Source organism: Pseudomonas sp. NPDC090203 (genome assembly GCF_044746765.1).
Classification (GTDB): Bacteria; Pseudomonadota; Gammaproteobacteria; order Pseudomonadales; family Pseudomonadaceae; genus Aquipseudomonas; species Aquipseudomonas putida_AD.
On record NZ_JBIVCV010000014.1, the window covers coordinates 25,048 to 82,540 of the forward strand.

General features: G+C 62.5%; 48 protein-coding genes (1 of these 48 cut by a window edge). 26 read left to right on the forward strand and 22 right to left on the reverse strand.

Going from position 1 to position 57,493, the window contains the following annotated elements; all coding sequences use genetic code 11:
* Positions 1-193: 193 nt before the first annotated feature.
* On the reverse strand, positions 194-1,108 hold the full coding sequence (locus ACIPO9_RS22205; protein ID WP_274133762.1) for a LysR substrate-binding domain-containing protein: 915 nt from the start codon (positions 1,106-1,108) through the stop codon (positions 194-196).
* 178 nt (positions 1,109-1,286) lie between these two features.
* On the opposite strand from ACIPO9_RS22205, the gene ACIPO9_RS22210 reads away from it, so the two are divergent.
* The 8 genes from ACIPO9_RS22210 to ACIPO9_RS22245 all read left to right on the forward strand — a co-directional run bounded on the left by ACIPO9_RS22210 (position 1,287) and on the right by ACIPO9_RS22245 (position 11,013).
* On the forward strand, positions 1,287-2,018 hold the full coding sequence (locus ACIPO9_RS22210) for a tellurite resistance TerB family protein (protein ID WP_400783545.1): 732 nt from the start codon (positions 1,287-1,289) through the stop codon (positions 2,016-2,018).
* A gap of 432 nt (positions 2,019-2,450) precedes the next feature.
* The gene (locus ACIPO9_RS22215; protein WP_274133760.1) at positions 2,451-4,073 is read left to right on the forward strand and encodes a methyl-accepting chemotaxis protein; all 1,623 of its coding nucleotides are present in this window, start codon (positions 2,451-2,453) and stop codon (positions 4,071-4,073) included.
* Between the two features lie 8 nt (positions 4,074-4,081).
* Complete coding sequence (locus ACIPO9_RS22220; protein ID WP_400783548.1) at positions 4,082-4,618, forward strand: chemotaxis protein CheW; 537 nt, start codon at positions 4,082-4,084, stop codon at positions 4,616-4,618.
* Positions 4,615-5,898, forward strand: a complete 1,284-nt coding sequence (locus tag ACIPO9_RS22225) for a CheR family methyltransferase (RefSeq protein WP_400611163.1) — start codon at positions 4,615-4,617, stop codon at positions 5,896-5,898. Before ACIPO9_RS22220 ends, ACIPO9_RS22225 begins: the two co-directional genes overlap by 4 nt.
* Complete coding sequence (locus tag ACIPO9_RS22230; protein WP_400611165.1) at positions 5,895-6,578, forward strand: chemotaxis protein CheW; 684 nt, start codon at positions 5,895-5,897, stop codon at positions 6,576-6,578. Before ACIPO9_RS22225 ends, ACIPO9_RS22230 begins: the two co-directional genes overlap by 4 nt.
* Positions 6,575-8,956 (forward strand): hybrid sensor histidine kinase/response regulator, encoded by a 2,382-nt coding sequence (locus tag ACIPO9_RS22235; RefSeq protein WP_400783550.1) that lies wholly within the window; start codon positions 6,575-6,577, stop codon positions 8,954-8,956. The genes ACIPO9_RS22230 and ACIPO9_RS22235 overlap by 4 nt, the downstream gene beginning before the upstream one ends.
* On the forward strand, positions 8,953-9,963 hold the full coding sequence (locus tag ACIPO9_RS22240) for a chemotaxis response regulator protein-glutamate methylesterase (RefSeq protein ID WP_274133755.1): 1,011 nt from the start codon (positions 8,953-8,955) through the stop codon (positions 9,961-9,963). The genes ACIPO9_RS22235 and ACIPO9_RS22240 overlap by 4 nt, the downstream gene beginning before the upstream one ends.
* Before the next feature lie 45 nt (positions 9,964-10,008).
* A complete protein-coding gene (locus tag ACIPO9_RS22245; protein WP_274133754.1) occupies positions 10,009-11,013 on the forward strand; it encodes a PleD family two-component system response regulator in 1,005 nt (334 codons plus the stop codon).
* A 40-nt stretch (positions 11,014-11,053) separates the two neighbouring features.
* On the opposite strand, the gene ACIPO9_RS22250 is transcribed toward ACIPO9_RS22245, so the two are convergent.
* Complete coding sequence (locus tag ACIPO9_RS22250) at positions 11,054-13,216, reverse strand: hypothetical protein (RefSeq protein WP_400783552.1); 2,163 nt, start codon at positions 13,214-13,216, stop codon at positions 11,054-11,056.
* 61 nt (positions 13,217-13,277) lie between these two features.
* Positions 13,278-15,323 carry a hypothetical protein gene (locus tag ACIPO9_RS22255; RefSeq protein ID WP_400783554.1) on the reverse strand — a complete coding sequence of 682 codons (2,046 nt, stop codon included), beginning with the start codon at positions 15,321-15,323 and terminating at the stop codon, positions 13,278-13,280.
* Positions 15,324-15,523: 200 nt separating this feature from the next.
* Between ACIPO9_RS22255 and prfB the strand changes: the two genes are divergently transcribed.
* From prfB to ACIPO9_RS22290, 7 genes are all read left to right on the forward strand, one after another.
* Positions 15,524-16,619 (forward strand): peptide chain release factor 2 gene (gene prfB / locus ACIPO9_RS22260; protein ID WP_274133750.1). Its coding sequence is split into 2 segments (ribosomal slippage): positions 15,524-15,595 and positions 15,597-16,619, totalling 1,095 coding nucleotides; the frame shifts between segments, so codons are not numbered across the junction.
* A gap of 114 nt (positions 16,620-16,733) precedes the next feature.
* Positions 16,734-18,236 carry a lysine--tRNA ligase gene (gene lysS / locus ACIPO9_RS22265; RefSeq protein ID WP_274133749.1) on the forward strand — a complete coding sequence of 501 codons (1,503 nt, stop codon included), beginning with the start codon at positions 16,734-16,736 and terminating at the stop codon, positions 18,234-18,236.
* Between the two features lie 172 nt (positions 18,237-18,408).
* Positions 18,409-19,176 carry a TetR/AcrR family transcriptional regulator gene (locus tag ACIPO9_RS22270; protein WP_274133748.1) on the forward strand — a complete coding sequence of 256 codons (768 nt, stop codon included), beginning with the start codon at positions 18,409-18,411 and terminating at the stop codon, positions 19,174-19,176.
* 37 nt (positions 19,177-19,213) lie between these two features.
* Positions 19,214-19,771, forward strand: coding sequence for a hypothetical protein (locus ACIPO9_RS22275; protein WP_400783556.1), 558 nt, complete (start codon positions 19,214-19,216; stop codon positions 19,769-19,771).
* Positions 19,772-19,799: 28 nt separating this feature from the next.
* Positions 19,800-21,077: a flavohemoglobin expression-modulating QEGLA motif protein gene (locus tag ACIPO9_RS22280; protein ID WP_400611173.1), complete on the forward strand. Its 1,278-nt coding sequence runs from the start codon at positions 19,800-19,802 to the stop codon at positions 21,075-21,077.
* A 213-nt stretch (positions 21,078-21,290) separates the two neighbouring features.
* Complete coding sequence (locus ACIPO9_RS22285) at positions 21,291-22,211, forward strand: alpha/beta hydrolase (RefSeq protein ID WP_400783558.1); 921 nt, start codon at positions 21,291-21,293, stop codon at positions 22,209-22,211.
* On the forward strand, positions 22,208-22,534 hold the full coding sequence (locus ACIPO9_RS22290) for a hypothetical protein (RefSeq protein ID WP_400783560.1): 327 nt from the start codon (positions 22,208-22,210) through the stop codon (positions 22,532-22,534). Before ACIPO9_RS22285 ends, ACIPO9_RS22290 begins: the two co-directional genes overlap by 4 nt.
* Before the next feature lie 117 nt (positions 22,535-22,651).
* Here the strand turns inward: ACIPO9_RS22290 and ACIPO9_RS22295 are convergent, their stop codons facing one another.
* From ACIPO9_RS22295 to ACIPO9_RS22305, 3 genes are all read right to left on the reverse strand, one after another.
* Positions 22,652-23,434 carry an OmpA family protein gene (locus tag ACIPO9_RS22295; protein WP_274133743.1) on the reverse strand — a complete coding sequence of 261 codons (783 nt, stop codon included), beginning with the start codon at positions 23,432-23,434 and terminating at the stop codon, positions 22,652-22,654.
* Between the two features lie 46 nt (positions 23,435-23,480).
* Complete coding sequence (locus ACIPO9_RS22300) at positions 23,481-23,906, reverse strand: DUF4398 domain-containing protein (RefSeq protein WP_274133742.1); 426 nt, start codon at positions 23,904-23,906, stop codon at positions 23,481-23,483.
* Between the two features lie 293 nt (positions 23,907-24,199).
* The gene (locus ACIPO9_RS22305; protein ID WP_400611178.1) at positions 24,200-24,544 is read right to left on the reverse strand and encodes a pilin assembly protein; all 345 of its coding nucleotides are present in this window, start codon (positions 24,542-24,544) and stop codon (positions 24,200-24,202) included.
* Between the two features lie 260 nt (positions 24,545-24,804).
* Between ACIPO9_RS22305 and ppc the strand changes: the two genes are divergently transcribed.
* The 6 genes from ppc (at position 24,805) to ACIPO9_RS22335 (ending at position 31,801) form a co-directional block, all read left to right on the forward strand.
* A complete protein-coding gene (gene ppc / locus ACIPO9_RS22310; RefSeq protein WP_400783562.1) occupies positions 24,805-27,441 on the forward strand; it encodes a phosphoenolpyruvate carboxylase in 2,637 nt (878 codons plus the stop codon).
* 286 nt (positions 27,442-27,727) lie between these two features.
* Positions 27,728-28,375 carry an adenylate kinase gene (gene adk / locus ACIPO9_RS22315; protein ID WP_274133739.1) on the forward strand — a complete coding sequence of 216 codons (648 nt, stop codon included), beginning with the start codon at positions 27,728-27,730 and terminating at the stop codon, positions 28,373-28,375.
* 100 nt (positions 28,376-28,475) lie between these two features.
* Entirely contained in the window at positions 28,476-29,150 is a 675-nt protein-coding gene (tsaB, locus tag ACIPO9_RS22320; protein WP_400611183.1) for a tRNA (adenosine(37)-N6)-threonylcarbamoyltransferase complex dimerization subunit type 1 TsaB, read from the forward strand.
* A 756-nt stretch (positions 29,151-29,906) separates the two neighbouring features.
* Positions 29,907-30,197 carry a hypothetical protein gene (locus ACIPO9_RS22325; RefSeq protein WP_274136582.1) on the forward strand — a complete coding sequence of 97 codons (291 nt, stop codon included), beginning with the start codon at positions 29,907-29,909 and terminating at the stop codon, positions 30,195-30,197.
* The gene (locus ACIPO9_RS22330) at positions 30,194-31,066 is read left to right on the forward strand and encodes a DUF72 domain-containing protein (RefSeq protein ID WP_400783564.1); all 873 of its coding nucleotides are present in this window, start codon (positions 30,194-30,196) and stop codon (positions 31,064-31,066) included. The genes ACIPO9_RS22325 and ACIPO9_RS22330 overlap by 4 nt, the downstream gene beginning before the upstream one ends.
* A gap of 36 nt (positions 31,067-31,102) precedes the next feature.
* Positions 31,103-31,801, forward strand: a complete 699-nt coding sequence (locus tag ACIPO9_RS22335) for an extensin family protein (RefSeq protein ID WP_400783567.1) — start codon at positions 31,103-31,105, stop codon at positions 31,799-31,801.
* 31 nt (positions 31,802-31,832) lie between these two features.
* Here the strand turns inward: ACIPO9_RS22335 and ACIPO9_RS22340 are convergent, their stop codons facing one another.
* Positions 31,833-32,465: an energy transducer TonB gene (locus ACIPO9_RS22340; RefSeq protein WP_274136585.1), complete on the reverse strand. Its 633-nt coding sequence runs from the start codon at positions 32,463-32,465 to the stop codon at positions 31,833-31,835.
* A 98-nt stretch (positions 32,466-32,563) separates the two neighbouring features.
* Here ACIPO9_RS22340 and ACIPO9_RS22345 point away from each other — a divergent pair, with 98 nt between their 5' ends.
* The gene (locus ACIPO9_RS22345) at positions 32,564-33,346 is read left to right on the forward strand and encodes a class I SAM-dependent methyltransferase (RefSeq protein WP_400783570.1); all 783 of its coding nucleotides are present in this window, start codon (positions 32,564-32,566) and stop codon (positions 33,344-33,346) included.
* 116 nt (positions 33,347-33,462) lie between these two features.
* Here ACIPO9_RS22345 and ACIPO9_RS22350 read toward each other — a convergent pair whose 3' ends face one another.
* A complete protein-coding gene (locus tag ACIPO9_RS22350) occupies positions 33,463-34,092 on the reverse strand; it encodes a TetR/AcrR family transcriptional regulator (RefSeq protein WP_400783572.1) in 630 nt (209 codons plus the stop codon).
* Positions 34,093-34,200: 108 nt separating this feature from the next.
* Between ACIPO9_RS22350 and ACIPO9_RS22355 the strand changes: the two genes are divergently transcribed.
* Complete coding sequence (locus tag ACIPO9_RS22355; protein ID WP_400783575.1) at positions 34,201-35,313, forward strand: efflux RND transporter periplasmic adaptor subunit; 1,113 nt, start codon at positions 34,201-34,203, stop codon at positions 35,311-35,313.
* 6 nt (positions 35,314-35,319) lie between these two features.
* Complete coding sequence (locus ACIPO9_RS22360) at positions 35,320-38,394, forward strand: efflux RND transporter permease subunit (RefSeq protein ID WP_400783577.1); 3,075 nt, start codon at positions 35,320-35,322, stop codon at positions 38,392-38,394.
* Between the two features lie 179 nt (positions 38,395-38,573).
* Here ACIPO9_RS22360 and ACIPO9_RS22365 read toward each other — a convergent pair whose 3' ends face one another.
* The 7 genes from ACIPO9_RS22365 to ACIPO9_RS22395 form a co-directional block, all read right to left on the reverse strand.
* Positions 38,574-39,263: a DUF4197 domain-containing protein gene (locus ACIPO9_RS22365; protein ID WP_400610274.1), complete on the reverse strand. Its 690-nt coding sequence runs from the start codon at positions 39,261-39,263 to the stop codon at positions 38,574-38,576.
* Positions 39,264-39,302: 39 nt separating this feature from the next.
* A complete protein-coding gene (locus tag ACIPO9_RS22370; protein WP_274136591.1) occupies positions 39,303-39,704 on the reverse strand; it encodes a YbaY family lipoprotein in 402 nt (133 codons plus the stop codon).
* Between the two features lie 132 nt (positions 39,705-39,836).
* Positions 39,837-42,329 (reverse strand): glycerol-3-phosphate 1-O-acyltransferase PlsB, encoded by a 2,493-nt coding sequence (plsB, locus tag ACIPO9_RS22375; RefSeq protein ID WP_400783580.1) that lies wholly within the window; start codon positions 42,327-42,329, stop codon positions 39,837-39,839.
* Between the two features lie 196 nt (positions 42,330-42,525).
* Positions 42,526-42,903 carry a hypothetical protein gene (locus tag ACIPO9_RS22380; RefSeq protein WP_274136593.1) on the reverse strand — a complete coding sequence of 126 codons (378 nt, stop codon included), beginning with the start codon at positions 42,901-42,903 and terminating at the stop codon, positions 42,526-42,528.
* Between the two features lie 28 nt (positions 42,904-42,931).
* A complete protein-coding gene (locus ACIPO9_RS22385; RefSeq protein ID WP_400783583.1) occupies positions 42,932-43,741 on the reverse strand; it encodes a putative RNA methyltransferase in 810 nt (269 codons plus the stop codon).
* Positions 43,741-44,883, reverse strand: a complete 1,143-nt coding sequence (gene dapE / locus ACIPO9_RS22390) for a succinyl-diaminopimelate desuccinylase (protein WP_400610267.1) — start codon at positions 44,881-44,883, stop codon at positions 43,741-43,743. Before dapE ends, ACIPO9_RS22385 begins: the two co-directional genes overlap by 1 nt.
* Before the next feature lie 187 nt (positions 44,884-45,070).
* A complete protein-coding gene (locus ACIPO9_RS22395) occupies positions 45,071-47,659 on the reverse strand; it encodes a glycosyltransferase family 2 protein (protein WP_400783586.1) in 2,589 nt (862 codons plus the stop codon).
* Between the two features lie 315 nt (positions 47,660-47,974).
* Here ACIPO9_RS22395 and tcdA point away from each other — a divergent pair, with 315 nt between their 5' ends.
* Complete coding sequence (tcdA, locus tag ACIPO9_RS22400) at positions 47,975-48,790, forward strand: tRNA cyclic N6-threonylcarbamoyladenosine(37) synthase TcdA (RefSeq protein ID WP_400610263.1); 816 nt, start codon at positions 47,975-47,977, stop codon at positions 48,788-48,790.
* Positions 48,791-48,935: 145 nt separating this feature from the next.
* On the opposite strand, the gene ACIPO9_RS22405 is transcribed toward tcdA, so the two are convergent.
* The 4 genes from ACIPO9_RS22405 to ACIPO9_RS22420 all read right to left on the reverse strand — a co-directional run bounded on the left by ACIPO9_RS22405 (position 48,936) and on the right by ACIPO9_RS22420 (position 52,034).
* On the reverse strand, positions 48,936-49,340 hold the full coding sequence (locus ACIPO9_RS22405) for a SufE family protein (protein ID WP_400783589.1): 405 nt from the start codon (positions 49,338-49,340) through the stop codon (positions 48,936-48,938).
* Positions 49,337-50,542: an aminotransferase class V-fold PLP-dependent enzyme gene (locus tag ACIPO9_RS22410; protein WP_400783592.1), complete on the reverse strand. Its 1,206-nt coding sequence runs from the start codon at positions 50,540-50,542 to the stop codon at positions 49,337-49,339. The genes ACIPO9_RS22405 and ACIPO9_RS22410 overlap by 4 nt, the downstream gene beginning before the upstream one ends.
* Positions 50,543-50,604: 62 nt before the next feature.
* On the reverse strand, positions 50,605-51,639 hold the full coding sequence (gene dapD, locus ACIPO9_RS22415; protein WP_274133898.1) for a 2,3,4,5-tetrahydropyridine-2,6-dicarboxylate N-succinyltransferase: 1,035 nt from the start codon (positions 51,637-51,639) through the stop codon (positions 50,605-50,607).
* Positions 51,640-51,674: 35 nt separating this feature from the next.
* A complete protein-coding gene (locus tag ACIPO9_RS22420; RefSeq protein WP_274133897.1) occupies positions 51,675-52,034 on the reverse strand; it encodes an ArsC family reductase in 360 nt (119 codons plus the stop codon).
* A gap of 371 nt (positions 52,035-52,405) precedes the next feature.
* Here ACIPO9_RS22420 and ACIPO9_RS22425 point away from each other — a divergent pair, with 371 nt between their 5' ends.
* Positions 52,406-54,064: a Na+/H+ antiporter gene (locus ACIPO9_RS22425; protein WP_400610258.1), complete on the forward strand. Its 1,659-nt coding sequence runs from the start codon at positions 52,406-52,408 to the stop codon at positions 54,062-54,064.
* Here the strand turns inward: ACIPO9_RS22425 and ACIPO9_RS22430 are convergent.
* The 3 genes from ACIPO9_RS22430 to ACIPO9_RS22440 form a co-directional block, all read right to left on the reverse strand.
* Complete coding sequence (locus ACIPO9_RS22430) at positions 54,061-54,915, reverse strand: M12 family metallopeptidase (RefSeq protein WP_400783594.1); 855 nt, start codon at positions 54,913-54,915, stop codon at positions 54,061-54,063. The two genes, ACIPO9_RS22425 and ACIPO9_RS22430, sit on opposite strands and share 4 nt — an antisense overlap.
* Before the next feature lie 169 nt (positions 54,916-55,084).
* Positions 55,085-56,281, reverse strand: coding sequence for a succinyldiaminopimelate transaminase (gene dapC, locus ACIPO9_RS22435; RefSeq protein ID WP_400610254.1), 1,197 nt, complete (start codon positions 56,279-56,281; stop codon positions 55,085-55,087).
* 72 nt (positions 56,282-56,353) lie between these two features.
* Positions 56,354-57,493 carry the 3' portion of a [protein-PII] uridylyltransferase gene (locus ACIPO9_RS22440; RefSeq protein WP_274133893.1) on the reverse strand. The gene runs 1,560 nt beyond the window's last position, so only the last 1,140 of its 2,700 coding nucleotides appear in the window; the start codon falls outside the window, past its right edge — the gene reads right to left on this strand; the stop codon is at positions 56,354-56,356.

Below are 57,493 nucleotides of genomic sequence, written 5' to 3' on the forward strand. Positions count from 1 at the left end.
TTTGTTTTTGGACCTTCTTTTTAATTTTTTTTTTGTGCGCCTGGGGGTGCCGCCCCCCCCCCCCCCCCCCCCCCCCCCCCCCCCCCCCGCGGCCCCCCCCCCCCCGCGACGAGGATGGAACTGTTTCCAAGCCTCAGAGCCTAGTGCCACATACAGCGCTCGACAAATTCTAAATAAAGAATGCAGCGTTCGATTAAATCGATGGCCTGCGCCCGGGATGCGGCTGTTCCCGGGCTACGCTCAGGAATGGATCGACCAGCGAAGGCCGTGCCGTGCCCCGGCGCCAGGCCAGACCCACGTCCAGCGTCTGGGTCAGGTCGGCAATCGGGCGTGCCTCGATGATGTCGCCTTCCAGCGACCAGGGCCGATAGGTCATGTCCGGCTGGATCGAGACGCCAAGCCCTGCGGCCACCAGGCTGCGCACCGCCTCGGTGGACGCGGTGCGCAGCGTCACCTTGGGCTGCAAGCCGGCGCGGGACCAGATGCGCTGGGCGTTCACCCCCATCTCGTCGACGTTGAGCTGAATCAGCGGCTCGCACGCCACGTCGCTCAGGTTGATGTTGTCGTGTTCAAGCAACGGATGCTGCGCCGGAAGCCACAACCGGTGCGGGGAATGGGTCAGTACTTCGGTCTGCAGCGCATGACGGTCTTCGAGGTTGGACAGGATCAATACCCCGACATCGATCTCGCCGCTGACCAGCAAATGCTCAATGTATGGGCGTTCGTCCTCCATGACGCGGATGTCGACATTGGGGTAGGCGCGCTGAAAGCGGATCAGCAGGTCCGCCAGGTAGTAACCGGCGACCAGGCTGGTCACCCCGATGATGAGTTGCCCGGCCACCTGTTCCGCGCCTTGCTGCAGGCTGCGCTTGGCGTTTTCCACGGTGGCGAGAATCAGATGCGCTTGCCGCAGGAACTGATGCCCCTGATGGGTCAGGGTCATGCCCTTGGCGTGGCGGCTGAACAGGCTGACGCCGATGTCCTCTTCCAGTTGCTGGATGGCCAAGGTCAACGTGGACTGGGAAATGAACACCGCCTGGGCCGCAGCGGAAATCGATCCGGTCTCGGCCACGGCGATGAAGTGGCGGATCTGGCGTAGCGTCATCATGAAAAGGGTCGCTCGCTTGGTTTTTTTGATTTTGTCGAGTGTATATCGTTTTTTTAGAAAGGCTGCCAGCGGCCCGGAATACCGCTGCAACATCTGGAAGCACTCCCGAAAACCGGGCCTGACGACTTCGCCTTAACCTGCGAGTCGAATGGTCTGTTCCGTTATCACGAGGTTTTCCATGAATACGCGCGGCTTGCTCGATCAGTTGTTGAAATCCGGCCAGGACCTGTTGCAAAGCAAGGCCGGCGGCCAAGGCAGAAGCGTTCAAGGCAGCGGCGGGCAGGGCGGCCTCGGTGACTTGCTCGGCAAAGTCGCCGGCGGTAATGCAGGCGGGTTTCTGTCCGGGGCCGGAGGCGGCGCGCTGGCGGTCGGGGCCATGGGTTTGCTGTTGGGCAACAAGAAAGCCCGCAAGATCGGCGGCAAGGCGCTGACCTACGGCGGCCTGGCCGCGCTGGGAGTGCTGGCCTACAAGGCCTATGGCAACTGGCAGGCCAACCAGGGCGCGACCAACGCCGCCGAACCGCAAACCGTCGACCGCGTACCGCCCGCCCAGGTCGAGCAACACAGCGAAGCGATCCTCAAGGCGCTGGTGGCAGCGGCCAAGGCCGATGGGCATGTGGATGACAATGAGCGGCAGTTGATCGAAGGCGAATTCACCCGCCTGACCGGCGATCAACAGTTGCAGCACTGGCTTCACGCCGAGCTGAACAAACCGCTAGACCCCGCCGACGTCGCCCGCGCCGCCCAGACCCCGGAAATCGCCGCCGAGATGTACCTGGCCAGTGTGATGATGGTCGATGAAGAGCACTTCATGGAACGGGCATACCTGGATGAGTTGGCCCGCCAACTGAAGCTTGAACCGAGCCTCAAGGCCGAACTGGAAAACCAGGTCCGCCAAACCCAGCAGTAACCCGCGCACAGAGATCAGAATCAAGTCGAAAGCACACCACCGCCCCGTAGCAGCACGGCTTGCCGGCGGGGCGGCCGCAAGATCGATCCCGCGGGCAAGCCCGGCTGCTACGGGTTTGTGTCGGACGCCCAACCGGGCTCTGGCCGGAGGCCGTAGGAGCGCGTGCCCGCGATCGCAGCGTGTCAGTTCATATAAACGTGTCTCAGATGGCGCTGTCGCCGGCAAGCCGGACTGCTACGGGTAAGGTAAACGCCCCCAATGCCGATAACCTGTCAGATATTTCCGTTATATGTGTGCGTAATTACGTAAGTTATGTCGGAAACAGCCAGATTAATCGGTAAGGCACTAGGCTATACTCCGCTCGCTTCGGGCCGTTCTTCGGTCCGCTTCTTGAACCCGGTTGCGCCGGTGTTGAACTCTTGAGGGCTGACTGTGAAGAACTGGACGTTGCGTCAACGTATCTTGGCGAGCTTCGCTGTAATCATCGCCATCATGCTGCTGATGGTTGTCGTGGCTTTCACCCGGCTTCTGGTCATTGAAGACAGTGCAGATGAAGTGCGTCTGGATGCCTTGCCTGGCGTCTATTACAGCAGCACCGTGCGCGGCGCATGGGTGGAGAGCTATGTGCGCACCCAGCAATTGCTCGCCGAGGGCACCGGGCGCAGCCTGACCAACGCCGAAGAAGACCAGTACAAGGACTTCGAAGACCGCTTGCAGGCGCAGATCGCCAACTACCAGAAGAGTATCTTCGAAGAAGCCGATCGCACCGACTTCGCCCAGTTCCTGCAACTGCGCGAACGCTATCAGTTAGTGCTCAACGGCATTCTGGCGGCTTATCAGGGTGACAACTACGCCCTGGCCCAGCGCATCTTCGTCGAACAGTTGACCCCATTGTGGTTCGATGGCCGCAAGGTGCTCAATGCCCTGGGGACCAAGAACAAGGTCAATGCCGACCGCGCCGCCGATAACATTCAGGCGGCGGTTTCCGTATCCAAGATCACCCTGGGGATCTCGCTGATCATCGCCGTGCTGGCGGCGGTCGCTTGCGGCCTGCTGCTGATGCGCACGATCCTGGCGCCGATGAACCGCATCGTGAAGATTCTGGAAACCATGCGCACAGGTGACCTGAGCAGCCGCCTGAACCTGGAACGCCAGGACGAATTCAACACGGTGCAGACCGGCTTCAACGACATGGTCACGGAACTGGCGGCGCTGGTGTCCCAGGCGCAGCGCTCGTCGGTGCAGGTCACAACCTCGGTGACCGAAATTGCCGCCACTTCCAAGCAGCAGCAGGCCACCGCCACCGAGACGGCGGCCACCACCACTGAAATCGGCGCGACGTCCCGTGAGATCGCCGCGACCTCCCGTGACCTGGTGCGTACCATGACCGAAGTCACGTCGGCCGCCGATCAGGCATCCATTCTCGCAGGCTCGGGCCAGCAAGGCCTCGCCCGCATGGAAGAGACCATGCACTCGGTGATGGGCGCAGCCGACCTGGTCAACTCCAAGCTTGCGATCCTCAACGAGAAGGCCGGCAACATCAATCAGGTGGTGGTGACCATCGTCAAGGTCGCCGACCAGACCAACCTGCTGTCGCTCAACGCCGCCATCGAAGCGGAAAAGGCCGGCGAGTACGGCCGCGGATTTGCCGTGGTCGCCACCGAAGTGCGACGCCTGGCCGACCAGACCGCCGTGGCCACCTACGACATCGAACAGATGGTGCGCGAGATCCAGTCGGCGGTGTCGGCCGGGGTCATGGGCATGGACAAGTTCTCCGAGGAAGTGCGTCGCGGCATGTTCGAAGTGACCCAGGTCGGCGAGCAGCTTTCGCAGATCATCCACCAGGTCCAGGCGCTGGCGCCGCGGGTGTTGATGGTCAACGAAGGCATGCAGGCCCAGGCCACCGGCGCCGAACAGATCAATCAGGCGCTGGTGCAACTGGGTGATGCCAGCAGCCAGACCGTGGAGTCCCTGCGTCAGGCCAGTTTCGCCATCGACGAACTGAGTCAGGTGGCCGTGGGGCTGCGCAGCGGCGTTTCGCGATTCAAGGTCTGAGCCTTTCCATGACTGAGCATTCCGCCAAACGCAATGCGCCCGTGCTGCCCAAGAACAAGCTGTTCCTGTTGTTCCGGATCGGCACGGAACGCTATGCGCTGGAAGCGACGGAAGTCGCCGAGGTGCTGCCGCGCCTGATGCTCAAGCCCATCGCCCAGGCACCGCACTGGGTGGCCGGTGTGTTTGCCCATCGCGGCTCGGTGATCCCGGTCATCGACCTGAGCGCCCTGACTTTCGGCGAAGCGGCCCCGCTGCGCACCAGCACGCGGCTGGTGCTGGTGCACTATCGCCCCGGAGCCGACCGGGCGCCGCAGCGGCTGGGGCTGATTCTGGAACAGGCCACCGACACCCTGCGTTGCAGCCCTCTGGAGTTCAAGGCCTACGGGCTGGACAACCGCCAGGCGCCGTACCTGGGGCCGGTGCGCGAGGATGAACTGGGCCTGTTGCAGTGGATTCGCGTGCCGGACCTGCTCAACGATGCGGTGCGTGACCTGCTGTTCCCCCGCGAGCCCATGAGCCTTGAGCAGTTCGAGGCGACGCCATGAGTGCCGACGCGCGTTTCTTCGGCTTCCTGAAAAACCGCATCGGGCTGGACGTGGCATCGGTGGGCGAGGCCATTGTCGAGCGCGCGGTGCGTCAGCGCTGCATCCAGGCCAATGCCGCCGACCACGACGCCTACTGGCTGTTGCTGCTGGGATCGGCTGAAGAACAACAGGCGCTGATCGAAGCGGTGATCGTGCCCGAGACCTGGTTTTTCAGGTACCCGGAATCCTTCGTCACCCTCGGCAAACTTGCGGCCGCACGGCTGGCGCAGCTCAACGGCGCGCGGCCCTTGCGCATCCTCAGCCTGCCGTGTTCGACCGGCGAGGAGCCGTATTCGATCGTCATGGCGTTGTTCGATGCCGGTTTGCAGGCGCAGCAGTTCAAGGTCGAAGCGGTGGACATCAGCCCCTTGTCCCTGCAACGGGCGCGGCGTGCGGTCTACGGCAAGAATTCCTTTCGTGGCGAAGACCAGGGCTTTCGCCAGCGCTACTTCACCCAGGTCGATGAGGGCTACCGGGTCGAGGATCGGGTGCGCGAGCGGGTCGGTTTTCAAGCCGGCAACCTGCTCGATCCGGCCTTGCCGGTGGCGCAGTCGGCGTACGATTTCGTGTTCTGCCGCAACCTGCTGATCTATTTCGATGTCGAGACTCAGCGCCGGGGTTTCGAGGCGCTCAAACGCATGACCCGCGACGACGGCGTGCTGTTCATCGGGCCTGCCGAGGGCAGCCTGCTGGGGCGCATGGGTATGGCGTCCATTGGCGTGGCCCAGTCGTTTGCCTTCAGGCATCGGGCTGAACCGCTGGCCCAACCGTCCCCCGCGCCCAGCGTGCCTGCGCGCAGCGAATCGCTGCCGGTCAGTGCCAGGCCGGTTCCTGTTGCCCCGCCGCGAGTCAAGACCAGCGTCCGTCCGTTCGCCGCGCCGCCGCGTACTCCGGCGAGCCCGGCGCTGGACAACAGCGAAGCCACGACCCTGCTCGACAGCATCAAGCGTCTGGCCAACGAGGGCAAGAGTGCCCAGGCCAAGGCTGCGTGCGAGCAATACCTCAAGCGTTTCGAGCCCGTCGCACGGGTGTTCTACTGGCAGGGCCTGCTCGCCGAGGTCGAGGGCGATGCCGCGAGTGCGCAAGGCTTCTACCGCAAGGCGCTTTACCTTGAGCCGCAACACCCCGAGGCCCTGGCTCAACTGGCCGCGCTGCTGGCCGCCCAAGGCGACACGGCAGGTGCCAGACGCTTGCAGGAGCGTGCGGCGCGCGGTGTGAATAAAGAAGGACGCAACCGATGACCGGCGTGCACAGCGAACTCATCAGCAACGACGCCCAGGCCATCGACGATTGCTGGAACCGCATCGGTATCCATGGCGACCGTTCCTGTCCGCTGCTCGAAGAACACATCCATTGCCGCAACTGCTCGGTGTATTCGGCAGCGGCCACGCGCCTGCTGGACCGCTACGCGCTGGCCCAGGAACATCGCGTGGTGGCCGGCGCCGAAGAGCTTGCCAGTGACGTTCAGACCCGCTCGCTGGTGGTGTTTCGCCTGGGCGAGGAATGGCTCGGCCTGCCGACCCGTTGCCTGGTGGAGGTGTCGCCGGTGCAGACCATTCATTCGCTGCCGCACCAGCGTTCCCGCGCGCTGCTGGGTGTGGCGAACGTGCGTGGTGCGCTGGTGGCGTGCCTGTCGTTCGTCGAACTGCTGGGGCTGGATGTGTCCTTCGCCCCTGCCAGCAAGGCGCGGGTCATGCCGCGCATGTTGATCGTGGCTGCCGAAGGCGGGCCGGTGGTGGTGCCGGTGGATGAAGTCGACGGCATCCATGCCATCGAGGCGCGCCTGCTGGATTCGGCCTCGGCCCCTGCGCACAACGCCAATGCCCGGTTCACCCGGGGTGTGGTGCAATGGCGCGACCGCAGCCTGCGCCTGCTGGATGAAGAACAGCTGTTGTCGGCAGTGAACCGGAGCCTGACATGACGCCCGATCAGATGCGCGACGCCTCGTTGTTCGAACTCTTCACCCTGGAAGCCGAAGCCCAGACTCAGGTGCTCAGCGCAGGCCTGTTGGCGCTGGAGCGCAATCCGGCCCAGGCCGATCAACTGGAAGCCTGCATGCGCGCCGCCCATTCGCTCAAGGGCGCGGCGCGGATCGTCGGGGTCAACGCCGGGGTCAGCGTGTCCCACGTCATGGAGGATTGCCTGGTCGAAGCCCAGGAAGGCCGCCTGCGTCTTGCGCCCGAGCACATCGATGCGCTGCTGATGGGCACCGACATGCTGATGCGCATCGCCACCCCCGGTGAGAGCAGCGTAGGGCAGAGCGACGTCGACGGTTACGTCGCGTTGATGAACGACCTTATCAAACCCGGCGCCAGGCCTTCGGCTGCGGTGCCGAGTGCTGCGCCGTCGATGGAAGACATCCTGCTGGCCAACGCCCAGTCCCTGGTGCAGTCCGTGCAATCGGCACTGGGCCCGGCGGCGTTCGACCATCCTCTTGCCGAGCCGCCCGTTGCGCCCCCTGCGCCAGCGCCTGTCGCCGAAGAAGAATCCGTTACCGAGCAGGCGCCTGCGGCCAAGGCCGAGCTGCGTCGCGAGCGTCGCGTGGCCGAGGGCGGGGAACGTGTCCTGCGGGTGACCGCCGAGCGCTTGAACAACCTGCTGGACCTGTCGAGCAAATCGCTGGTCGAGACCCAGCGCCTGAAGCCCTATCTGACCGCGATGCAGCGGGTCAAACGCTCGCAGAGCGGCGCGAGCCGGGCACTGGACAACCTTGATGCATTGCTGGGCGCAAACGCCGACCCCGATGCACAAAAGGCATTGGAAGAAGCGCGCCGCCTGCTGGGCGAAGCGCAGCACCTGTTGATCCAGCAGACTTCGGACCTGGACGAGTTCGGCTGGCAGGCCAGCCAGCGTGCGCAACTGCTCTACGACACCGCCCTTGCCTGTCGCATGCGCCCGTTCGCCGACGTGCTGGCAGGCCAGGCGCGCATGGTCCGCGATCTGGGCCGCTCGCTGGGCAAGCAGGTGCGTCTGGAAATCGACGGCGAGAAGACCCAGGTCGACCGCGACGTACTGGAAAAACTCGAAGCACCGCTGACGCACTTGCTGCGTAATGCGGTGGACCACGGCATCGAATCCCCTGAGCGGCGCATCGCTGCCGGCAAGCCTGCCGAGGGCCTGATTCAGCTCAGGGCTTCCCATCAGGCCGGCTTGCTGGTGGTCGAGTTGATCGACGACGGCGCCGGTGTCGATCTGGAACGCCTGCGCCAGAACATCATCGAGCGCAAACTGTCGCCCGCTGAAACCGCCGCGCAGTTGAGCGAGGAAGAGCTGTTGAGCTTCCTGTTCCTGCCCGGTTTCAGCATGCGCGACAAGGTCACCGAGGTGTCGGGCCGTGGTGTTGGGCTCGATGCGGTGCTGCACATGGTTCGCCAGTTGCGCGGCGGGGTCGATCTGCACCAGCAGGCGGGGCAGGGCAGTCGCTTCCACCTTGAAGTACCGCTGACCCTGTCAGTGGTCCGCAGCCTGGTGGTGGAAGTGGGCGGCGAGGCCTACGCCTTCCCGCTGGCGCACATCGAACGCATGCGCGATGTGCAGGCCGATGAGATCGTGCAGCTCGAAGGGCGCCAGCATTTCTGGCACGAGGAACGGCATGTCGGGCTGGTTGCGGCCAGCCAGTTGCTCAATCGTCCGGCCGGAGAACACCGTGAAGACGTGCTCAAGGTCGTGGTGATCCGCGAGCGCGACGCGGTGTATGGCGTGGCGGTGGAGCGTTTCATCGGCGAGCGCACCCTGGTGGTGTTGCCGCTGGACCCGCGGCTGGGCAAGGTTCAGGATATTTCGGCCGGTGCCTTGCTCGACGATGGGTCGGCGGTGCTGATCGTCGATGTCGAAGACATGCTGCGTTCGGTGGAAAAACTGCTGAACACCGGGCGTCTGGAGCGCATCGACCGGCGCAGTCGCGAGGCCCAGGCCCAGCCGCGTAAACGGGTGCTGGTGGTCGACGACTCGCTGACCGTACGCGAGCTCGAGCGCAAACTGCTGCTCAGTCGCGGCTACGAAGTGGCCGTGGCGGTGGATGGCATGGATGGCTGGAACGCCTTGCGTGCCGAAGATTTCGACCTGTTGATCACTGACATCGACATGCCGCGCATGGACGGTATCGAACTGGTGACCTTGCTGCGACGCGACAGCCGTCTGCAGTCGTTGCCGGTCATGGTAGTGTCCTACAAGGACCGCGAAGAGGATCGTCGACGAGGGCTGGACGCAGGCGCCGACTACTACCTGGCCAAGGCCAGTTTCCACGACGATGCGTTGCTTGACGCGGTCGTTGAGTTGATAGGAGATGCGCAAGGATGAAAATCGCCATCGTCAACGACATGCCCATGGCCGTCGAAGCGCTGCGCCGTGCGCTGGCTTTCGAGCCTGCGCATCAGGTGGTCTGGGTCGCCCGCAACGGTGCCGAGGCGGTCGAGCAATGCGCTGAGGTACTGCCGGACCTGATCCTGATGGACCTCATCATGCCGGTCATGGACGGTGTGGAGGCGACTCGTCGTATCATGGCGGCCACGCCGTGCGCCATCGTGATCGTCACGGTGGATCGCGAGCAGAACGTACACCGCGTATTCGAAGCCATGGGCCACGGTGCGCTGGATGTGGTAGATACGCCAGCGATCGGTGCGGGTGACCCCAAAGAGGCTGCCGCCCCTTTGTTGCGCAAGATACTTAATATAGGCTGGCTGATTGGCCAGCGTGACAGCCGCGTGCGCCAGGCCCCTGTGCCGGTTCGCGATGCGGTTCAGCGGCGCGGGCTTGTGGCAATCGGCTCCTCGGCCGGCGGCCCTGCGGCCCTGGAAATATTGTTGAAAGGGCTGCCGAAGGATTTTTCGGCCCCCATCGTATTGGTTCAGCACGTGGATCAGGTGTTCGCCGCCGGCATGGCGCAGTGGCTGAGCAGCTCGTCCGGCCTTGCCGTGCGCCTGGCCCGTGACGGCGAGCCGCCGCAGCCTGGCGCTGTATTGCTGGCGGGGACCAATCACCATATACGTCTTTTGAAGAACGGCACGCTGGCTTACACCGCCGAGCCGGTAAACGAAATTTACAGGCCCTCGATCGATGTCTTTTTCGAGAGCGTAGCCAGTTATTGGAGCGGGGATGCAGTGGGCGTTCTGTTGACGGGAATGGGGCGTGATGGCGCGCAGGGACTCAAGCTGATGCGTCAGCGGGGGTTTCTGACCATCGCCCAGAATCAGGAAAGCTGCGCGGTGTATGGCATGCCCAAGGCGGCAGCGGCCATCGACGCAGCTGTGGAAATTCGCCCGCTGGACACCATCGCACCTCGTTTGAAAGAGGTTTTCACCCAATGAATTACCAGGTGATTTCACAGCCCGGCTGTGACCAGGAGCACCCTGATGCATGATTTGCAACTGGACGATGTAAACACCACGGATGAAAACGCTGCCATGGTGTTGCTGGTCGACGATCAGGCAATGATCGGCGAGGCCGTCCGGCGCGGGCTGGCAAATGAGGAAAACATCGATTTTCACTTTTGCGCCGATCCGCATCAGGCCATTGCCCAGGCGATCCAGATCAAGCCGACCGTGATTCTGCAGGACCTGGTCATGCCAGGCCTCGACGGCCTGACCCTGGTGCGTGAATACCGCAACAACCCGATCACCCGCGACATTCCGATCATCGTGCTTTCCACCAAGGAAGACCCGCTGATCAAGAGCGCGGCGTTCGCGGCCGGGGCCAACGATTATCTGGTCAAGCTGCCGGACAACATCGAACTGGTGGCGCGCATCCGCTACCACTCGCGCTCCTACATGACCCTGTTGCAACGCGACGAGGCCTATCGTGCCCTGCGCGTGAGCCAACAGCAGTTGCTGGACACCAACCTGGTGCTGCAGCGCCTGATGAACTCCGACGGTCTGACGGGCCTTTCCAACCGCAGGCACTTCGACGAATACCTGGAACTGGAATGGCGCCGGGCCATTCGCGAACAGACCCAGATGTCGCTGATGATGATCGATGTCGACTACTTCAAGGCCTACAACGACAGTTTCGGCCATCTCGAAGGCGACGAGGCCCTGCGTCAGGTGGCCAAGGCCATCCGCGCAAGCTGCAGCCGTCCTTCGGACTTGCCCGCCCGTTACGGCGGCGAAGAATTCGCCCTGGTCCTGCCCAACACCTCGCCGGGCGGTGCGCGCCTGCTGGCCGAGAAACTGCGCCAGACCGTGGCCGGCATGAACATCCCGCACATCGCGCCGGTAGAAGGTTCCGTGCTGACCATCAGCATTGGCCTGGCCACCGTGGTGCCTGCCGTGGGCAGCCACAGCCGGCAACTGATCCAGAGCGCGGATCAGGGGTTGTATGCGGCCAAGAACAGCGGGCGCAATCAGGTGGCGGTGGGGTGAGACAAGGCCGGACATGAATCCGGCCTTGTCTGCGCTGCGATCAAGGCTGCACGGCCTGGTCGGCGGGAATGTAACTGAATGGGGCAACCCCGGCCGCCATTTTTGTTGCGTCAAGCTTGATGACAGGCAACCATAGCGATGTCCGGGTCTTGTACTTCTGTTGATAAGCCCGAGCTTCTGGCAGCCCAGCTGCGCTCTGGTAATAGAACGCTTGCAGCGGCACTCTGGAAGCCATACCGGCAGGCCAGACCTTTATCAGCACCTCGTTCCAGGTGCTGAATACCGCAGCGGGTACCGAAGAGCCCCGTGCCAGCAGGCTGAGTGAGAATTGCCCCGGATTCTGCGCGCTCAGCGAGCATTGCTGAAGGCGGTGGGTCAAACGGTTGGTGTAGGCAAGCCAGGTGTTGAGCGTCGTGGCATTTTGGCCTGCGCAGGTGCTCTGGTCCGCAACGTTGATGGAAAACTGATTGGAGGCTTGCACCTCGTCCAGGCTCTGGCTCAACAGCATTCCCAGATTGGGCACTTTGCGGATCAAGGCGGCAAAGGCCGGATCCTTTTGCAGAAGATCGCTGGCGTCTTTGCCATTGGCGAGTCGGTCAGCCAGTTGCTCGTTGTTCCTGAGCAGCGCTGGCAGCTCGGGATGCTCGATAGCGATCTGCATCAGCTTCTCCCCGGTGTCGCTTGCCCGCCCGGCCTTTCCTGCGAATCCGCAACCGTACGCGAGTCTTCCCAGGTCGGTGGCGCCATCGTGCGGGAATACACAGAGGTATTCCTGCTGTTTGTTTTGCTTGATCGCCTCCGCCTGAGAAAGCAGGACGTAGCCGCTGTTCCTCCATAGATAGGTGACTCTGGAGTCCTTGCGAATATGCGAGAACGATATCGAGCCTTTGCGCACTTGAGTATCGCTGGGATCCCACGGATCGAAATTACCGTTGTCGGTGCCGCGGGTGGTGACCCCGTTGCAGTAGTAGGAAGGCTGGTTGTTGGGGCAGGTGGAACGCGTGTCGTTGTAACGGTTGTTCAGATCCTCGATCACGATTTCGCCTGGGGTACGGGAGTCGAGGACAATGAACTTCAGCTCCTGTGACGTTTCCAGGGGCAAGCCAGGCCTGCCCACGGTGGCCGTGACCGTGACCAGCGTGCCTTTGGCGTCGCGGACCTTGTCATAGGGAATGTCGAATCTCACCGGGCGTGGCGTGTCCCCGATCGGTGGATGCGGGGTTTCGTAGACGGGCTTGCCAGCCCAGCGAATGCCCACGGTGTCGCCTTTTGCGATGCCGGGGTAGGTATAGGTAACCCTGACGTCCTTGGACTGGACGAATGCCAAGTCGAGCAAACCGCCCTGCAGCAAGCTGATTTTCGGTGCGGTGCTCAGCGCCTTGCTCATCACCCTCACTGAAGCGGGGGCGGAAGCCTGTGCAGGTTGCCCATTGCGAATCACCTCATAACTCAAGCTCACAGCCACGCCCACTGTCGCTGCAACAGTTGCCTTGGGAATAGTGAAGGTCAGCGCACTGTCGTCCACGGTGTCGTGCGAAGGTGTGTCATAGGAAGTGGCACCCCTCCAGAGTACCCTCACGGTCTGTCCTGCGCCGATGTCGGGGTAGTGAACCCGGACGACCAGGTCTCCCGTCAAGGCGTCGACATCCACCACATTGTCAGGCGCGCCGGGTAGCGTCGGTGCCGGGTATTGCGCCGGTGGTGCATTGCGGATGATCCTGATGCTGCGCGGCTGGGAAATCACCAGCGGATCATTCCCTATGCCGACGCTGCCGGTCAGCACCGGCGACAGGCCCAGATCCTTCGCGACCGTGGCATTCGGAATCTTGAACGTGACCTTTCTGGCGCCATCGCTGACCCTCTGCACAGGAGCATTATAAGTCTGACTGTTGCTTTTCCAGCGCAGCCCTACGGTATGGTCCTTTGCGATCTCGGGATAGGTCACCTCCACCGTCGCATCGGCAGCGCCCAGGGTTTGCAGATCGAGTTCGTCGTTTACCGCCTCGACCACCAGCGGTGGCGGTGGGGTGGCTATCGCCCTGACGGTGCCCTGCAGCGAGGTGGCAGGCGCTGCCTGGGGGCTGGCGACTACCGCAGCCACCCACAGACCGGAATCGGGAGCCGGTACGGCCTCGTCCGCCTGGATGGCGAATGCTGCCAGCAGCCCTGTCAGTGCCCACAGGATAAATGGCCTGGTTTTCATGTCGATCTCCTTTTCGACGGCGGGGCAAATGTCACCCGAGGCGACCCTTGCCGTCCGGCCGCTACGGTTGTACGGCCTGATCGGCTGTGCTGTAGCTGAAGGGGTTGCCCGCCAGCTTCGTCATGTCCAGCTTGATGACGGGCAGCCACATGCCCCCGGTCCGGGTCACGTACTTCTGTTGGTAGGCTTTGGCTTCCGCAAGGCCCGGCGCGCTGGTGTAGAAGAAGCCTTCCATGGGCAGCCGGTTGGGGATGCCGGCTGGCCACACCTTGACGAGAACTTCGTTCCAGGTGCTTTTGATCACCGGAAGGGCAAACTCTCGGGCCTTGAGGCTGGTGTCGAATTGCGTCGCATCCTGGGCGCTGAGGGAGCACTGCTGCGATGGATGGGTCAACTTGCTCGAATAGCTGTTCCATGTCGCCATGGTCGCTGCGTTCTGCCCGGCACAGGTGCTCAGGTCGTCAGCGTAAGGCGCCACGCGCCAGTGCTCAACCATTCGCTCGTTATCACTGAGCAAGGCGCCCAGAGTGGGTGCCGCCCTGAGCAACTCGGCCAGCCTGGAATCGCTCGTGAGCAGGCCGGCAGGGCTCTGGTCGTTCTTCAAACGCTCAACCAGGGCATCATCATTCTTGAGCAGGTTGGCCAGCTCAGGGTTCTGCGTGAGCATGTCAATAAGCGGCTGGTTCGCCTTGGGTTGCAGGCCGCAGCCCAGGCCTGGCCTGCCGACGAGGTCAGTCCATCCATCGTGCGGATAGCTGCACAGGTAGTCGTAGGCCTTGCCTTGGGCGATGGCGTTGTCCTGGGACAGCAGGATGTAGCCGCTGGGACGAAAAAGCTGGGTGACCCTGGCGTCCTTGCGCAGATAGGAAAAGGACATCGAGCCTTTGGTCAGTTGAGTAGGGCTCGGATCCCAGGGGTCGTAACCGCCATTGACCGTCCCGCGGATCGTGACACCGTTGCAGTAATAGGACGGCAGATCGCTGTCGCAGGTCTTGCGCGTGTCGTTGTAGCGCGCGTTGAGATCGGCAGCGACTTCCTCGCCTCCGGGGCGGGTGTCGACCACCTCCACCGACACCTCTGGCGATATCGTCAGATGGTTGTCCCCGGTACCCACCGAGGCGCTGACCAGCACGGTCTTGTCTCTCTCCAGCCGGACCTTGTCGTAGGGGATAGTGAATTCCAGTGGCCTGGGCGTGGTGCCGATTGCAGGGTGCGGCGTGTCATAGGCCGGGTTGCCGGCCCAACGGATGCCCGCGGTGTGGCCCGGGGTGATGCCGGTGTAGCTGTACGTAATGATCAGGGGCTTGAACAGCAAAGCTTTCAGATCCACTTTTCCATCGACCGCCGAGGGGATGACCGGAACTTCCTTGAGGGTTCTGAGGACGACGTTCAGGGTCAGGCTATCGGAGGGCTGAAACACCTGTCCGTCGAGCGTGACCTCGTAGCTCAAGGTGACCGGCTTGCCGAGGCTGGCGATGACGACGTCGCGGGGGATGGTGAAGCCCAGGGGCGTGTCGTCCTCAGGGGACTGCAAAGGGGTGTCATAGGTCACCGGACCCCGCCACAGCACCTTTACCTGCTGTCCGGCAGCCAGGCTGTCATAGGCCACACGAACGTTCAGGTCGCCGGTGAGCACTCCGACGTCCACCAGGTTATCCGTGAAATCGGGTAATGCCGCTGCCGGGTATTCGCCCGGTGGCGCGCCGCTGATGATCGTGATGATGCGGGGCTCGGAGATCACCAGTTTCTCGTTGGCAACGCCGACACTTGCGGTGATCTCCGGGGACTGGCCAAGATCATTGACGACGGTGGCATTGGGGATCTTGAACATGAGCTTTTTGGCGCCACCGCTGACGGTCTGCACCGGCGCCCGGTACTGCCCGGCAGGACTGGTCCAGTACAACCCTGCGGTATGCCCGTCGGCGATTTCGGGGTAGCTCACCTCGACCGTCGCATCGGCAGTGCCCAGGGTCTGCAGATCGAGCTTGTCGTTGGGTGCTTCGACGACCACAGGTGGCGGTGGTTTGGGTATTGCCAGCACGCTGCCGCCGGGAAGGGCTGCAAGGGGCATCAGCGTAGCCATCAGCAACGCAGGCAAAAGTTTCATCTCGACCTCCTTTTCGGTGTTTCCTGATGTCCTTTTCCGAGTATGTGCGCAGCCGATGCGGGCGCTAGGCTGTTTCGCGATGAGGGTTATCGCGGTTCGCGATTAGTCAGGAGACCAGGCAGCCGGACGGACTGCCGCAATGGGGACGAATGAGCTATACTCGCGGGCTTTGCTAAATTCGCCTGCGAGTCCTGTCGACCATGGAAATCAACCCGATCCTGAACACCATCAAGGACCTGACCGAACGCTCCCAGTCCATTCGGGGGTATCTTTGACTACGATCACAAGAGTGATCGTCTGATCGAAGTCAACCGCGAGCTGGAAGACCCGAACGTCTGGAACAAGCCCGAGTACGCCCAGGCACTGGGCCGCGAGCGCGCCACCCTGGCGCAGATCGTCGAGACCCTGGACGAGATGTCCAGCGGCCTGACCGATTCGCGCGAGCTTTTGGACATGGCCGTCGAAGAAAACGACGAAGGCGCCGTCAATGACGTCGTCGAGCTGCTCCAGGGCCTTGAAGAATCGCTGGCCAAGCTTGAATTCCGTCGCATGTTCAGCGGCGAGATGGACCCCAACAACGCCTACCTGGACATCCAGGCCGGTTCCGGCGGTACTGAAGCACAGGACTGGGCCAACATCCTGCTGCGCATGTACCTGCGCTGGGCCGACAAGCGTGGCTTCGACGCCACCATCATGGAACTGTCCGAAGGCGAAGTCGCCGGCATCAAGGGCGCCACGGTGCACATCAAGGGCGAGTACGCCTTTGGCTGGCTGCGTACCGAGATCGGCGTTCACCGCCTGGTGCGCAAGAGCCCGTTCGACTCCGGCGCCCGTCGCCACACCTCGTTCTCGGCGGTGTTCGTATCCCCCGAGATCGACGACCGCATCGAGATCGACATCAACCCGTCGGACCTGCGCATCGATACCTATCGTTCGTCCGGTGCCGGTGGTCAGCACGTCAACACCACCGACTCGGCGGTGCGTATCACCCACGTGCCGACCAACACCGTGGTCAGCTGCCAGAACGAGCGCTCCCAGCACGCGAACAAGGACACCGCCATGAAAATGCTGCGGGCCAAGTTGTACGAGCTGGAAATGCAGAAGCGCAACGCGGCGTCCCAGGCCCTGGAAGACACCAAGTCCGACATCGGCTGGGGTCACCAGATCCGTTCGTACGTCCTCGATGACTCGCGCATCAAGGACCTGCGTACCGGCGTCGAGCGCAGTGACTGCAACAAGGTGCTGGACGGCGACCTCGACGGTTACCTGGAAGCCAGCCTCAAGCAAGGCCTGTAACCGCGAAACTACCGTTGCGGGCACGGCACGCTACTGCGCATGACCGGCCCGCGATTCCTCACCGCTGACCCGTGGCGGATGATGGGTAACGAACCTGATGGAATAACTGAAGACATGAGCGACCAACAACTCGACCCGCAAGCCCAGCAACAGGAAGAAAACACCCTGATCGCCCTGCGCAAGGAAAAGCTTGCAGCCGAGCGCGCGAAGGGTAACGCCTTCCCGAACGACTTCCGCCGCGAAAACTACTGCAACGACCTGCAGAAACAGTACGCGGACAAGACCAAGGAAGAGCTGGCTGAAGCGGCGATTCCGGTCAAGGTTGCCGGTCGCATCATGCTCAACCGTGGCTCGTTCATGGTGATCCAGGACATGACCGGTCGCATCCAGGTCTACGTCAACCGCAAGACCCTGTCCGAGGAAACCCTGGCTGCGGTCAAGACCTGGGACATGGGCGACATCATCGCCGCCGAAGGCACCCTGGCCCGCTCCGGCAAGGGCGACCTGTACGTCGAGATGACCACCGTGCGCCTGCTGACCAAGTCGCTGCGCCCGCTGCCGGACAAGCACCACGGCCTGACCGACACCGAGCAGCGCTACCGTCAGCGCTACGTTGACCTGATCGTCAACGAAGAAGTACGCGACACCTTCCGCGTGCGCTCGCAAGTCATCGCCCACATCCGCAGCTTCCTGATGAAGCGTGATTTCCTGGAAGTCGAGACGCCGATGCTGCAGACCATTCCGGGCGGCGCCGCGGCCAAGCCGTTCGAAACCCACCACAACGCGCTGGACATGGAAATGTTCCTGCGTATCGCGCCTGAGCTGTATCTGAAGCGTCTGGTGGTTGGCGGCTTCGAGAAGGTGTTCGAGATCAACCGCAACTTCCGTAACGAAGGCGTCTCGACCCGTCACAACCCTGAATTCACCATGTTGGAGTTCTACCAGGCCTACGCCGACTACGAAGACAACATGGACCTGACCGAAGAACTGTTCCGCGAACTGGCGCAGCTTGTGCTGGGGTCCACCGACGTGCCGTACGGCGACAAGGTGTTCCACTTCGGCGAGCCGTTCGCGCGTCTGTCGGTGTTCGACTCGATCCTCAAGTACAACCCGGATCTGACCGCCGATGACCTGAACGACATCGACAAGGCTCGCGCCATCGCCAAGAAAGCCGGCGCCAAGGTGCTGGGCTTCGAAGGCCTGGGCAAGCTGCAGGTGATGATTTTCGAAGAGCTGGTCGAGCACAAGCTGGAACAGCCGCACTTCATCACCCAGTACCCGTTCGAAGTGTCGCCGCTGGCGCGCCGCAACGACGAAAACCCGAACGTCACCGACCGTTTCGAGCTGTTCATCGGCGGCCGTGAAATCGCCAACGCCTACTCCGAGTTGAACGACGCGGAAGACCAGGCCGAGCGCTTCATGGCCCAGGTGGCCGACAAGGACGCCGGTGACGACGAAGCCATGCACTACGACGCCGACTTCGTTCGCGCGCTGGAATACGGCATGCCACCGACGGCGGGTGAGGGTATCGGTATCGACCGTCTGGTGATGCTGCTGACCAACTCGCCATCGATCCGCGACGTGATCCTGTTCCCGCACATGCGGCCTCAGGCTTAAGCGTTGTCAGAAAAGCCGCCTGGAGAGGGCGGCTTTTTTTTGCCTGTTTTGCGGATGTTCGGTTACCTGTGCTGACGCCTTCGCGGGCAAGCGCGCTCCTACACTGTATTGTGCTCGACTGTAGGAGCGCGCTTGCCCGCGACAGGGCCGGTGCAGACACCGAAGCTTTCCGATGCCCCGATTTCGAAGACTAAAAAGGAAACCTGTCGTGAATCGTACGATCGCTCAAAAGGGAGCCGCCGGCCTTGCCACGGCTGTGGCGCAGAGTGTTCAGTATCAAGGCCGCAAAGCGAGCCGACAGGGCAGTGAACAGCGTCGCCAGCAGATTCTCGATGCCGCCATGCGCATCCTCATCCGCGATGGCGTGCGCGCCGTTCGCCATCGTGCCGTGGCTGCCGAGGCGCAGGTGCCGCTGTCGGCCACCACCTATTACTTCAAGGACATCGACGACCTGCTCACCGATGCCTTCGCCCAATACGTCGAGCGCAGCGCCGCCTACATGGCCAAGCTGTGGACCAACACCGAAGTGTTGCTGCGCGAAATGGTTGCGCGCAACGATGGCAGTGCCGAGGCCCGTGGCCGCCTGGCCGACGAAATCGCGCGCATGACGATGGAATACGTGCGTCATCAACTGATGACCCGCCGCGACCAGTTGATCGCCGAGCATGCCTTCCGCCTCGAAGCCTTGATCAACCCGCGCCTGGCACCTCTGGTGAGCGCCCATCAGGAGATTCTGCTGCAGGGAAGTGCCCAGTTTCTCGAGGTCATGGGCTCGGCCCAGCCGCAGACGGACGCGCAAGTGTTGACGGGGATTATCGGGCGGATGGAATATCAGGGGCTGCTCGAAGGCCCACGGCCCGACGCAGACGAGCAAATGCTCGCTATTCTTACCCGCCAGATGCACTTGGTGCTGGGCACTGCAAGGCCCGTGGCGGGTTGATCGTTCGCCGGTTCACGGCTCACATGGGGAGGAAAGGATGAAAGTCTGGAGCGTCGTGCTCGCCTTGTCGTTCGCCCTGTTGAGCGGATGCCTGGTGACGTTCAAGGACCCGATCGCGCCCCGCGATACCGCGCCGCCCGGACTGCTCGGCACCTGGACCAGCAAGAACGCCTGGGGCGAGCCGCTGGAGCTCGAGATCAGTCGCGCCGGCACCAATCAATACCGGGCGGTCAGCTATCGCAAGGGCGATCGCCAGAACCGTGACGAATACACCTTCACCGTGGCCCGCCACGGCAGCCGCTGGTACCTGTGCGCCTCGCTGCCGGACAAGTACGGCGCCAACTACGTGATCGCAGGCTTCGACCTGATCGACAATCAAAACGCCGCCGACGAGCTGGAGGTCTATGATCTTGACCTCGAACGCTTCCAGCAACTGGTGGAACAGAAGGTCTTCGACGGCCAGACGGTGGACACCGAGAAGGGCGACGGCGTCCTGATCACCAGCTCCATGGACAAGGTGTTCGCCTACCTGGACGACACCGCCAATTCCGATGTCTTCATCAATGCGGCCAAATATCAGCGCATGACCAAATAGCGCTACCGGTTAATCAAAGGGGTATTGGGTGGACGATTACCAACAGACCATACGCACGCTGTCCGATCGTATTGTGTTGGCGCAGACGCCGATTCGCGTACTCGATGCCGTGAAATGGGACGACAGCATCCGCAAGACGTTCCTGGCCGCCAAGGGCAAGGAGCCGCCGGAGGTCAACCGCGCCTACTACGAAAGCCGCCCGCTGGGCTTCGATTCGGGCGCGGTGAAGCTCGAGTTCCAGAACATCGAGCGCGACATCACCCGGCAACTGGGCCAGTTCAACCCGGTCGGGCAGATCATGCGCCGCATGTGCAAGGAGTACCGCATGGTGATCCGCATGCTCGAAGCCCGGGGCACGCCGGACTTCGGCCTGATCTCCCAGGAGCTGTACGGCGCGGCCTCCGATGCGTTTCATGCCGGCGACCCGACCCTGGCCGACCTGGGCATGATGCTCTCCGATTACCTCAACAACATCGCCGGGCGCGGCGACCTCAAGGACGAACCCAAGACACTCAACGCCAAGGACGCGGTGGCCATGCTGCAAAGCCGCCTGAACCGCACCTTCGGCGAGGCCGAGGAAACCATCCGCGTGTTCGAGTCCGACGGCATCGTGGCTGACGCTGCGGCGGGCGCCGACTACATCAAGATCCGCAGCGACGCGATGTTCAACGAGCGTGACGTGCGGGCGCTGGAAGTCCACGAAGGCCTGGTCCACGTGGGCACCACGCTCAACGGGCTGAACCAGCCGATCTGCACCTTCCTGGCCAAGGGGCCGCCCTCGTCGACGGTGACCCAGGAAGGCTTGGCGATCCTCATGGAAGTGATCGGCTTCGCCTCGTACCCGAGCCGCCTGCGCAAGCTCACCAACCGCACCCGCGCCATCCACATGGCCGAGGAGGGCGCGGATTTCCTCCAGGTGTTCGATTTCTATCGCGAGCAGGGCTTCGGCATGCCGGAGAGCTACGGCAACGCCAGCCGCGTTTTCCGAGGCTCTGTGCCGAACGGTCTGCCGTTCACCAAGGACCTTTCGTACCTGAAGGGCTTCATCATGGTCTACAACTACATCCAGTTGGCCGTGAGAAAGGGCAAGCTTGAGCAGGTGCCGCTGCTGTTCTGCGGCAAGACCACCCTGGAAGACATGCGCACCCTGCGCCAACTGGTGGACGAAGGGCTGGTGGTGCCGCCCAAGTACCTGCCCGACCAGTTCCGCGACATGAACGCGCTGTCGGCATGGATGTGCTTCTCCAACTTCCTCAACCACTTGAGCCTGGACCGGATCGAGGCGGATTACTCGAACATCCTCTGAGCAACACACCCCGTAGGAGCGCGCTTGCCCGCGATGGCGTGGTGTCAGACGACTCGGATCTACCTGACCCACCGCCTCCGCCTGTAGGAGCGCGCTTGCCCGCGACAGCGTCGTGTCAGACGATTCACTTCTGACTGACCCACCGCCGTCGCGGGCAAGCGCGCTCCTACAAGGACCTGCGCAGGTCGGATAATTCATTTGAAAGGACATCGCTTGAAGCCGCTTCTGACTTTGCTCCTGCTCATCTCCCTCACCGGCTGCAGCGAGTTGCTGTTCTACCCCGAGCGTCATGTGCCCATGACCCCGGACAAGGCGCAACTGGCCTACCGCGACGTCACCATGATTGCCGCCGATGGCACCCGGCTCAACGGCTGGTGGCTGCCGGCCAAGGCGGGCGTGCCGGTCAAGGGCACGGTGCTGCACCTGCACGGCAACGGCGGCAACATGGCCTGGCATCTGGGCGGCAGTGGCTGGCTCCCCGAGCGGGGCTACCAGGTGCTGATGCTGGACTACCGAGGCTATGGTCGCTCCGAGGGCGATCCAAGCCTGCCTGCCGTGTATCAGGACGTCGACGCCGCCTTCGACTGGCTGAGCAAGGCCCCCGAGGCGCAAGGCAAACCGCTGATAGTCCTGGGACAAAGCCTGGGCGGCGCGATCGGCGTGCATTACCTGGCCGAACATCCGCAGCAACGCTCGCGGCTCAAGGCCCTGGTACTCGACGGCGTCCCGGCCAGTTACCGTGACATTGCGCGCTACACCCTGAGCACGTCGTGGCTGACCTGGGCGTTCAAGCGGCCATTGTCCTGGGTGATTCCTGACGGCGACAGCGCCATCACCGCCATCCCCCGGCTCAAAGGCACGCCGATCCTGTTGTTCCAGAGTCTGGACGATGCGCAGATTCCGCTGCAAAACGGCATCAGCCTGTATCAGGCCGCACCGCCCCCGCGGGTGCTGCAACTGACGCGCGGGCCTCACGTGCAGACCTTCGCCGACCCGACCTGGCAGCAAGTCATGGTCAACTACCTGGACGACCCGCAGCACTTCAACGGTTTGCGGCGCCTGGCAGAAATCCCCAACTACCCCGATCCTGACGCGAAACCGTCGCCAGGCAACCCAGCAGAGAGCCACAAATGAGTGAAGAGCGTAACGTCATCCCGCAGATTCTGACCGGCATCGCCTGTATTTTCGGCACGGTGGGGGTATTGTGGTACTACGGCTACCTGCACTTCGCAAAGCCTGAGGACGCCCTGCAATTGAGCCAGTTCACCATGCTCAAGACCATGCCGGGGGAGGATTACAAAGTCGCGCTGGAACCCGCGCCGCAGGCTGCGCAATGCATCGAAGGGGTGTTGGTGCTGTTCGATACCGAACAGAAAGGCCTGACCGGCGTGCTGGTCAACGACCGTAAACAGGCGGTGCGCTGCATGGGGCAGCAGACGCCACAAAAGGTCCAATAACACGCCGCCTCAACTCTGTAGGAGCGCGCTTGCCCGCGACCGCAATGTGTCAGATGCCTATTGGCTAAATGACACACCGCTGTCGCGGGCAAGCGCGCTCCTACACGTCGTGTTGCGTTACTGCATCGAAGAACGCGGTGCCACTGGCTGGTTGTCGTTGGATATGGTCACTTCCACGCGACGGTTCATCGCACGGCCCGACGCGCTGGCGTTGTCAGCCACCGGATATTCCTTGCCGTAACCCTGGGACACGACGCGGTCCATGCTCACACCCATCTTCACCAGCGCCATGCGCACGGAGTTGGCGCGACGCTCGGACAGCGACTGGTTGTAGCTCGCGGAGCCGGTGCTGTCGGTGTAACCCTCGACGATCACCTTGCGGTCAGGGTTCTCTTGCAGGAACTGAGACAGCTTGTTGACGTTGACCAGGCCGCTGGATTTCAGCTCGGCCTTGTTCAGATCGAACAGCACGTCACCGAAGGTCACCAGGGTGCCGCGTTCGGTCTGCTTGGCGTTCAGGCTGTTCTGCAGCGCCTTGATCTGCGCATCGCGTGCATCCAGACGTGCCTGTGCACGCTGAGCCGAGGCGTTTTTCAGATCGTTTTCAGCGGTCTTCAGGTTAATGGTCTGCTTGGCCAGCTCCACGCGCTGATTGGTCAGGTAAGCCAGTTGGTCGACTTTCTGCTCGTTTTCGTGGCTGCGGAAAGCCGCATCGGCCTTGTCCAGCCATTCGCTCGCGTCTTTGGTTTCCAGGGCCGCCAGTTCAGTGGCCTTTGGGTTGCTTTGCAGCGCCGAATAGTTGGTGCGGGCCTGCTCCAGATTCACGTTCGGTTGCGAAGAGCAGGCAGCCAGGCCAACGCTCAGGGCCAGCAGGGCAGGAATCAGTACTTGTTTACGCATGATGGTTTCGTCCTTAAATCAATGGCAATGCAGGAAATGCGAAGGGTTACTGGCTGACCGGCTGGGCCTGGCGCATGCCTTCTTCACGCAGTTCATTGACGCCCTGGCGAGCGTCCTGCACGGCTTTCTGTGCCTTGGCCGCTTGCGCCTTGCGCTCGGCTACACGGGCGTCCCACTCGGCCTGTTCAGCGTATTTGCGGGCCTCGTCGTATTTCTTTTCCTGCATCGCAAGTTCCGATTGCTTGAACTTGTCCTGCGCCGATTTCATCTCGACCGGAGCGTACTCGGTGGCACCTGCGGTCACGGCAGCGTTCACCGCCGACTGGGTCACGGCGTACTGCTCGCTTGGAGGTTTGCCTGCACAACCGGCAAGGAGCACGCTGGTGCCCACGACCAACGCGGCCAGTTTCAGCCCGCGCAGGCGGTTGGACTTGGTGTTGGCAGTGCTGATGTTCATGGTGGTCAACTCCATTTCGAAACTCCTGAAAACATGATGGTCCATTTCAGTTTTGCCCTGGTCGGGAGCGGGCGGCTTGCAGCAAACACGCGTCGCGCCTGATGCCATTGGTCGGCTTTTTCTGTCATGGCTAATTGCTCGGACCAACACGGTTTTTGAATAGTTCAGCGTTTTTTACAGCTGCCAAACGGGTGATTTGTTGCGCGTTGTAAAACTGGCGCTTTTTTAATGACACAAAAAAAGACGCGCCGGCCCCGGTTTTACGGGGCGGCGCGGCGCTTTGACTGGCATTGAAAACGACGTCGTTATCAGTGCTGCTGGCTGTCTGTCTGATCCGACAGGTCTTGTAGGAAACGACGCGACAAGGCGAGGAAACGCGGTGTCGGTCCTACGTCTTCGTAGAGAGGATCGCCTTCTTCGTCAGTGGCGACCACGTGGGTGCCCTGGATGTACGGAAAGCTTTCTTCAAGCTCTTCAAGGGCAGCACCGATCAATTCGCCCAGCAGTTCCTCCGGGGAGCGTTTGGGGTACATTTCGGCGATGGCCGCCAGGCGCGCTGCGGCTTCGACGTCCAGATGCACGGCGTAGCCGGTCTTGGTCAGGCGGCCTTTGGCGGACTGTTCCCATTGTTTTGCGAGCTCACGGATTTTCATAAAGACCTCTTCATGGTTCTCGCACCTGGCGCCCGCAGGATGACGGGAGCTGGCGAGTATGCAGACCTTCGTGGGGTCCACTACAAACCCTAGCCTGTTCCCCACGGATGTGAGGCAAGGGGTTGCATGCTTGTATGAATTTGTCGCTGTATGCACAGTAGATAGAGACGGATTTTTACCGAGCGTTCAGTTTCAGGGACTTTTCGGACCCGAAACCACGCGTGACCGGAACAACAGAAAACGCTGAAGGAGAGGGCTGGATGGCTGATATCGATGCACGTTTGCGCGAGGACGTTCACCTCTTGGGTGAGCTGTTGGGCAACACCATTCGTGATCAGCACGGGGCTGATTTTCTGGAGAAGATCGAACGTATCCGCAAGAGCGCCAAGGCCGGTCGGCACGCTGCGACACAAAGCACCGAGCAACTGAGTTCCAATCTGGAAAGCCTCAAGGAAGACGAACTGTTGCCGGTTGCGCGGGCCTTCAACCAGTTTCTGAACCTGGCCAACATCGCCGAGCAGTATCAGTTGATCCATCGCCGCGACGACAGCAAGCCGCAGCCCTTCGAATCGCGCGTGCTGCCTGAACTGCTTGAGCGTTTGAAGGCGTCCGGTCAGTCACCTGAAGCCCTGGCGCGCCAGTTGGGGAAACTGGAAATCGAACTGGTCCTCACCGCCCACCCCACCGAAGTGGCCCGGCGTACGCTCATTCAGAAGTACGATGCCATCGCCGCGCAACTGGCGGCCCTCGATCATCGCGACTTGAATGCCATCGAGCGCCAGCAGATCACCGAGCGCCTGCAGCGCCTGATCGCCGAAGCCTGGCACACCGAAGAAATCCGCCGTGTCAGACCCACGCCCGTGGATGAGGCGAAATGGGGCTTTGCGGTGATTGAAAACTCCCTGTGGCAAGCCGTCCCCAACTACCTGCGCAAGGCGGACCAGGCGCTGAAAGCGGCCACCGGCCTGCACCTGCCTCTGGAAGCGGCGCCGATCCGCTTCGCTTCATGGATGGGCGGCGACCGCGACGGCAACCCCAATGTCACCGCCACCGTGACCCGCGAAGTGCTGTTACTGGCGCGCTGGATGGCGGCGGACCTGTACCTGCGCGATGTCGATCAACTGGCTGCCGAGCTGTCGATGCAACAGGCCAGCCCCGAGCTGATGGCCGTGGCCGGCGACAGCGCCGAGCCCTATCGCGCCGTGCTCAAGCAACTGCGCGAGCGCCTGCGGGCCACCCGCAACTGGGCCCATGCCTCGCTGCGCGTCACCCAGCCTGCACCTGAGGGCGTGTTGCACGACAATCGCGAACTGCTCGAACCGCTGCAATTGTGTTTCCGCTCGCTGCACGAGTGCGGCATGGGCGTGATCGCCGATGGCCCTCTGCTCGATTGCCTGCGCCGTGCGGTCACTTTCGGCCTGTTCCTGGTCAAGCTCGATGTGCGCCAGGACTCCACCCGGCACAGCTCGGCCATGACCGAGATCACCGACTACCTGGGCCTGGGCCGATATGACGACTGGGACGAAGAAACCCGCATCGAATTCCTGCTCGGCGAGTTGAGCAACAAACGCCCACTGCTGCCCGCGCATTTCAAGCCGGCAGCCGACACCGCCGAAGTGCTGGCGACCTGCCGGGTGGTGGCGGCGGCGCCTGCGGCATCGCTGGGTTCCTACGTGATCTCCATGGCGGGCGCGGCTTCCGATGTCCTGGCCGTGCAGTTGCTGCTAAAGGAAGCCGGCTTGCAGCGACCGATGCGGGTAGTGCCGTTGTTCGAAACCCTTGCGGACCTGGACAACGCGGGGCCTGTGATCGAGCACCTGCTCAGCCTGCCGGGCTATCGCCAGCATTTGCATGGCCCGCAGGAAGTCATGATCGGCTATTCAGACTCGGCCAAGGACGCGGGCACCACGGCAGCCGCCTGGGCGCAGTATCGGGCCCAGGAAAAACTGGTGGAGATCTGCAAGGCCCAGCAAGTCGAACTGTTGCTGTTCCACGGCCGTGGCGGCACCGTAGGCCGTGGGGGTGGTCCTGCTCACGCGGCGATCCTGTCGCAGCCGCCAGGTTCGGTGGCCGGGCGTTTCCGCACCACCGAACAGGGCGAGATGATCCGCTTCAAGTTCGGCCTGCCGGACATCGCCGAGCAGAACCTGAACCTGTATCTGGCCGCGGTGCTGGAGGCAACCTTGCAGCCGCCGCCGATGCCTGAGCCGCAGTGGCGTCAGATGATGGATCAACTGGCCGCAGATGGCGTGAACGCCTATCGCGCCGTGGTCCGGGAACATCCCGAGTTCGTCGAATACTTCCGCCAGGCCACACCCGAACAGGAACTGGGACGTCTGCCGCTGGGCAGCCGGCCGGCGAAGCGTCGCGAGGGCGGGGTGGAAAGCCTGCGGGCGATCCCGTGGATCTTCGCCTGGACCCAGACCCGCCTGATGCTGCCTGCCTGGCTCGGCTGGGAAGACGCGCTGAGCAAGGCGCTGGAGCGGGGCCAGGGCGAGTTGCTGGGGCAGATGCGCGAGCAGTGGCCGTTCTTCCGCACCCGCATCGACATGCTGGAGATGGTCCTGGCCAAGGCCGACAGCGACATCGCCCAGCTCTACGACGAACGTCTGGTGCAGCCGCAACTGCTGCATTTGGGTGCGCATTTGCGCGACCTATTGTCGCAGGCGTGCGACGTGGTGCTCGGGCTGACCGGGCAGTCGCAACTGCTGGCCCACAGCCCGGAAACCCTTGAATTCATCAGCTTGCGCAACACCTACCTCGATCCGCTTCATCTATTGCAGGCCGAACTGCTGGCACGCTCGCGCAGTCGCGAGGTCAGCTTGGACAGTCCTCTGGTACAGGCGCTGCTGGTGTCTGTTGCAGGCATTGCCGCCGGTTTGCGCAATACCGGCTAAGGTGAGATTGGTGCCGCAGATGAGGCTCGAAGGCTTCATCCTGCGGCGCACAGCCGATCCGCCGCGGAGCTGCCCCCTGAAGTTGCACTGCGGTGCTACCAAAGTACCGATCGTTGCCAAGCTATTGGTTTGTCGCGGGTTGCTGCGACTTTTGGCGTCTTGTGCGGCATGAATCGGCTGTGTATCTTGATCAGCCTTTGGCCGTTGGGTCAGTTAATTTTTTTTAGTGATTGGCCCCATGTAGGCGAATCCGACGAAATCTCTATAAAAATTGAGGAGCACAACAATGCGCGTGATTCTGCTGGGAGCTCCCGGGGCCGGTAAAGGTACTCAGGCAACGTTCATCACTGAAAAGTTCGGCATTCCACAAATCTCCACCGGCGACATGCTGCGCGCTGCGGTCAAGGCCGGCACCGAGCTGGGCCTGAAGGCCAAGAGCGTCATGGACAGCGGCGGCCTGGTGTCCGATGACCTGATCATCGGTCTGATCAAGGATCGCCTGTCGCAGCCCGACTGCGCCAACGGCTGCCTGTTCGACGGCTTCCCGCGTACCATTCCCCAGGCTGAAGCCCTGAAGAATGCCGGCCTTGCCATCGACCACGTGGTCGAGATCAAGGTCGACGACGAAGAGATCGTCCAGCGTATCTCCGGCCGTCGTGTGCACGAAGGTTCGGGCCGCGTCTACCACACCGTCTACAACCCGCCGAAGGTTGAAGGCAAGGACGACGTGACCGGCGAAGACCTGGTTCAGCGCAAGGACGACGTCGAAGAGACCGTGCGTCATCGCCTGTCGGTCTACCACGCGCAGACTGAGCCTCTGGTCGAGTTCTACAAGAAGCTCGAAGAGAAGGACGGCACGCCGAAGTTCAGCAGCATCCCGGGCGTAGGTTCGGTCAAGGAAATCACCGCCAAGGTGAGCGCAGCACTGGCCTGATCTTCACCAGGCGTTGCGATGACGGCCCGCTTGCGGGCCGTTGTTGTTTATAATGCCCGCGCATTTCTCCCACTTTTCTCCCCCGATCATGGAAACTCCGATGACCACGTTGCTGGCCCTGGACACCGCCACTGAAGCCTGCTCTGTTGCCCTGTTGCACGACGGAAAAATCACCACGCACTATGAGGTGATTCCGCGGCTGCATGCGCAGAAGCTTCTGCCGATGATCAAGGAGCTGCTGGCCGGGGCCGGCATCGGGCTGTCGGCGCTGGATGCGATTGCTTTCGGGCGCGGCCCGGGGGCGTTCACTGGCGTGCGCATTGCCATTGGTGTGGTGCAGGGGCTGGCGTTCGGGCTGGATCGTCCGGTGTTGCCGGTGTCGAATCTGGCGGTGCTGGCGCAGCGGGCCTTGCGTGAGCATGGCGCCACGCAGGTGGCTGCTGCCATCGATGCGCGGATGGATGAGGTGTATTGGGGTTGCTATCGCGAAGCTGCCGGTGAGATGCGGCTGGTGGGCGAGGAGGCGGTGATGCCGCCGGAGCGTGCCGCTTTGCCTGGCGATGCGTCGGGTGAGTGGTTTGGCGCGGGTACGGGTTGGGGGTATGCGGGGCGTATGCCTGTCGCTGTCTCTGGGCAGGACGCTTTGATGCTGCCCCATGCGCAGGATTTGCTGACGCTGGCGACCTTTGCCTGGCAGCGCGGTGAGGCCATTGTTGCTGATGAGGCGCAGCCGGTTTATTTGCGGGACAAGGTGGCGACGCCCAAGGCTCGGTGATTCCCGCCTGATCGTTCCCACGCTCTGCGCATGATCGTTCCCACGCTCTGCGCATGATCGTTCCCACGCTCTGCGTGGTAACGCCTTGAACGACGCTCCGCGTCGACCGGTGACGCTTGGGTCGTGTGAATATCCGTTTTCGAGGTGGTCCGGACTTAGGGTTTCGCCCCTTACGGGCGACTGACTTTCCTTTCGGGGAAAGTAAGCAAAGCCATTGCGACAGGCTGGGGTCCTTCGGACTTCCCTCGACTCCGGCGTCGTTCCGGGGGCACGCCGTGATGGGCCGTCCCTGGCCCGCACGGCTTTCGCGGCTTCCTGCCGCTCATCCCCCTCCACGACACCTGCGCTCGGCCTGGCGCCTTAACGTCGCATTCTGCGGCGCCTGTGCCATCGCGTACGAAGATCAAAATCAAAATCTAAAACACACCACCATCCCGTAGCAGCACGGCTTGCCGGCGGGAGCGATCTTGAGGCCGCCCCGCCGGCAAGCCGTGCTACTACGGGCCGGTGTTCGCATCTGTAGGAGCGCGCTTGCCCGCGACGGGGCCCTCGAAATCGCCTCCTGGCGCACCGGCAACGCACGCCTTATTTGCGACCTGAGTCACACCATTTGCTACCGTTCGGCGACAAATGCGGGTTTTCTGCCCGGTGGTTTCAAACATTTCGCGATAAGTGTGGTCTAGTTATCGTTCGCGAGTTTGCTTCAGGCGCTTCGTGAGATTAAATTGCCACTATCAATACGCCGAGTAAGCATTGATGCGGATCACCGGTCCTTCAAATCGTTCGTACCCGATCAAGCGCAAGCCACGCAAAGGCTCTGCGGTGATCGACAACGCCTCAGAAGAAGTGATCGACGACGTTGAAGTCGTTGCGCAGCAGCCTCGTCGGCAAACCGGCAGCACGGCCAATGTGCCTGCTCGCCAGCAAGACATCATTTTCCCCCGTGCCATGAGCACCCGTGTGGCTCACGCGCTGAGCAGCTATCTGACGACTTCGACGTTCGTGGATTGGGATCTTGAAGTCTCGGGACTCGACCTTCACGTTTGAACCTCGCCAACCCGCCTTACTACATCGGTTGTCCGTCTTGGAGTGAGAACGCCTGGCGCGACTCGCTGTATCCGCCCGATGCCCGCAGTACCGATTTCCTTGAGTTGTATGCCCAGGTCTTCAATGCCGTAGAGGGCAACACCACGTTCTACGCTCGCCCCAAGGACAGCACTGTTCAGCGCTGGGCCCAGGTATTGCCCGAGCATTTTCGTTTCACCGCCAAGTTTCCCGGCGACATCAGCCACGCCGGGGATCTGCGGGAGCACCTGACGGCTGCCGAAGATTTCCTCAAGTTGCTCGCTCCGTTAGGGGCGCGCGTACAGCCATTGTGGCTGCAACTGCCAGCCAGCTTTACGCCCAATCGCCTGGGCGAGCTGGCGACTTTCATCGATGCCTTGGTCGGGCGCGAGCTGGCGGTGGAAGTGCGTCACATGGCGTTTTTCAACAAGGGCGAGGAAGAACGCATGCTCAATCGCCTGCTGCTTGATCGCGGGGTGGAGCGCATCTGTCTGGATTCAAGGCCGCTGTTCAGCTGCATCAGCCGCGATCCGGCGGTGCTGCATGCGCAGTCGAAAAAGCCGAAAGTCCCGGCGCGGCCAGCGGCGTTGACGCAATTTCCTCAGGTGCGCTTTATCGGCCGGCCTGAGCTGGACGCCAACGACAGTTTTGTCGAGCAGTGGGCGCAGAAGGTCGCAGGCTGGATCGAGGAAGGGCGCACGCCTTACGTGTTTCTGCACACCCCGGACAACCTTCAGGCACCCGAGCTTGCGCGACGTTTCCACGGCCAGTTGATGAAATTGCTGCCTGGGTTGCCCGAATTGCCTGTGCTCGATCGTGGGCCACAGGTGGAGCAACTCGGGCTGCTGTGAGGTCGATAGGGTGCACGCCTATCGGAAACCCTGCTCATGCGCGGCTCGACCTTGTTTCTCATATTCCTGCTGATCGGTGCCGGTGTCGCGGTGTCCATCTGGCGTGGCTGGCTGCCGCTGGCGGATCGCTGGAACCCCTGGGCGCCGCTGGATGTGCGCCAGTCGCCTGATCTGCTGACGAGCTTCAAACTCTGGCGCCTGCGGGACAATCCGGCGCTGTGCGAGCAGGCGCTGCAAAGCTCCAGCCTGCGCTTTACCCATCAGGCCGACAGCCGCGCCGATGCCAAATGCCCCTTGACCGACACCTTGCGCATATCCGGCGGGGACGTGGCATTGAGCAGCAGCTTCGTGTCCAGTTGCCCCTTGGCGGTCGCCTACGCGCTGTTCGAGATCCACGGGCTGCAACCGGCGGCGCAGGCGGTGTTCGGGCAGCGGGTGGTTCAGGTCGATCATCTGGGCAGCTTCGCCTGTCGCAACGTCTACAACCGCAGCGAAGGGCGGCTCAGCCAGCATGCGTCAGCCAACGCGCTGGACATCGCCGGGTTTCGTCTGGCAGACGGCAGGCGCATTTCCGTGCTCAAGGACTGGAACGATGAAGGCGATAAAGGGACGTTTCTCAGGCAAGTTCGGGATGATGCTTGCAAGCAGTTCAATACGGTATTGGGACCGGATTACAACGCCGCGCACCGTAATCACTTTCACGTCGATATGGGGCGCTGGCGGGTGTGTCGATAAATACCTGCTGCTCCTACAGTTCATCGAAGTTTCAGGCGGCAATCCGCAAATTCTGCAACACGATTGGGCGCGCCCAGCCGTTGTCGAATTCCAGATTGCGCTGTTGTTCGGTCATCTCTTCAGCGCTGTAGGGCGTGGCAGGCTTGTCGGCGAGGTCCCATTCGAACTCGGCGATCGGCAGGAACAGTGGGCGCGGCTGAGGGCCGGGGCCCGGATCGACGCTGTCGTCGTAGGGGTTCATGACGGTTGGGCGTACCCAGTTTTCGTCGAATTCCAGATTGCGCTGCTGCTCGATCAGTTCGGCGGCGCTGAAAGGCACGGCAGGCTTGTCGGCCAGGTCCCATTCGAATTCCGCGATGGGCAGGAACAGCGGCTCCGGGGGCGCCACTTCGGTGTCCTGCACCGGGCATTCGCGTTGCTCGACGATCTTGCTCAGGGTCCTGGCGCCAGCGACAGGCTCGCCGGTCATGCTGTCCGTCGCGGCGGCGACGGCGCTGTATTGCGGTGTGGTGCCGGCGTTGTCGTCGACCTGCTGGGCCATTGCACGGGCAAACGCATCCTGCCAGAGCTGCGTGACGCCGCTCAGGGTTTCGGTATTGCGTACGCTGTAGTCGCCTGCGTACGTCAGATAACCTATCGATGCTGTTTGCTGAATGTCTGACATAAGCGCTCAGTACATGCCGTGGGTCTGGCAAAATGCCGGATACTTTCGTTATCGGCAGATGTTGCCAATCATTAAGAAAATTTGAGTGTGTTAACGCAATGACTGAGCAGCAGGCGGGCAACCGCATTCGGGTCGAAACCCTGACCGCCGACGGGCAGCAAACAGCCGTGCACTGGGCCGAGCGCCTGGGCTTGCCGATGGACGACGCCGAGGCGGATTTTGCCCTGCAGGTCAGCGACGATGGCCTCCAGTTGCAGCAACTGGGCGACGATGCTCCGGGGCCGGTGCGGGTCGATTTCGTCGAAGGCAAGGCGGCCCACCGGCGTCTCTTCGGCGGCGGCAGCGGGCAGATGATCGCCAAGGCAGTGGGTATTCAGCCGGGGGTTCGCCCCCGTGTCCACGATGCCACGGCGGGGCTTGGCAAGGATGCGTTCGTGCTGGCGAGCCTGGGGTGCGAGATCAGCCTGAGCGAGCGCCAGCCGATCATCGCCGCGCTGCTGGAAGACGGCCTGGCCCGTGGCGCGCAGGATCTGGATGTGGGGCCTATCATCGGCCAGATGCGCCTGTTGACCGGTAATTCCATCGAACTGATGCGCAACTGGCAGGGCGAGCCGCCGCAAGTGATCTACCTTGATCCGATGTTTCCGCACCGCGAGAAAACCGCGCTGGTGAAGAAGGAAATGCGCCTGTTCCGCCCGCTGGTGGGCGATGATCTGGACGCCCCGGCGTTGCTCGCCGCCGCGCTGGACCTGGCGACCCACCGCGTGGTGGTCAAGCGCCCGCGCAAGGCGCCGTGCATCGAAGGCACCAAACCGGGTTATGCGCTGGATGGCAAGTCCAGCCGGTATGACATCTATCCCAAGAAAGCGTTGAAACCCTGAGGTCTCTGCACCTGTAGGAGCGCGCTTGCCCGCGACTGCGTCATGCCTGACAACACATCGGCATCAGGTATAACGCGGTCGCGGGCAAGCGCGCTCCTACACGGGGCTCATGGGCATTACGCCCTGTACGCCTTCAAAAACAACCCCACCACTTCCTGCACATGCTGCTCGCCGGCCTGTTCATCGGGCGGGGTGCCGTTGCCGATCAGCAGGCGGAAGTTGCACACGCCCTTGATCAGGCTCAGAAAATGCCCCGCTGCCCTGAGCGGTGAATCGAAATGCAGCCCTTGGGTGTCATTCACCCGCGTCAGAAACCGCTCCATTTCCTGCAGGATGTGCTGCGGTCCGGCCTCGAAAAACACCTCTGACAACTTCGAATCCTGAGTGCCCAGCGCAATCATCAACCGATGCAATTCGATGGACTCCGGGCTGTTGATCAGCACCTGAAAGCCTCTGGCAATACCCAGCAACACTTTTTCAACGGGCTCCTGAGGTGAGACATTCACGAACAACTCGGGCACCTGCTCCTCGCAGCGAGCCAGCACCGCCGCTGAAAACAGCGTCTCCTTGTCATTGAAATGGCTGTACACGGTCAGCTTGGAAACCCCGGCCTCAGCGGCGACGGCGTCCATGCTGGTGCTCGCGTAGCCGTTGCGCACGAACAGGTTCTTGGCCGCTTCAAGGATGGCTAGGCGCTTGGCCGGATCCTTCGGGCGGCCCGGGCCGGCAGGGGTGGCGTCGTTCATTCGGTCTTCAGGCATCTGTATTTTATTAGTGGACTGTTCAGTTCGGTAATTCTTAATATACTCGCCAGTACAATTATTCAAAGCTCCCTTTTGCCAAGGTGCCACATCATGTTTCGCGATGCCTTGTTCCTTGCTGTGCCCATCAGTCTGGTGTCGCTGCTGGCGGGCTGTGGTCAGGACGTGTCAGTTCCGGCCACGGTACGTCCGGCCATGGTAGTGCAACCGGTCCCGTCATCCCAATCGATGGACAGTTATCCCGGCGAAGTGCGCGCCCGCTTCGAGCCCGACCTGGCGTTCCGCATTGGCGGCAAGGTCAGCAAGCGTCTGGTCGAGGAGGGCGAGCGGGTCAAGGCCAACCAGCCACTGGCCGAGCTCGACGCGCAGGATGTGCGCCTGCAACTGGATGCGAGCCGCGCGCAGGTCGCTGCGGCCGAAGCCAATCTGCAGATGGTCCGCTCCGAGCGTGACCGTTACAAGACGCTGATGGAACGGCAGATGGTCAGCAAGTCCCAATACGACAACGCCGAAAATCTCTATCGCGCCGGTGACGCCCGTCTCAAGCAGATGAAGGCCGAACTGACCGTTGCCGACAATCAGACCAGCTACGCCGTGCTTCGTGCCTCCCAGGATGGCGTGGTCGCCAAGCGCCTGGTGGAGGTGGGGCAGGTGGTCGCTGCGGGCCAGACGGTGTTTACCCTGGCCGCCGATGGCGAGCGGGAAGTCTCCATCAGCCTGCCGGAACAGAACTATGGCCGCTTCAAGATCGGTGACCCGGTGTCGGTCGAGCTGTGGACCCAGCGCGATCAGCGCTTCGCTGGCCGCATCCGCGAGCTGTCCCCGGCGGCCGACCCGCGGTCGAGAACCTTCGCCGCGCGCATCGCTTTCTCCGGCAACAAGGTGGCGGCGGAGCTTGGGCAGAGTGCGCGGGTGTTTATCCAGTCCGAGCACAGCGTGCCGTTGTCGGTACCGCTGTCGGCGGTGACGGCCGAGAATGGCGCCACTTATGTCTGGCGTCTGCAAAGCGACAACACCCTCAAACGCACCGCGGTGCAAGTGGGCGCCTATGGGCAGGAGTCGGTGCCGGTGCTGAGCGGCCTGAACGCCAGCGACTGGGTGGTGGCCGCCGGGGTGCATGTGCTGCACGAAGGCGAGCAGGTGCGTCCGGTGGATCGCAGCAATCGGGCAGTGAAGCTGGCAAGCCAGTCGGCGAGCGGGGAGTAAGCACGGATGCGTTTCAACCTTTCCGAATGGGCCCTGCGCAATCGGCAGATGGTCCTTTACCTGATGATTCTGCTGGCGGTGGTCGGCGCGCTGTCCTACACCAAACTGGGGCAAAGCGAAGACCCGCCCTTCACCTTCAAAGCCATGGTGATACGTACACTCTGGCCCGGTGCCAGTGCCGAGGAAGTGGCGCGCCAGGTCACCGACCGCATCGAAAAGAAGCTGATGGAAACCGGCGACTACGAGCGCATCGTCTCGTTTTCCCGGCCCGGTGAATCCCAGGTGACGTTCATGGCCCGGGATTCGCTGGTCTCGGCCAAACTGCCGGAGCTCTGGTACCAGATCCGCAAGAAGATCGGCGACATCCGCCAGACTCTGCCGGCAGGTACCCAGGGGCCGTTCTTCAACGACGAGTTCGGCACCACCTTCGGCAATATCTACGCACTGACCGGCGAAGGCTTCGACTACGCCGTGCTCAAGGACTACGCCGACCGTATCCAGATCCAGCTGCAACGGGTCAAGGATGTGGGCAAGGTCGAGTTGCTCGGCCTGCAGGACGAGAAGATCTGGATCGAGTTGTCCAACGTCAAGCTGGCGACCCTGGGACTGCCGCTGTCCGCCGTGCAACAGGCGCTGGAAGCCCAGAACGCCGTGGTGGCAGCAAGCTTCTTCGAGACCCCCAGCGAGCGCATCCAGCTACGGGTGAGCGGGCGCTTCCAGACGGTCGATCAGATTCGTGATTTCCCGATTCGCGTGGGCGAACGCACCTTCCGTATCAGCGATCTGGCCGAGGTGCGTCGTGGCTTCAATGATCCGCCCGCACCGCGCATGCGTTTCATGGGCGAAGACGCCATCGGCCTGGCCGTGGCCATGAAGGACGGCGGCGACATTCTGGTGCTGGGCAAGGCGCTGGAAGGTGAGTTCGCCCGCCTGCAGAACAACCTGCCGGCCGGGATGCAACTGCGCAAGGTGTCCGATCAGCCGGCGGCGGTGAAAACCAGTGTCGGCGAGTTTGTCCAGGTGCTGGCCGAGGCGCTGGGTATCGTGTTGCTGGTGAGTTTCTTCTCGCTCGGCGTGCGCACCGGCATGGTGGTCGCGCTGGCGATTCCGGTGGTGTTGGCCATGACCTTCGCCACCATGTATTACCTGGGGATCGGCCTGCACAAGATTTCCCTCGGGGCCTTGGTGCTGGCGCTGGGCTTGCTGGTGGACGACGCGATCATTGCCGTGGAAATGATGGCAATCAAGATGGAACAGGGCTATGACCGGCTCAAGGCCGCAAGTTTCGCCTGGACCAGCACGGCCTTTCCGATGCTCACTGGCACCCTCATCACCGCAGCGGGGTTCCTGCCGATTGCCACCGCGCAGTCGAGCACCGGGGAATACACCCGCTCGATCTTTCAGGTGGTGACCATCGCCTTGCTGGCCTCGTGGGTGGCGGCGGTGGTGTTCGTGCCGTATCTGGGCGAGCGGCTGTTGCCGGATCTGGCGAAAATTCACGCGGCCAAACATGGTACGGGCCCGGATGCGCCCGACCCCTATGGCACCGCGTTCTACAAGCGGGTCAGGGCATTGGTGGGGTGGTGCGTGCGGCGGCGCAAGACGGTGATCGTGCTGACCATCGCGCTGTTCGTGCTGTCGATCTTCAGCTTCCGTTTCGTGCCGCAGCAGTTTTTCCCGGCCTCGGGCAGGCTTGAGCTGATGGTCGATCTGAAGCTGGCGGAAGGCGCGTCGCTGAGTAACACCACCGAGCAGGTGAAGCGTCTGGAGACGCTGATCAAGGCGCACGCGGGCGTCGAGAATTACGTGGCGTATGTGGGCACCGGCTCGCCGCGTTTCTACCTGCCGCTGGACCAGCAGTTGCCTGCGGCAAGCTTTGCGCAATTCGTGGTGCTGGCCAAGACCATCGAGGACCGCGAGTCCCTGCGCACCTGGCTGATCCAGACCCTGGACGAGCAGTTCCCGATGCTGCGCCCTCGGGTCACTCGCCTTGAAAACGGCCCGCCCGTGGGCTATCCGGTGCAGTTCCGGGTGACCGGCGAGCACATCGAGGATGTCCGGATGCTGGCGCGCAAGGTCGCCGCCAAGGTTCGCGAGAACCCGCATGTGGTCAATGTGCACCTGGATTGGGAAGAGCCGAGCAAGGTGGTCTACCTCAATGTCGATCAGGACCGCGCCCGGGCGCTGGGGGTGACCACCGGTGATCTGTCGCGCCTGCTGCAAAGTCAGCTGACCGGGTCGAGCGTCAGCCAGTACCGCGAGGATGACGAACTGATCGAGATCCTGCTGCGTGGCACCGAGCAGGAGCGCCATGAGCTAGGTGCGTTGTCGAGCCTGTCGGTGCCTACCGCCAATGGCAGCAGTGTCGCGCTGTCCCAGGTAGCGACCCTGGAATACGGCTTTGAAGAAGGCATCATCTGGCACCGCAATCGCCTGCCGAACGTCACCATCCGCGCCGACATCTACGGCAAGGAGCAGCCGGCCACGCTGGTCAATCAGATTTGGCCGACGCTGGATGAAGTGCGCGCGCAACTGCCTGACGGGTATCTGCTGGAGGTAGGCGGGACGGTGGAGGATTCCACGCGCGGGCAGAACTCGGTGAACGCCGGGGTGCCGCTGTTCATCGTGGTGGTGCTGACGCTTTTGATGATTCAGCTGCGCAGTTTCTCACGCACGTTCATGGTGTTTCTGACGGCGCCGTTGGGGTTGATCGGGGTGACGCTGTTCCTGCTGATCTTCCGTCAGCCGTTCGGGTTTGTGGCGATGCTCGGCACCATTGCGCTGTCGGGGATGATCATGCGCAACTCGGTGATTCTGGTGGATCAGATCGAACAGGACATTGCGGCCGGGCTCGATCGCTGGCAAGCGATCATCGAAGCGACCGTGCGCCGCTTCCGGCCCATCGTGCTGACCGCGCTGGCGGCGGTGCTGGCGATGATCCCGCTGTCACGCAGCGTGTTCTTCGGGCCGATGGCAGTGGCCATCATGGGCGGGCTGATCGTCGCCACGGCGCTGACGCTACTGTTCCTGCCAGCGCTGTACGCCGCCTGGTTCAAAGTCCGCCGCGACGAGCACCCGTAGCAGCGCTTTGCAGGTGTCCACAATGGTTGAGTGGCCGGGATCTGTGGGAGCGGGCTTGCCCGCGAAGGCGGTGGATCAGACACCGTTCAGGCGTCTGGCCTGGCGCATTCGCGGGCAAGCCCGCTCCCACAGGTTATCGGTACGGCCCTTGGATCTGTGTTCGAAACCCGATCCTGCGGTTACAACACTCCAAACACCTTCTTGGCCAGACTGGTCGCCGCGGCGGCGGGGTTGGCGCGGATGCCTTCTTCCTGTTTGGCGATCATTTCGAACAGGCCATCGAGGGCCTTTTCGGTCACGTAACCTTCGATATTGGAGCTCTTGGCATCCAGTACGCCGAGGGTTGCGGCCTGTCCTGCGAACGAGTTGTACTGCTGGGCCAGGCCGACCTTGTCGGTGGCCTGCTTCACGATCGGCAGGAATTTCGCGCGGATCTGCTCGCGGCTGGACTTGTTCAGGTACTCGGTGGCCGAGTCCTTGCCGCCGGCCAGAATGCCCTTGGCATCAGTCACGCTCATCTTCTTCACGGCATCCACCAGAATCGCCTGGGCCTGAGGCACGGCGGCTTCGGCGGCCAGGTTCATGCTGGTTTCCAGTTGATCGACCTGGGCGCCCATGCCGAACTGCTTCATCTTCTTCGCCACTTTACCGAGGTTGCCCGGCAGCTCGATGCGCACTTCCTTGTTGTTGCTGAAGCCGCCCGGCACGCCCAGTTGCTTGACGGCGATCTGCGCGCCCTGGGTCAGCGCGTCTTTCAGGCCGCCCGTGGCATCCGATTGCGAGAGATCACCCAAGGACAACGCGAAGGCGCTGGCCGACAACAACAGGCCGGCGCACAGGCCCGTGAACGACGATAAGCGAAGCAGCATGAGGTAACGTCCTTATGAAGGTGTGTAACGGGGAGAAGGCTAGTGGGCCGGGTTCACGCGGACCTTCACCGGCGGCTTTTCTTCCAGCGTGAGGTCGACAGTGTAGCGCTCGGTACTGATCATCAACAGTTTGCCGCCATCTTCGATACGGGCGCTGACCGCATAGGTATGGCCGGGCTTGACCTGTTTCTGATCGTAGGTCAGGTGGAAGGGCAGCGGCACCTGGCCCTTGATCGGACCTTTCTGGTTGGCAAGGGTGACGGCAGGCGCATCGGCCAGCGACACGTCCTGCAAGGCGACTTCCAGCGTCGCGGTCGGCGGCAGCGCGATGCGTTGCAGGTAGAACACTTCGCCATCGACCTTGCCTGGCAGGTTATCCGGGTCGTGGCCGGCGCAGGCGGTCAGCAGGGCGGCCATCAGGGGCATGAGCAGGTATTTCATTGGGTGGATCTCCTTGTGGTGCACGCAGGGTCTCTGTAGGAGTGAGCTTGCTCGCGATAGCGGTACGTCAGATGCCTGTGTCTTGGCTGACCTGGCGCCATCGCGAGCAAGCTCACTCCTACAGGCGTGGGGTCAGACGCTAATGTCCGGTTCTAGGACCCCATCATCGCGGTGCAGTGCCACCTGGCGGATCGAAAGACGTATTTCAGCAGGTAACACGCGCTTGGCGGCGCCTTCCGCCAGCTCGCCCAGCAGCTCGTGATAACCCAGCTTGCCGTTCTCGTCCTTGCGCAGCACGTCCTGATCCAGCAGCGTCTGGATGAAGTGACGGAACAGGCTCTTGTCGAAGAACTCCGGTGCATTCAGGCCATGCAGGATCGACAGGCGCTGGGCCATGATCGTGCACAGGTCTTCCAGCTCTTCGGCGCTAAGGCTGTTCTGCCCGCTGTTGAGCAGCAGCGCGATCGCCATGTAGAAACGCTGCAGCGTCTGCGCGATGGCCCGGGACAACAAGGTTAGCAGCACGAAATGCCGCGAACTTGGCGCCGGACGCAGATACACGTCGTTCTCGAAGCGTAGCAAACCCTGCTCGACGAACGCGGCCAGCCACTGGTCAATCGCGCCGTCCAATTCGTCAAGCGACCAGCGAATGAACAGCTCCGATTGCAGGTACGGATACAGCGCCCGGGCATAACGCAGCACCTGTTCGCGGCTCATGCGCGACGAACTCTGGAAGAAGCTCGCGAGCAGTGAAGGCAGGGCGAAGATGTGCAACACGTTGTTGCGGTAGTAGGTCATCAGCACCGCGTTCTGCTCGTCCAGATACAGAATGCGGCCCAGCGCGTCCTTCTGCTCGGACAGCAGGTCCATGCCCTTGACGTGCTCGATCAGCGCCCGGCCATCGCCTTCGGGCAATGTGGTATGGGGCGAGTAGGGCACGCTGCGCAACAGCGTCAGGTAAAGGTCCAGCACTCGCGCCAGGGCCTGATCATCCAGTGCGTGCTTGTTGGTCGAAAGCAAGGCCAGCGCCACCAGGTTCACCGGATTGACCGCCGCCGCCTCGTTCAGGTGACGGGCTACCCGTTCGCCGAGGCGGTGAGTGGTTTCGTTCAGCCACGCAGGCTTGAACACCGGCCCCAGTTCCTGGGCGCGCCAGTCGGGCTGCTCGTGATCGAGGAAGTCGGCCAGCTTGATCGGCTCGCCGAAGTTGACCGCCACCTGGCCGAAGCGCTGCTTGAGCGCGCCGATGACCTTGAAGATGTCGAAGATCGACTCTTTCTTTTTCGCCGCGCCCCGCAGTTCGCCCAGGTAGGTGCGGCCTTCGAGTACGCGCTCGTAGCCGATGTAAACCGGTACGAACACGATCGGTGTGCGCGAATTGCGCAGGTAGCTGCGCAGGGTGATGGCCAGCATGCCGGTCTTGGGTTGCAGCATGCGGCCGGTGCGCGAGCGTCCGCCTTCGACGAAGTATTCCACCGGGAAACCCTTGGTGAACAGGGTATGCAGGTACTCGTTGAACACGGCGGTGTACAGCGGATTGCCCTTGAAGGTGCGGCGCATGAAGAACGCGCCGCCCCGGCGCAGCAGCCCGCCGATCACCGGCATGTTGAGGTTGATGCCGGCGGCGATGTGCGGCGGGGTCAGGCCGTTGCGGAACAACAGGTAGGACAGCAGCAGGTAGTCGATATGGCTGCGGTGGCAGGGCACGTAGATGATCTCGTTGCCCTGGGCGACGTTCTGCACGCCTTCCAGATGGCTGACCTTGATGCCGTCGTAGATCTTGTTCCAGAACCAGCTGAGCACCACTTCCAGGAAGCGGATCGCGGTGTAGGTGTAGTCCGAGGCAATCTCATTGCCATAGTGCAGGGCTTTTTCCCGCGCCTTGGCTTCGCTGATCTTCTCCCGCGCCGCCTCTTCGAGAATCGCCTGCTTGACCAGCGGGTCAGCGACCAGACCCTTCACCAGATTACGGCGGTGGGAAATGTCCGGGCCGATCACGGCAGTCTTCAGGTTGCGGAAATGCACGCGCAGCAGGCGCTGGGCCATGCGCACGGTGCGCTCGTAGCCCTTGTTTTCATCGACCAGCTCACGCAGGTGAATGGGCGCGGAGAACTGCACGCGGGTCTTGCGCCCCAGAATCAGAATGGTGATGAACTTGCGCAGCCTTCCTGTGACGGCCCAACTGTCGGCGAACAGCAGTTTCCACGGGCTGTCTTCCTTGTCCGGGGACTGGCCCCAGAACACGCTGACCGGAATGATCTGCGCGTCTTCTGCGGCATTCTGGCTGACCGCACCGACCAGGCGCTCAAGCACGGGCGGCGCACCGCTTTTGTCCTGACGGCCCAGCCAGTCAGGTTCGGGCGTCAGGTAGAAGAACGCGGCAGGCTCCGACAGATTGCCTCCCACCACCGGCAGCACCGGGCGCGGCAACCCGGCCTTGCGGCATTCGCGGTCAAGCACGGCCAGATCCGCCAGCGACGGGTTCTGCAAGGCGTAGAACACCGGGCGGCTGCGGTCCAGATTCAGGGTGAAGGACGATTGGTTGATCGTCTCCGAACGTACCCACAGGTACAGCAGACGACGCAGGGCGCCGAACACAAGACGACGAAACGGGGAACGGGTCATACGAATTCTGCGCTGAGGGGCCTTGGCCCACGAAGCGGTCAGTTTGCCGGATATGGCGGGGATGGGCAAAGCAAGGCAGAGCAATTCGCCCAGCCTGTAGGAGCGCGCTTGCCCGCGACGGCGTTGCATCAGTCAGAATTGAATCGTCTGACGCAACGCCGTCGCGGGCAAGCGCGCTCCTACAGGGGGGCGGGTGTTACGAGGTACGCCAGGTGATTTCTTCCTCACCGTCGGCACTTATACGAATCCAGCGGTCGGCGTCTTCGTCGTTTTCTTCCTCGACCCACGTCCCCGGTGCGCAGCGCACTTCGACGTTCATGGCGGCGAAGGCGGCGCGGGCGCAGGCGATGTCGTCGTCCCACGGCGTCTTGTCGCTGTCCAGGCACAGGCTGTTCCATTTGCCCACGGCCTTGGGAATCCAGGTCACGGGAATGTCACCCGCCTTGCATTTCCAGGTCTGGCCGCGTTGGACCCATTCGCTGCACGGGCCGATATCGGCGGTCAGCCAGGCGGTAATGGCCTTGTGATCGACGTCAGCGTCTTTCAGGTAAATCTCGATGTCGGGTTGGCGCATGGATGCCTCGTAAAAGTGTTTCTGTCGGTCAGTGCCGAACGAAATAATCGTAGCGCATGGAGACGGTGACCTCGAACGGCTCAGCCTGCTCGATGACACTGGCCCGGCGGTCGGCGCTGGCACGCCAGCCGTGTGGCGTCATCGCCAGCAGGTTGGCGCGGGCCTGGCCGTCCACCAGCGTCAGCTTGAAGCTCAGGGTTTCGCTGTGTTGCAGGCTCATGCCTTCGGGTACCAGTGCCAGATGCTTGTCATCGGCGTAGTCGCGCACTTCGTCGTACAGACGCTGGCGCAATTCCATCAGGTGTTCGTTGGTCGGTCCTACGCGCATCAGGCCACCACCTGGGGACAGCAGGCGCTTGGCCTCGTCCCAGTCCAGCGGGCTGAACACACTGGCGATGAACTGGATGCTGGCGTCCGGCAGTGGCACCCGGGCCATGCTGGCGATCAACCAGCTCAGCTTCGGATCGCGTTTGCAGGCGCGCTTGACCGCCTCGCGGGAAATGTCCAGCGCGTAGCCATCGGCTTCAGGCAGGGCGTCAGCAATCCGCGCGGTGTAATAACCCTCGCCACAGCCGATGTCCAGCCAGTGCTTTGGTGCGCGCTCGGCAGCCAGTTCAGCCAGACGCCTGGCAACCGGGGCGTAATGCCCGGCATTGAGAAAGTCGCGGCGCGCCTCGACCATCGCCTGATTGTCACCAGGGTCGCGGCTGTTCTTGTGCTGCACCGGCAACAGGTTCAGGTAACCCTGACGCGCGCGGTCGAAGCGATGGCCGGCAGGGCAGACCACGCCGTTGGCCGCGTTATCGAGCGCAGCTGAGCAGATCGGGCAGGTCAGCATCAGGCGAGCAACTTGACCAGGGTCTGGTAGTAGATCTCGGTCAGCACGTCGAGATCGCTGGCCAGGATGCGTTCGTTGACCTGGTGGATCGTGGCGTTGACCGGACCCAGCTCGACCACCTGGGTGCCCAGGGTCGCGATGAAACGGCCATCGGAAGTGCCGCCGCTGGTGGACGCCTTGGTCTCGCGGCCGGTGACGCTCTTGATGCTGGCCGACACCGCATCGAGCAGCGCGCCCGGTTCGGTGAGGAACGGCAGGCCCGACAGCGCCCACTCCACGTGCCAGTCCAGACCGTGCTTGTCGAGGATGTCGGCAACGCGCTTCTGCAGGCCTTCGACCGTGGATTCGGTGGAGAAGCGGAAGTTGAACACCGCGGTCAGGTCACCCGGAATCACGTTGGTCGCGCCGGTGCCGGAATGGATGTTGGAAATCTGGAAGCTGGTCGGCGGGAAGAACGCATTGCCTTCGTCCCAGTGCTCGGCGGCCAGTTCGGCCAGGGCCGGGGCTGCCAGGTGGATCGGGTTCTTCGCCAGGTGCGGGTAGGCCACGTGGCCCTGCACGCCCTTGACGGTGAGGGTCGCGCCGAGGGAGCCGCGACGGCCGTTCTTGACCACGTCACCCACCAGCGTGGTGCTCGACGGCTCGCCGACGATGCACCAGTCCAGACGCTCCTTGCGCGCCGCCAGACGCTCGACCACCGCCTTGGTGCCGTGGTGCGCCGGGCCTTCTTCGTCGCTGGTGATCAGATAGGCGACCTTGCCCTTGTGGTTCGGGTAGTCGGCGACGAAGCGCTCGGTGGCGACGATCATCGACGCCAGGCTCCCTTTCATGTCCGCCGCGCCACGCCCGCAGAGCATGCCGTTTTCATCGATCAGCGCATCGAACGGGTCGTTCTGCCAGGCTTTCACCGGGCCCGTCGGCACCACGTCGGTGTGGCCGGCGAAGCACAGCACAGGGCCGTCCTGGGTGCCGTGGGTCGCCCAGAAATTATCCACATCCTCGATGCGCATCGGCTCCAGCGTGAAACCGGCGTCGCCCAGGCGTTTCATCATCACGGCCTGACAATCGGCGTCGAGCGGCGTGACCGATGGGCGACGGATCAGGTCGCAGGCGAGTTGCAGGGTGGGCGAGAGGTCTGTCATGAAGAGTCCGCGAAAGTCAGTGTGGAAACGCTGTAGGAGCGCGCTTGCCCGCGATTGCGGCCGGTTTCCCGACATCGCGTGACCAGACACACCGCCGTCGCGGGCAAGCGCGCTCCTACAAAACGGCAGGTATCTTAAAGCAAAACGGCGACCCGAAGGCCGCCGTTTGGTATAGCGCACAGATGTTTCAGGCAGTAGCCGCCTGTTCAGCCGGTTTCGGCTTGGGCAGCGACGACAGGAACGCCATGATCAGCGCCGCCAGGTACGGCAGCGACTGCACCAGCAGCATGATCACCCAGAACCGCACGTCGTTGCTCGGCAGGCCCTGGACCAGGCAGATGCCCAGCGCTGCGCCCCACAACAGCAACATGATGAACAGTTCTTCCCGGGCTTCCGAGATGGCCACCAGCAAGCCGTGGCTGTCGGCGTTTTTCGGGGTGCGAAAGAACGGGATGCTGCTGGTGAAGAAGCCGTACAGGACTGCCTTGGCGATGGTGTGTGACAGCGCAAGGCCGGCCAGGGCTGCGTAGAACGCATCCTTGAGGTTCACCCCCACGGCGCGGCGGTACAGGAAGATGATCTTGCCGACCTTGAAGAAGAACAGCGCCAGCGGCGGAATCGCGAAGATCAGCAGCGGTGGATCGACCCGGTTGGGCACGATGATCATCGCCGCCGACCACAACAGCGCACCGACGGTGAAGAAGATGTTCATGCCATCGGCCACCCACGGCAGCCAGCCCGCCAGGAAGTGGTAGCGCTGGCCGCGGGTCAGCTCGGTGTCCTTGCCGCGCAGCAGGCTCGCTGCGTGCCGCTTGATGATCTGGATCGCGCCATAGGCCCAGCGGAAACGCTGCTTCTTGAAGTCGATGAAGGTGTCGGGCATCAATCCCTTGCCGTAGCTGTTGTGGGCGTAGGCGGCGGAATAGCCTTTTTCGAACACCCGCAGGCCCAGCTCTGCGTCTTCACAGATACACCAGTCGGCCCAGCCCAGTTCTTCAAGCACCGAGCGACGGGTCATGGTCATGGTGCCGTGCTGGATGATCGCGTCGCGGTCGTTGCGGGTCACCATGCCGATGTGGAAGAAGCCTTTGTATTCGGAGTAGCAGAGCTTCTTGAACGCGCTTTCATGCTGGTCGCGGTAGTCCTGGGGTGACTGCACCACGGCGATTTTCGGGTCGGCGAAGTGCGGCACCATGTGCTTGAGCCAGTTGCGGTCGACGCAGTAGTCCGAGTCGATGACGGCAATCACTTCGGCGTCCTTGGCCGTGTGCGGAATCAGGTAGTTCAGCGCGCCGCCCTTGAAGCCTGCCAGAGGCGCGACGTGAAAGAACTTGAAGCGCTCGCCGAGCATCTCGCAGTGGGCCTTGACCGGTTCCCACACGGCCGGGTCCTTGGTGTTGTTGTCGATCAGCAGCACTTCGAAGTCTGGATAATCCAGCGCTGCCAGGGCGTTGAGGGTCTGTTTGACCATCTCTGGCGGCTCGTTGTAGCAAGGTACGTGAACCGAGACCTTCGGTCTGTAGGCTGAGTCCGCAACCACCGGCAGGAATTCACGACGGCGTTTGTGGGTCCAGACCGCTTCTGCCAGTTCATGGGCCTCGGTCATCAGTACGATGAATACACCGAACGCGCCCAGTGCCAGCAAGAATCCTACAAGCAGGCTGAACCAGGTGCTGTATTGCTGGCTGTAGTCGTAACCGATCCACACCAGCACCGAGCCACAGAGAAAGGCGATGAAAGTCAGGAAGGTGCGACCACGCTGGCGCAGGGCCGAGCCATCGATCAGCAGCAGGGCCAGTGCCAGCATCGCAAGCACCGCCGAGCCGATGGCCAGTACGCGCCACTGCGGGATCGCCACCACCGGGCCTTCGAAGTTGAATTTCTGCTGGCGTGCGGCGTTGTACACGCCCCAGTACGCACCGACCGAGCCTTCGTCGCTGGCCTTCCACGGCTGGTCGAAGGCCTCGATCACGAAGTAGTTGAAGCCCTGGCGGTTGAGTTTGTTGACCAGGGTGCGCAGGTAGATCGCCTGGTCGGCCTGGGTCGCATCGGCACCGCCGCGCATGTGGCCATTGCTCGGCCAGCCCACTTCGGACAGCAGCAGCGGTTTTTTCGGGAACATGCGCTTGAGTTCCCGGGCGCGGTCCAGCACGTACTGGCCGGACTTATCCATCGGGATGTATTCCCAGTACGGCAGGATGTGCGCGGCAATCAGGTCCACGTGTTTGGCAAGCTCGGGGTATTTCTCCCAGATGTGCCACTGTTCGGAGGTGGTGACCGGCACTTTGACCGCCGCCCGCACACGGTCGAGCAACGCCATCAGTTCCTTGGGCTTGATCTCTTCGCGAAACAGCGCTTCGTTACCGACCACCACGCGCACCACGCTGCGGGTGGTGTTGGCCAGTTCGATGGCTTTGTTGATCTCGCGTTCGTTGCGCTCCTGGTCCGGGCTGATCCAGATGCCCAGGGTCACGCGCAGGCCGAATTCCTCGGCGAGCTTGGGAATGTCCTGCAGGCTGCCGTCGACCGAGTAGATACGGATGTTGTCCGTTTCCTTGCTCATCAGTTCGAGGTCCTGACGCATGTCATCGTCGGACGGGTACACGCCTTTCTGTGGGCTTTGGCCCAGGCGGAAAGGGGAATAGGAGAATCCGGAGATCTGTTCAGGCCAGTTGGGGGCGGTCACGGGGCGGTTGATGAGCGCCCAGAAACCGGTGAACAGCGCGGCAATCGCCACGACGACTACCAGGTTGAGTCCAAATTTGCGGGATGGCATAGCGACTTCTGGTTCCAAAGGGGGAACGGGGAGGGGCCGACAGACGTCAGCCAGCACGAGCTTTGGCAGCTGACAAAGGTTGAAGTTCTATTCCGTAAAAAATGTAGTCCGTTTCCGGGGTCATTAGGAAAGTTACCGGCACGTAGCAGCACGGCTTGCCGGCGGGGGCGTCTGTGAAATCGCTCCCGCCGGCAAGCCGTGCTGCTACGTCATGAGTTTCATATGCTGGTTTTCAGACCAAACATCCGCAATCAACTGCTGTCCCAATCCCGAGCAGGGCCTATAATGCGCGCCGGTTTTTTGGGGGTATTGGTCATGAGCACAGAAGATCCACGTTTCGCCGGCGTCGCCCGCCTGTACGGCATCGAAGGCCTCGAGCGCCTGCGCGCGGCCCATGTCGCGGTGGTGGGCATCGGTGGCGTGGGTTCCTGGGCGGCGGAAGCCATGGCGCGTTGCGGCGTGGGCGAGATTTCGCTGTTCGATCTGGACGACGTCTGCGTCAGCAACAGCAACCGCCAGTTGCACGCCCTGACCAGCACCGTCGGCAAACCCAAGGTCGAAGTGATGGCCGAGCGCCTGCGTGAGATCAATCCGGACTGCGTGGTGCACGCCGTGGCGGATTTCGTCACCCGCGACACCATGGCCGAGTACATCACCCCCGAGATCGACTGCGTGCTCGACTGCATCGACAGCGTCAACGCCAAGGCCGCGCTGATCGCCTGGTGCAAGCGCCGCAAGATCCAGATCATCACCACCGGCGGCGCGGGCGGGCAGATCGACCCGACGCTGATTCAGGTGTGCGACCTGAACCGCACCTTCAACGACCCGCTGGCTTCAAAGGTGCGCTCGACCCTGCGCCGCGATTACGGTTTTTCCCGCACCGTCACCCGCCACTACAGCGTGCCCTGTGTGTTTTCCACCGAGCAACTGCGTTATCCCAAGCCGGACGGCAGCATCTGTCTGCAGAAAAGCTTTGTCGGCGATGGCGTGAAGCTCGACTGCGCGGGCGGGTTCGGCGCGGTGATGATGGTCACGGCCACCTTCGGCATGGTGGCGGCGACCAAGGCGGTGGAGAAGATCGTGGCCGGCGCGCGGCGCCCGTCGGAGCGAGTCAAGGCCAAGACTGACTGACACAACCCGTTCCCGACACACTACGATTCCTGTGGGAGCGAGCTTGCTCGCGAAAGCGTCCTCCCTGACACCACCCTGTTGGAGCAACCACCGAATTCGCGGGCAAGCCCGCCCCCACAGTGATTTAGCAATAGTTACCGGCGAGTCAACCTGCCATTTGCCGCATCTTCTGCAGCACTGCGTTCAAGCCATTGCTACGCGAAGGGGAGAGCTGGCGGCTCAGGCCCAGTTGCTGGAACCAGTCATTCAGATCCACCTGCTGTAGCTCAGGCGCCGACAGCCCGTTGACCCGCGCCAGCAGCAACGCTACCAGACCACGAATCAGCCGTGCATCGCTCGCCGCACGAAACCGCCAGTGACCATCGATCACGCTACCCAGCAGCCAGACCTTGCTCTCGCACCCATCCACCAGGTTCGCTTCGGTCTTTTCGTCGTCGGCCAGCACCGGCAAGCGTTCACCCCATTGCATCAACAGCCGCGCCCGTTGCTCCCAGCCCAGGGAAGCATTGAAGGTGTCCAGCGCGTCCTGCGCGTCCTTCGGCAAATTCATCGCAACAGCTCCAGTGCCTGATCCAGCGCGTTGAAGAATCGCTCCAGATCCTCGGAATCGTTGTACAGCCCCAGAGATACCCGGATCGCACCGGTCAACCCGAGGCTGCCGATCAGCGGAATTGCACAGTGATGGCCCGCGCGCACGGCAATGCCTTGCTCGGTCAACAGATGCGCCAGGTCGGCGTTGTGCACGCCCTCGACGACAAAGCTGGCCAGCGCCGTCTGCGGATTGCCCACCAGCCGCACCCCCTTGTGCAGCAACAAGCCTGCGCACAGCAACTCGTGCAGTCGCGCCTCGTGCTCGGCGGCGGCAACCGGGTTCACGTCGTTGAGGTAGTCCAGCGTCGCGCCCAGGCCGATCACCCCGGACACCGGTGGTGTACCGGCCTCGAAACCCAGAGGGGCAGGGCGGAAGGTGGCGTCGTGATAGCTGGCCTGCAGCACCATCTCGCCGCCGAACTGCCAGTGCTTCAGTTGTGCCAGCGCCTGATGCCGGCCGAACAGGACGCCGACGCCGTCCGGGCCGTATAGCTTGTGGCTGGAGAACACATAAAAGTCGCAGCCCAGCGCCTGCACGTCGTGACGACCGTGGACCACGCCCTGGGCGCCGTCGATCACCGTCAGCGCGCCTTGGGCCCTGGCCAGTTCCACCAGCCGAGCAACCGGCTGCCAGGTGCCGAGCACATTGGACAACTGGCTCACCGACAGCAACCGGGTGCGCGAGGTGATAAGGCTGGCGGCGGCATCGATGTCGATCACACCATCGACGGTCAGCGGCAGCACGACCAGCTTCAGACCGCGACGGGTTGCCAGTTGCTGCCAGGGCAACAGGTTGGCGTGGTGCTCAAGGGCGCTGACGACAATTTCGTCGCCCGGCGCAAACAGATGCTCCAGCCCGTACGCCAGCAAGTTGAATGCCGAGGTCGCACCGTGGGTGAAGACGATCTGGCCCGAGGCGCCGGTGTTGAGCCACCCGGCGACTTTATGGCGGGTGTCTTCGAAGGCCTGAGTCGCCATCGCACCAGGCAAATGCTGGGCACGGTGTACGTTGGCTGCGCCGTTGGCGTAGTAGTGCGACAGGGCGTCGATCAGGGCTTGGGGTTTTTGTGCGGTGGCGGCGCTGTCCAGATAAGTCTGGCCTTGCCGTTCGAGGGCATCGAGTGCAGGGAAATCAGCGCGCCAGGGCGAAATGAGGGACATGACATTCAGGCTCTGTAATGAGACAGGAGCCCCAGCGGGCTCCGGTCCTTGCAGCGCAGCGATCAGTTGTGAGCGTGCAGCGCTTCGTTCAGCTCGATGGCCGACTTGTGGGATTTGCATTCCACGGCGCCGGTCTGCGAGTTGCGACGGAACAGCAGGTCAGGCTGACCGGCCAGGTCGCGGGCCTTGAGGACCTTGACCAGTTCGTTCTTCTCATCGAGCAGGGCGACCTTGGTGCCTGCGGTGATGTAGAGGCCTGCTTCGACGGTGTTACGGTCACCCAGCGGAATACCGATACCGGCGTTCGCGCCGATCAGGCAGCCTTCGCCGACCTTGATCACGATGTTGCCGCCGCCCGACAGGGTGCCCATGGTCGAGCAGCCGCCGCCCAGGTCAGAACCCTTGCCGACGAACACGCCAGCCGAGACACGACCTTCGATCATGCCCGGGCCTTCGGTGCCGCCGTTGAAGTTGACGAAACCTTCGTGCATCACGGTGGTGCCTTCGCCGATGTAGGCACCCAGGCGCACGCGCGCAGCGTCGGCGATACGCACGCCAGCCGGCACCACGTAGTCGGTCATTTTCGGGAATTTATCGACGGAGAACACTTCCAGCAGCTCGCCTTTGAGGCGCGCTTCAAGCTGACGCTCGGCCAGTTCGGTCAGGTCGATGGCGCCGTGGCTGGTCCAGGCGACGTTCGGCAGCAGCGGGAACACGCCCGCCAGGCTCAGGCCGTGGGGCTTGACCAGGCGATGGGACAGCAGGTGCAGCTTGAGGTAGGCCTCAGGCGTGGAAGTCAGGGCGGCGTCTTCGGCCAGCACGGTGGCGACCAGCGGCTTGTGGCTTTCGGCCAGGCGGGTCAGCAGCGCGGCCTGGGTGGCATCGACCGATTTCAGCGCATCAGCCAGTTTCGAGGCCAGGTCGGTATTGAACGCGATGGCTTGGTTGCCACCGGTGTAGCCCAGGATCGGCGCGACTGCGGCGACGATTTCAGCCGACGGATTGAGCAGTGGCTGGGCGTAGAAGACTTCCAGCCAGGCGCCTTGACGGTTTTGTGTGCCAACGCCGAAGGCCAGGCTGAACAGGGAAGTGGACATGCGAATACCTCTTTAACTTTTGATAGCTATCTCAATCAGGCGATAGCTGCTGCGTACAGTTCGGGTTTGAAGCCAATCAGGGTCTTGTCGCCGAGATCGAGCACGGGGCGCTTGATCATCGACGGCTGGGCGAGCATCAGTTCGATTGCCTTGTCCTGGTCGATATCGGCTTTCTGCGAATCGTCCAGTTTGCGAAAGGTCGTACCTGCGCGATTCAACACTGTCTGCCAGCCGTGCTCGTTGCACCACTGGGTCAGGTGTTCGCGGTCGATGCCCTGGGTTTTGTAATCGTGGAAATCGTAGCTCACCGGTTTTTCATCGAGCCAGGTGCGCGCCTTCTTCATCGTGTCGCACGCCTTGATGCCGAAAAGGTGCAACTTTTTGGATTCTGCCATGAGCTTGCCCCCTTTGAGACGGTTGAAAAACGGTGACGGATTATGCCACGTACGAGCCCCTTGGGTGCGCCCTGGCGTAGCTTTGTCTTTAACGGGGAATGTATTTGTGCGGGTTAGGCTCTGTACGAAATGTTTTGAGACGAAGGTAAGGCAAGGCGAAAACAGCCGAGGAAGCGGAGTTTACTGTTTGTAAATGAGCATTCCGAGGCTGTTTTCAACGCAGCATTACCGAGTATCAAGACTTTTCGTACAGAGCCTAAGACCTATGTATGAAGTCGGGCTCATAGCCTAAACCGTTAATATGGCACTTCGACGCTGCGCCCACGGCTGCCGGGGCGCAGCGACACGTCGCTCGTTTGGGGATACACGCAATGCAGACTGCCTATACCGTCCTGATCCTGTTGACGCTGGTAGGTGTCTCGCGTTTGCTGGCCCGGGTCATCCCGCTGCCGGTGCCGCTGCTGCAGATTGCGGCGGGCGCATTGCTGGCCTGGCCGACCCTGGGCCTGCATGTGGCGCTGGACCCTGAACTGTTTCTCTTCCTGTTTCTGCCGCCGCTGTTGTTCTCCGATGGCTGGCGGATGCCCAAGCGGGATTTCTGGCGCTTTCGCGGGCCAATTCTGACCATGGCCGTGGGCCTGGTGATTTTCACGGTGGTGGGCGCCGGTTATTTCATTCACTGGTTGCTGCCTTCCGTACCGCTCGCAGTGGCATTCGCACTGGCTGCAGTGCTTTCTCCTACCGACGCCGTTGCCGTTTCTGCCATCGCACAAGACCGTTTGCCTGCACCGATCATGCGTCTGTTGCAGGGTGAGGCCCTGATGAACGACGCCACGGGCCTGGTGACCTTCAAGTTCGCCCTGGCCGCGGCGATCACCGGGGTGTTTTCCCTGACCGATGCCAGCCTGACCTTTGTGCTGGTGGCCTGTGGCGGGCTGGCGGTAGGTGTCGGGCTGAGCTGGCTGGTGGGGCGCTTTCGCAGCTGGATGATCGCCCGGGGCTGGGATGATCCGGCGACCCACGTGGTGTTCATGTTGCTGCTGCCGTTTGCCGCCTATGTCCTGGCCGAGCGGCTTGAGGTGTCGGGCATCTTGTCGGCGGTGGCGGCGGGGATGATGCAAAGCTGGGTTGACCTGTTGCCGCGCCAGACCAGCACCCGGCTGCTCAATCGAAGCGTGTGGACGCTGCTGGAATTCGCGTTCAACGGGCTGATCTTTTTGCTGCTCGGCCTGCAGTTGCCGGAAATCGTCAGCGCCGTCACTCACCACGAGGTCACGGTCTGGCCGACGCTGCTCTGGCGTTGCCTGGATGTGCTGGCGATCTTCGTCGTGCTGGCGCTGCTGCGCTACGTGTGGGTGCGAAGCGTGTGGCGCCTGATGGTGCTGGTTCGCCGCTGGCGTGGGCGCGGGGACGGTTCGCTGGAGTTGTCTATGCGCTCCTCGTTGCTGCTGACAGTGGGCGGAGTGCGAGGTGCGGTGACGCTGGCGGGTACCTTGTCGGTGCCGATGCTGATCGCCGCCGGTGTCGATTTCCCCGAACGGGACCTGCTGATCTTCATCGCTGCCGGGGTGATTCTGCTGTCCCTGATCGTGGCCTGTGTCTGCCTGCCACTGCTGTTGCGCGGGCTGGTCAGCGAGCCGGACTTGCGCCTCAAACGCGAGGTGCGCGATGCCTGGAAGCGCACCACCCCGGCGGCGATCAAGGCGCTGGAGAGCGAAGAATTGCCCGACGCGACCCACTCCACCGACGCTGCAATGGCGGTGATGGCCACCGAAGTGAAGTCGCGGATCATGTCCGAGTATCGCCACCGCCTGGAAATATTCGACGACACGGCCGAAGCCCAGGCGCTGGCGTTCCAGATGGATCAACTGGAGAAACGCATGCGCCTGAACGCCCTGCGCGCCCAGCGCCTTGAACTCTACAGCCTGCATCGCCACCGGCAGATCGGCGACGATGTGCTTCGCGTGATACTGGCCGAACTGGACCTCAACGAGGCCAACCTCGGCGTGTTCAAGCAGGAGCGTGGTTAGGCCAGAGGGCCGCGATCATTCTGGCGGTCGCCGTAGATGAAGTTCATGAACTCCTTGTCCTTGGTGCTCAGCCCCTTGCCGGTATTGTCGATCTGGAAGTCTCCGCGCGTGTGCTTCTGAAGCACGTTGTAGTGCATGACTGACTCAGGGTCATAGCCAGAATAGGAAAAGTCTGCGGCTTCATATTTGTTCAGGACGTTCTGGCGAATGAATGCTTCGTTCACGCCCTTGGTGGTGAAGTCCTGGATGACTTTTTCTTCGTCCCAGGGAATGTTCGCGTCGGGGTGCTGGTGTTCGTGTTCGGCGCCCAGCGCATGGCCGAATTCGTGCAGCACGGTGCGTTCGAAGTCTGCGCTCAGGTAGTTGCGAATATCGAATGCGTCCATCGACTTGCCCTGCATACCCATGAGCTTGCTGGTGTCGATCAGGCGGGTCAGGTCGAAGTGCATGGTCGGCACGTCCTGCCTGTGAAAGCCCAGCAAAGCGTCGGTGCCGACGGCGCTCAGGTGCAGGTCACTGTCGAGGATGATGCGGATCTCGGCATCGCCCGAGTCAACCAACTTGAACTTGAGGTTGACGTGGGGCAGCCATTTGCACGCCGTTTCGAAAAATACCTGCTGCAGAGCGGGAGGGATGGTGCCGAGGAAGCGGATTCGCAACGTGCGCCCGCGCGCCCAGTACTTGGTGAATGACGTCACGATGCGTGAGTCACGATCCGTGGTCTGTTCGCCGTCGGTCAGGTAACTGGGGGTAATGGCAGCGTTGAAGGGGTTTTCCCGAAGCGCCGCTTCAGAAGCAGCCTGCAGGTCCGGGTGATGATGGGTGTGGCAGTGGTAAAGCGGTGTATTCACCGTGGCTATCCTTTCCAGTGATGGCGTCATCGAGAATCGACGAGGCCTGAACATCACGGAAGATTAAGCGGCTACGGCGGGGTCCGGGTCATACATATATATAGCGCACAGGCACCGCGGCCGGCGCGCCTGAAAACCCTTCAGTCAGGGCCTCAGGCGCACCCGACGATCAGCGGGACTTCACGAACTCGCGAATCCGCTGCGCCGCTTCGACGCACTCGGCCAGTGGCGCGACCAGTGCCATGCGCACTCGGCCAGCACCGGGGTTGAAGCCTTCGACGTCCCGCGACAGGTACGAGCCCGGCACCACGGTGACGTGCTCGGCTTCGAACAGGTCGCGGCAGAAGGCTGCGTCATCGCTGCCCACGTTCGGCCACAGGTAGAAGCTGCCGTCGGGGCGTTGCACGTCCATTACCGGCGAGAGGATTTCCAGCACGGCGTCGAATTTCTCACGGTACAGGTCGCGGTTGGCCAGCACGTGGGCTTCGTCGTTCCACGCGGCGATGCTTGCGAGTTGTGTCTGAACCGGCATCGCGCAACCGTGGTAGGTGCGGTACAGCAGGAACGCCTTGAGGATGTCGGCATCTCCCGCGACGAAGCCTGAACGCAGGCCCGGCAGGTTGGAGCGCTTGGACAGGCTGTGGAACACCACGCAGCGCTTGAAATCCTGGCGGCCCAGTTCTGCGCAGGCGGTCAGCAGGCCTGGCGGCGGGGTGGCTTCGTCGAAGTACAGCTCGCTGTAGCATTCGTCGGCGGCGATCACGAAGTCGTGTTCATCGGCCAGGGCGATGAGCTTTTTCAGGGTCTCGACCGGGATCAGGGCGCCTGTCGGGTTGCCAGGCGAGCACAGGAACAGGATCTGGCAGCGCTTCCAGACATCGACCGAAACCGCATCGAAGTCCGGGTTGAACCCGTGCTCGGGCAGGCACGGCAGGTAGTGCGGCCTGGCGCCGGCCAGGAACGCCGCGCCTTCGTAGATCTGGTAGAACGGGTTGGGGCTGACCACCAGGCCGTCATCGCTGCGATTGACCACGGTCTGGGTGAAGGCGAACAGCGCTTCGCGGGTGCCGTTGACCGGCAGCACGTGTTTTGCCGGATCCAGCCAGCCCGCTGGCACGCTGAAACGACGCTCGCACCATTTGGCGATGGCTTCGCGCAAGGCAGGGATGCCGGCGGTGGTCGGGTACACAGCCATCTGGTCGAGGCTGTCGGCCAGGGCCTTGGCGACGAATTCCGGCGACTTGTGCTTGGGCTCGCCGATGGACAGCGCGATAGGGCGCTTGTCCGGGTTGGGCGTAACGCTGCCGAGCAGGGCGCGAAGCTTTTCGAACGGATAGGGCTGAAGCTGTTGCAGAGCGTTGTTCATGGGCAATCGTTCTCAAGGAGCTGGGCACCTGACGTTCCGGTCAGGCGCCATTGAATCGAATCTACGGGGCTTTCAAATACTGATGCGCAGTTCCGTCCCGGGCTCTGCATTGACGCTGAGCTGCTCGACGATGGCGTCTTGCAGGCGGCGGCACAGTTGCGGGTCGGACAACGGCTGGTTGTTCTCATCGGTGAGGAAGAACACGTCTTCCACGCGCTCGCCAAGGGTGGCGATCTTGGCGTTCTGCAGCGACAGGTCGAACTCCAGGAAGATCTTGCCCACCCGCGCCAACAGGCCTGGGCGATCCGGGGCGCTCAGTTCGAGCACGGTGACCGGGCGCTGGGCGTCGTTGGAAATGGTCACCACCGGTGCGAAGGCGAAGTGCTTCAATTGACGGGGCACGCGACGCTTGATGATGGTCGGGTAGTCGTCAGGGTTGCGCAGCGCTTCGGTCAGGCCCTGGCGGATGGCCTTGATGCGTTCCGGGTTGTCGCCGATCGAGCCGCCGTCGTTGTCGAGCACGATGTAGGTGTCGAGGGTGAACTGGCTGGTGGACGTGATGACCCGGGCGTCATGAATGTTCAGGTTCAACTGGTCCATGGCGGCCACGGTCACGGCGAAGAAATCGTGCTGGTCCGGCGCGTAGATGAAGATCTGCGTGCCGCCCTCGAATTCGCGCTGGGTGGTTTCCTTGATCAGCACCAGCGGCCCGCCATCTGCAGGTTGCTGCAGGATCGCATCGCTGTGCCAGGCGACGTCGCCGGCCGTGTGGCGCAGGAAGTAATCATCCCCCAGTTGCGACCACAGCTGCTCGACGTCGTCGGGGTCGGTGCCACTGCGCACCAGGATATCCAGTGCGGCGCTCTGGGTGCGCCGGATCTGCTCTTCGCGGTCCACCGGGTTCTCCAGGCCGCGCTTGAGGGCGCGCTTGGTCTCGGTGTACAGCTGGCGCAACAGGCTGGCGCGCCAGGAGTTCCACAGCGTCGGGTTGGTGGCGTTGATGTCGGCGATGGTCAGCACGTAGAGGTAATCCAGGTGCACCTCGTCGCCGACGAATTGCGCGAAATCGTGGATCACCTGCGGATCGGACAGATCCTTGCGCTGGGCAGTGGTGGACATCACCAGGTGGTTCTGCACCAGCCAGACGATCAGTCGGGTGTCCCAGTCGGGAAGATGATGGCGGATGCCGAAGGCTTCGGCGTCCACCGCGCC

Bases quoted from the DNA above. Each gene is read 5' to 3' on its own strand.
- ACIPO9_RS22205 (WP_274133762.1), bottom strand. From the start codon at position 1,108: ATGATGACGCTACGCCAGATCCGCCACTTCATCGCCGTGGCCGAGACC.
- ACIPO9_RS22210 (WP_400783545.1), top strand. From the start codon at position 1,287: ATGAATACGCGCGGCTTGCTCGATCAGTTGTTGAAATCCGGCCAGGAC.
- ACIPO9_RS22220 (WP_400783548.1), top strand. From the start codon at position 4,082: ATGACTGAGCATTCCGCCAAACGCAATGCGCCCGTGCTGCCCAAGAAC.
- ACIPO9_RS22225 (WP_400611163.1), top strand. From the start codon at position 4,615: ATGAGTGCCGACGCGCGTTTCTTCGGCTTCCTGAAAAACCGCATCGGG.
- ACIPO9_RS22230 (WP_400611165.1), top strand. From the start codon at position 5,895: ATGACCGGCGTGCACAGCGAACTCATCAGCAACGACGCCCAGGCCATC.
- ACIPO9_RS22235 (WP_400783550.1), top strand. From the start codon at position 6,575: ATGACGCCCGATCAGATGCGCGACGCCTCGTTGTTCGAACTCTTCACC.
- ACIPO9_RS22240 (WP_274133755.1), top strand. From the start codon at position 8,953: ATGAAAATCGCCATCGTCAACGACATGCCCATGGCCGTCGAAGCGCTG.
- ACIPO9_RS22245 (WP_274133754.1), top strand. From the start codon at position 10,009: ATGCATGATTTGCAACTGGACGATGTAAACACCACGGATGAAAACGCT.
- ACIPO9_RS22250 (WP_400783552.1), bottom strand. From the start codon at position 13,216: ATGAAAACCAGGCCATTTATCCTGTGGGCACTGACAGGGCTGCTGGCA.
- ACIPO9_RS22255 (WP_400783554.1), bottom strand. From the start codon at position 15,323: ATGAAACTTTTGCCTGCGTTGCTGATGGCTACGCTGATGCCCCTTGCA.
- lysS (WP_274133749.1), top strand. From the start codon at position 16,734: ATGAGCGACCAACAACTCGACCCGCAAGCCCAGCAACAGGAAGAAAAC.
- ACIPO9_RS22270 (WP_274133748.1), top strand. From the start codon at position 18,409: ATGCCCCGATTTCGAAGACTAAAAAGGAAACCTGTCGTGAATCGTACG.
- ACIPO9_RS22275 (WP_400783556.1), top strand. From the start codon at position 19,214: ATGAAAGTCTGGAGCGTCGTGCTCGCCTTGTCGTTCGCCCTGTTGAGC.
- ACIPO9_RS22290 (WP_400783560.1), top strand. From the start codon at position 22,208: ATGAGTGAAGAGCGTAACGTCATCCCGCAGATTCTGACCGGCATCGCC.
- ACIPO9_RS22295 (WP_274133743.1), bottom strand. From the start codon at position 23,434: ATGCGTAAACAAGTACTGATTCCTGCCCTGCTGGCCCTGAGCGTTGGC.
- ACIPO9_RS22300 (WP_274133742.1), bottom strand. From the start codon at position 23,906: ATGGAGTTGACCACCATGAACATCAGCACTGCCAACACCAAGTCCAAC.
- ACIPO9_RS22305 (WP_400611178.1), bottom strand. From the start codon at position 24,544: ATGAAAATCCGTGAGCTCGCAAAACAATGGGAACAGTCCGCCAAAGGC.
- ppc (WP_400783562.1), top strand. From the start codon at position 24,805: ATGGCTGATATCGATGCACGTTTGCGCGAGGACGTTCACCTCTTGGGT.
- adk (WP_274133739.1), top strand. From the start codon at position 27,728: ATGCGCGTGATTCTGCTGGGAGCTCCCGGGGCCGGTAAAGGTACTCAG.
- tsaB (WP_400611183.1), top strand. From the start codon at position 28,476: ATGACCACGTTGCTGGCCCTGGACACCGCCACTGAAGCCTGCTCTGTT.
- ACIPO9_RS22325 (WP_274136582.1), top strand. From the start codon at position 29,907: ATGCGGATCACCGGTCCTTCAAATCGTTCGTACCCGATCAAGCGCAAG.
- ACIPO9_RS22335 (WP_400783567.1), top strand. From the start codon at position 31,103: ATGCGCGGCTCGACCTTGTTTCTCATATTCCTGCTGATCGGTGCCGGT.
- ACIPO9_RS22340 (WP_274136585.1), bottom strand. From the start codon at position 32,465: ATGTCAGACATTCAGCAAACAGCATCGATAGGTTATCTGACGTACGCA.
- ACIPO9_RS22345 (WP_400783570.1), top strand. From the start codon at position 32,564: ATGACTGAGCAGCAGGCGGGCAACCGCATTCGGGTCGAAACCCTGACC.
- ACIPO9_RS22350 (WP_400783572.1), bottom strand. From the start codon at position 34,092: ATGAACGACGCCACCCCTGCCGGCCCGGGCCGCCCGAAGGATCCGGCC.
- ACIPO9_RS22355 (WP_400783575.1), top strand. From the start codon at position 34,201: ATGTTTCGCGATGCCTTGTTCCTTGCTGTGCCCATCAGTCTGGTGTCG.
- ACIPO9_RS22360 (WP_400783577.1), top strand. From the start codon at position 35,320: ATGCGTTTCAACCTTTCCGAATGGGCCCTGCGCAATCGGCAGATGGTC.
- ACIPO9_RS22365 (WP_400610274.1), bottom strand. From the start codon at position 39,263: ATGCTGCTTCGCTTATCGTCGTTCACGGGCCTGTGCGCCGGCCTGTTG.
- ACIPO9_RS22370 (WP_274136591.1), bottom strand. From the start codon at position 39,704: ATGAAATACCTGCTCATGCCCCTGATGGCCGCCCTGCTGACCGCCTGC.
- plsB (WP_400783580.1), bottom strand. From the start codon at position 42,329: ATGACCCGTTCCCCGTTTCGTCGTCTTGTGTTCGGCGCCCTGCGTCGT.
- ACIPO9_RS22380 (WP_274136593.1), bottom strand. From the start codon at position 42,903: ATGCGCCAACCCGACATCGAGATTTACCTGAAAGACGCTGACGTCGAT.
- ACIPO9_RS22385 (WP_400783583.1), bottom strand. From the start codon at position 43,741: ATGCTGACCTGCCCGATCTGCTCAGCTGCGCTCGATAACGCGGCCAAC.
- dapE (WP_400610267.1), bottom strand. From the start codon at position 44,883: ATGACAGACCTCTCGCCCACCCTGCAACTCGCCTGCGACCTGATCCGT.
- ACIPO9_RS22395 (WP_400783586.1), bottom strand. From the start codon at position 47,659: ATGCCATCCCGCAAATTTGGACTCAACCTGGTAGTCGTCGTGGCGATT.
- tcdA (WP_400610263.1), top strand. From the start codon at position 47,975: ATGAGCACAGAAGATCCACGTTTCGCCGGCGTCGCCCGCCTGTACGGC.
- ACIPO9_RS22405 (WP_400783589.1), bottom strand. From the start codon at position 49,340: ATGAATTTGCCGAAGGACGCGCAGGACGCGCTGGACACCTTCAATGCT.
- ACIPO9_RS22410 (WP_400783592.1), bottom strand. From the start codon at position 50,542: ATGTCCCTCATTTCGCCCTGGCGCGCTGATTTCCCTGCACTCGATGCC.
- dapD (WP_274133898.1), bottom strand. From the start codon at position 51,639: ATGTCCACTTCCCTGTTCAGCCTGGCCTTCGGCGTTGGCACACAAAAC.
- ACIPO9_RS22420 (WP_274133897.1), bottom strand. From the start codon at position 52,034: ATGGCAGAATCCAAAAAGTTGCACCTTTTCGGCATCAAGGCGTGCGAC.
- ACIPO9_RS22425 (WP_400610258.1), top strand. From the start codon at position 52,406: ATGCAGACTGCCTATACCGTCCTGATCCTGTTGACGCTGGTAGGTGTC.
- dapC (WP_400610254.1), bottom strand. From the start codon at position 56,281: ATGAACAACGCTCTGCAACAGCTTCAGCCCTATCCGTTCGAAAAGCTT.